At 70.8% G+C, this 56233-nt stretch carries 52 protein-coding genes and 1 riboswitch (2 of these 53 only partly in view); of the genes, 31 read left to right on the top strand and 21 right to left on the bottom strand.

The window, feature by feature from the left end:
- The 9 genes from ACSEEN_RS10040 to ACSEEN_RS10000 form a co-directional block, all read left to right on the top strand.
- A protein-coding gene (locus ACSEEN_RS10040) for an alcohol dehydrogenase catalytic domain-containing protein (RefSeq protein WP_440713094.1) crosses the window boundary here: on the top strand, window positions 1-843 show its 3' portion. Its footprint begins 198 nt before the window's first position; 843 of the gene's 1041 nt are visible here — the last part of the coding sequence; its start codon lies off the left edge, out of view; it ends in the stop codon at window positions 841-843.
- 140 nt (window positions 844-983) lie between these two features.
- The gene (locus tag ACSEEN_RS10035) at window positions 984-2615 is read left to right on the top strand and encodes a flavin-containing monooxygenase (RefSeq protein ID WP_440713093.1); all 1632 of its coding nucleotides are present in this window, start codon (window positions 984-986) and stop codon (window positions 2613-2615) included.
- A 68-nt stretch (window positions 2616-2683) separates the two neighbouring features.
- Complete coding sequence (gene lipP1, locus ACSEEN_RS10030) at window positions 2684-3628, top strand: LipP1 family hormone-sensitive lipase (RefSeq protein WP_440713092.1); 945 nt, start codon at window positions 2684-2686, stop codon at window positions 3626-3628.
- 58 nt (window positions 3629-3686) lie between these two features.
- Window positions 3687-6419, top strand: coding sequence for a winged helix-turn-helix domain-containing protein (locus ACSEEN_RS10025; protein ID WP_440713091.1), 2733 nt, complete (start codon window positions 3687-3689; stop codon window positions 6417-6419).
- Window positions 6420-6456: 37 nt separating this feature from the next.
- Window positions 6457-8088: an AMP-binding protein gene (locus ACSEEN_RS10020; RefSeq protein WP_440713090.1), complete on the top strand. Its 1632-nt coding sequence runs from the start codon at window positions 6457-6459 to the stop codon at window positions 8086-8088.
- Between the two features lie 154 nt (window positions 8089-8242).
- The gene (locus ACSEEN_RS10015) at window positions 8243-8515 is read left to right on the top strand and encodes a helix-turn-helix transcriptional regulator (RefSeq protein ID WP_440713089.1); all 273 of its coding nucleotides are present in this window, start codon (window positions 8243-8245) and stop codon (window positions 8513-8515) included.
- A complete protein-coding gene (locus tag ACSEEN_RS10010; protein ID WP_440713088.1) occupies window positions 8508-9071 on the top strand; it encodes a hypothetical protein in 564 nt (187 codons plus the stop codon). The genes ACSEEN_RS10015 and ACSEEN_RS10010 overlap by 8 nt, the downstream gene beginning before the upstream one ends.
- 7 nt (window positions 9072-9078) lie before the next feature.
- Window positions 9079-9969, top strand: coding sequence for an ABC transporter ATP-binding protein (locus ACSEEN_RS10005; RefSeq protein ID WP_440713087.1), 891 nt, complete (start codon window positions 9079-9081; stop codon window positions 9967-9969).
- A gap of 1 nt (window position 9970) precedes the next feature.
- Window positions 9971-11158, top strand: a complete 1188-nt coding sequence (locus ACSEEN_RS10000) for an ABC transporter permease (protein ID WP_440713086.1) — start codon at window positions 9971-9973, stop codon at window positions 11156-11158.
- Between the two features lie 62 nt (window positions 11159-11220).
- Here ACSEEN_RS10000 and ACSEEN_RS09995 read toward each other — a convergent pair whose 3' ends face one another.
- Together ACSEEN_RS09995 and ACSEEN_RS09990 are read right to left on the bottom strand one after the other, a co-directional pair.
- Window positions 11221-11580: an FKBP-type peptidyl-prolyl cis-trans isomerase gene (locus ACSEEN_RS09995; RefSeq protein WP_247866424.1), complete on the bottom strand. Its 360-nt coding sequence runs from the start codon at window positions 11578-11580 to the stop codon at window positions 11221-11223.
- Window positions 11581-11582: 2 nt separating this feature from the next.
- A complete protein-coding gene (locus ACSEEN_RS09990) occupies window positions 11583-12896 on the bottom strand; it encodes a citrate synthase (protein WP_440713085.1) in 1314 nt (437 codons plus the stop codon).
- A gap of 150 nt (window positions 12897-13046) precedes the next feature.
- Here ACSEEN_RS09990 and ACSEEN_RS09985 point away from each other — a divergent pair, with 150 nt between their 5' ends.
- Genes ACSEEN_RS09985 through ACSEEN_RS09975 form a run of 3 tightly spaced genes read left to right on the top strand, consistent with a single transcriptional unit; the run spans window position 13047 to window position 15545 of the window.
- Window positions 13047-13712, top strand: a complete 666-nt coding sequence (locus ACSEEN_RS09985; RefSeq protein WP_247866422.1) for a 5-oxoprolinase subunit B family protein — start codon at window positions 13047-13049, stop codon at window positions 13710-13712.
- Window positions 13700-14560: a 5-oxoprolinase subunit C family protein gene (locus tag ACSEEN_RS09980; protein WP_440713084.1), complete on the top strand. Its 861-nt coding sequence runs from the start codon at window positions 13700-13702 to the stop codon at window positions 14558-14560. The genes ACSEEN_RS09985 and ACSEEN_RS09980 overlap by 13 nt, the downstream gene beginning before the upstream one ends.
- A 22-nt stretch (window positions 14561-14582) precedes the next feature.
- Window positions 14583-15545 carry an oxygenase MpaB family protein gene (locus ACSEEN_RS09975; protein WP_440713083.1) on the top strand — a complete coding sequence of 321 codons (963 nt, stop codon included), beginning with the start codon at window positions 14583-14585 and terminating at the stop codon, window positions 15543-15545.
- Window positions 15546-15627: 82 nt separating this feature from the next.
- Here ACSEEN_RS09975 and ACSEEN_RS09970 read toward each other — a convergent pair whose 3' ends face one another.
- A complete protein-coding gene (locus ACSEEN_RS09970) occupies window positions 15628-16518 on the bottom strand; it encodes a PDDEXK-like endonuclease domain-containing protein (protein ID WP_440713110.1) in 891 nt (296 codons plus the stop codon).
- Here ACSEEN_RS09970 and ACSEEN_RS09965 point away from each other — a divergent pair.
- Window positions 16450-16725, top strand: coding sequence for a hypothetical protein (locus ACSEEN_RS09965; RefSeq protein ID WP_440713111.1), 276 nt, complete (start codon window positions 16450-16452; stop codon window positions 16723-16725). The two genes, ACSEEN_RS09970 and ACSEEN_RS09965, sit on opposite strands and share 69 nt — an antisense overlap.
- Window positions 16726-16730: 5 nt before the next feature.
- Here ACSEEN_RS09965 and ACSEEN_RS09960 read toward each other — a convergent pair whose 3' ends face one another.
- Genes ACSEEN_RS09960 through ACSEEN_RS09945 form a run of 4 tightly spaced genes read right to left on the bottom strand, consistent with a single transcriptional unit; the run spans window position 16731 to window position 21255 of the window.
- On the bottom strand, window positions 16731-18020 hold the full coding sequence (locus ACSEEN_RS09960; RefSeq protein ID WP_371307498.1) for an MFS transporter: 1290 nt from the start codon (window positions 18018-18020) through the stop codon (window positions 16731-16733).
- 29 nt (window positions 18021-18049) lie between these two features.
- The gene (pdxH, locus tag ACSEEN_RS09955) at window positions 18050-18709 is read right to left on the bottom strand and encodes a pyridoxamine 5'-phosphate oxidase (protein WP_440713109.1); all 660 of its coding nucleotides are present in this window, start codon (window positions 18707-18709) and stop codon (window positions 18050-18052) included.
- 57 nt (window positions 18710-18766) lie between these two features.
- On the bottom strand, window positions 18767-20359 hold the full coding sequence (locus ACSEEN_RS09950; RefSeq protein WP_440713082.1) for an efflux permease Rv1217c-related protein: 1593 nt from the start codon (window positions 20357-20359) through the stop codon (window positions 18767-18769).
- Window positions 20356-21255: an ABC transporter ATP-binding protein gene (locus tag ACSEEN_RS09945; RefSeq protein WP_440713081.1), complete on the bottom strand. Its 900-nt coding sequence runs from the start codon at window positions 21253-21255 to the stop codon at window positions 20356-20358. Before ACSEEN_RS09945 ends, ACSEEN_RS09950 begins: the two co-directional genes overlap by 4 nt.
- A 103-nt stretch (window positions 21256-21358) precedes the next feature.
- On the opposite strand from ACSEEN_RS09945, the gene ACSEEN_RS09940 reads away from it, so the two are divergent.
- From ACSEEN_RS09940 to sepH, 5 genes are all read left to right on the top strand, one after another.
- Window positions 21359-22105, top strand: a complete 747-nt coding sequence (locus ACSEEN_RS09940) for a hypothetical protein (protein WP_371307500.1) — start codon at window positions 21359-21361, stop codon at window positions 22103-22105.
- Between the two features lie 51 nt (window positions 22106-22156).
- Window positions 22157-22360, top strand: a complete 204-nt coding sequence (locus ACSEEN_RS09935) for a hypothetical protein (protein ID WP_440713080.1) — start codon at window positions 22157-22159, stop codon at window positions 22358-22360.
- A 75-nt stretch (window positions 22361-22435) separates the two neighbouring features.
- The gene (locus ACSEEN_RS09930; RefSeq protein WP_440713079.1) at window positions 22436-23023 is read left to right on the top strand and encodes a hypothetical protein; all 588 of its coding nucleotides are present in this window, start codon (window positions 22436-22438) and stop codon (window positions 23021-23023) included.
- 77 nt (window positions 23024-23100) lie between these two features.
- Window positions 23101-24234: a phosphoserine transaminase gene (gene serC, locus ACSEEN_RS09925; protein ID WP_440713078.1), complete on the top strand. Its 1134-nt coding sequence runs from the start codon at window positions 23101-23103 to the stop codon at window positions 24232-24234.
- A 108-nt stretch (window positions 24235-24342) separates the two neighbouring features.
- The gene (gene sepH, locus ACSEEN_RS09920; protein ID WP_440713077.1) at window positions 24343-25383 is read left to right on the top strand and encodes a septation protein SepH; all 1041 of its coding nucleotides are present in this window, start codon (window positions 24343-24345) and stop codon (window positions 25381-25383) included.
- 20 nt (window positions 25384-25403) lie between these two features.
- Here the strand turns inward: sepH and ACSEEN_RS09915 are convergent, their stop codons facing one another.
- Window positions 25404-26249: a TrmH family RNA methyltransferase gene (locus ACSEEN_RS09915; protein ID WP_440713076.1), complete on the bottom strand. Its 846-nt coding sequence runs from the start codon at window positions 26247-26249 to the stop codon at window positions 25404-25406.
- Between the two features lie 26 nt (window positions 26250-26275).
- Between ACSEEN_RS09915 and ACSEEN_RS09910 the strand changes: the two genes are divergently transcribed.
- Entirely contained in the window at window positions 26276-27526 is a 1251-nt protein-coding gene (locus ACSEEN_RS09910; RefSeq protein ID WP_440713075.1) for a GNAT family N-acetyltransferase, read from the top strand.
- Window positions 27527-27735: 209 nt separating this feature from the next.
- Entirely contained in the window at window positions 27736-27930 is a 195-nt protein-coding gene (locus ACSEEN_RS09905) for a hypothetical protein (protein WP_371307504.1), read from the top strand.
- On the opposite strand, the gene ACSEEN_RS09900 is transcribed toward ACSEEN_RS09905, so the two are convergent.
- A complete protein-coding gene (locus tag ACSEEN_RS09900) occupies window positions 27891-29384 on the bottom strand; it encodes an NCS2 family permease (protein ID WP_247866410.1) in 1494 nt (497 codons plus the stop codon). The genes ACSEEN_RS09905 and ACSEEN_RS09900 overlap by 40 nt on opposite strands.
- A gap of 24 nt (window positions 29385-29408) precedes the next feature.
- Here ACSEEN_RS09900 and ACSEEN_RS09895 point away from each other — a divergent pair, with 24 nt between their 5' ends.
- Window positions 29409-29657 carry a DUF2530 domain-containing protein gene (locus tag ACSEEN_RS09895; protein ID WP_247866409.1) on the top strand — a complete coding sequence of 83 codons (249 nt, stop codon included), beginning with the start codon at window positions 29409-29411 and terminating at the stop codon, window positions 29655-29657.
- Here ACSEEN_RS09895 and ACSEEN_RS09890 read toward each other — a convergent pair.
- Genes ACSEEN_RS09890 through ACSEEN_RS09880 form a run of 3 tightly spaced genes read right to left on the bottom strand, consistent with a single transcriptional unit; the run spans window position 29654 to window position 33742 of the window.
- Window positions 29654-30232, bottom strand: a complete 579-nt coding sequence (locus ACSEEN_RS09890) for a phosphatase PAP2 family protein (RefSeq protein ID WP_298446286.1) — start codon at window positions 30230-30232, stop codon at window positions 29654-29656. The two genes, ACSEEN_RS09895 and ACSEEN_RS09890, sit on opposite strands and share 4 nt — an antisense overlap.
- Window positions 30229-32952, bottom strand: coding sequence for a sacsin N-terminal ATP-binding-like domain-containing protein (locus ACSEEN_RS09885; RefSeq protein ID WP_440713074.1), 2724 nt, complete (start codon window positions 32950-32952; stop codon window positions 30229-30231). Before ACSEEN_RS09885 ends, ACSEEN_RS09890 begins: the two co-directional genes overlap by 4 nt.
- A gap of 28 nt (window positions 32953-32980) precedes the next feature.
- Window positions 32981-33742 carry a DUF3027 domain-containing protein gene (locus tag ACSEEN_RS09880; RefSeq protein ID WP_371307508.1) on the bottom strand — a complete coding sequence of 254 codons (762 nt, stop codon included), beginning with the start codon at window positions 33740-33742 and terminating at the stop codon, window positions 32981-32983.
- Window positions 33743-33841: 99 nt separating this feature from the next.
- Between ACSEEN_RS09880 and ACSEEN_RS09875 the strand changes: the two genes are divergently transcribed.
- Together ACSEEN_RS09875 and ACSEEN_RS09870 are read left to right on the top strand one after the other, a co-directional pair.
- Window positions 33842-35698: an MFS transporter gene (locus ACSEEN_RS09875; protein ID WP_298446292.1), complete on the top strand. Its 1857-nt coding sequence runs from the start codon at window positions 33842-33844 to the stop codon at window positions 35696-35698.
- A gap of 9 nt (window positions 35699-35707) precedes the next feature.
- The gene (locus tag ACSEEN_RS09870; protein WP_247866404.1) at window positions 35708-36376 is read left to right on the top strand and encodes a DUF2771 family protein; all 669 of its coding nucleotides are present in this window, start codon (window positions 35708-35710) and stop codon (window positions 36374-36376) included.
- Window positions 36377-36507: 131 nt separating this feature from the next.
- Here ACSEEN_RS09870 and ACSEEN_RS09865 read toward each other — a convergent pair whose 3' ends face one another.
- Both ACSEEN_RS09865 and ACSEEN_RS09860 read right to left on the bottom strand, forming a co-directional pair.
- A complete protein-coding gene (locus ACSEEN_RS09865; RefSeq protein WP_440713073.1) occupies window positions 36508-38532 on the bottom strand; it encodes a DUF222 domain-containing protein in 2025 nt (674 codons plus the stop codon).
- Between the two features lie 392 nt (window positions 38533-38924).
- The gene (locus ACSEEN_RS09860) at window positions 38925-39338 is read right to left on the bottom strand and encodes a cold-shock protein (protein WP_283255299.1); all 414 of its coding nucleotides are present in this window, start codon (window positions 39336-39338) and stop codon (window positions 38925-38927) included.
- Window positions 39339-39464: 126 nt separating this feature from the next.
- On the opposite strand from ACSEEN_RS09860, the gene ACSEEN_RS09855 reads away from it, so the two are divergent.
- The 3 genes from ACSEEN_RS09855 to ACSEEN_RS09845 all read left to right on the top strand — a co-directional run bounded on the left by ACSEEN_RS09855 (window position 39465) and on the right by ACSEEN_RS09845 (window position 41282).
- Entirely contained in the window at window positions 39465-39674 is a 210-nt protein-coding gene (locus tag ACSEEN_RS09855) for a hypothetical protein (protein WP_247866402.1), read from the top strand.
- On the top strand, window positions 39671-40228 hold the full coding sequence (locus tag ACSEEN_RS09850) for a flavin reductase family protein (RefSeq protein WP_371307510.1): 558 nt from the start codon (window positions 39671-39673) through the stop codon (window positions 40226-40228). The genes ACSEEN_RS09855 and ACSEEN_RS09850 overlap by 4 nt, the downstream gene beginning before the upstream one ends.
- A 264-nt stretch (window positions 40229-40492) precedes the next feature.
- Window positions 40493-40675, top strand: a riboswitch (cyclic di-AMP (ydaO/yuaA leader).
- 10 nt (window positions 40676-40685) lie between these two features.
- Complete coding sequence (locus ACSEEN_RS09845; protein ID WP_298446299.1) at window positions 40686-41282, top strand: transglycosylase family protein; 597 nt, start codon at window positions 40686-40688, stop codon at window positions 41280-41282.
- Window positions 41283-41422: 140 nt separating this feature from the next.
- On the opposite strand, the gene ACSEEN_RS09840 is transcribed toward ACSEEN_RS09845, so the two are convergent.
- Window positions 41423-41614, bottom strand: a complete 192-nt coding sequence (locus tag ACSEEN_RS09840) for a hypothetical protein (protein WP_247866399.1) — start codon at window positions 41612-41614, stop codon at window positions 41423-41425.
- Window positions 41615-41701: 87 nt separating this feature from the next.
- Between ACSEEN_RS09840 and ACSEEN_RS09835 the strand changes: the two genes are divergently transcribed.
- The 5 genes from ACSEEN_RS09835 (at window position 41702) to ACSEEN_RS09815 (ending at window position 48181) form a co-directional block, all read left to right on the top strand.
- Window positions 41702-44032 (top strand): helicase-associated domain-containing protein, encoded by a 2331-nt coding sequence (locus ACSEEN_RS09835; protein ID WP_440713072.1) that lies wholly within the window; start codon window positions 41702-41704, stop codon window positions 44030-44032.
- Window positions 44033-44045: 13 nt separating this feature from the next.
- A complete protein-coding gene (locus tag ACSEEN_RS09830) occupies window positions 44046-45692 on the top strand; it encodes a DNA repair helicase XPB (RefSeq protein WP_247866397.1) in 1647 nt (548 codons plus the stop codon).
- A 5-nt stretch (window positions 45693-45697) separates the two neighbouring features.
- Complete coding sequence (locus ACSEEN_RS09825) at window positions 45698-46882, top strand: pyridoxal phosphate-dependent aminotransferase (RefSeq protein ID WP_440713071.1); 1185 nt, start codon at window positions 45698-45700, stop codon at window positions 46880-46882.
- Between the two features lie 152 nt (window positions 46883-47034).
- Complete coding sequence (locus ACSEEN_RS09820) at window positions 47035-47343, top strand: GIY-YIG nuclease family protein (RefSeq protein WP_371307643.1); 309 nt, start codon at window positions 47035-47037, stop codon at window positions 47341-47343.
- Window positions 47344-47542: 199 nt separating this feature from the next.
- The gene (locus ACSEEN_RS09815; protein ID WP_440713070.1) at window positions 47543-48181 is read left to right on the top strand and encodes an alpha-ketoglutarate-dependent dioxygenase AlkB; all 639 of its coding nucleotides are present in this window, start codon (window positions 47543-47545) and stop codon (window positions 48179-48181) included.
- 16 nt (window positions 48182-48197) lie between these two features.
- Here the strand turns inward: ACSEEN_RS09815 and ACSEEN_RS09810 are convergent, their stop codons facing one another.
- From ACSEEN_RS09810 to ACSEEN_RS09785, 6 genes are all read right to left on the bottom strand, one after another.
- Window positions 48198-49076 (bottom strand): oxidoreductase, encoded by an 879-nt coding sequence (locus ACSEEN_RS09810; RefSeq protein WP_440713069.1) that lies wholly within the window; start codon window positions 49074-49076, stop codon window positions 48198-48200.
- The gene (locus tag ACSEEN_RS09805; RefSeq protein ID WP_440713068.1) at window positions 49073-50809 is read right to left on the bottom strand and encodes an adenylate/guanylate cyclase domain-containing protein; all 1737 of its coding nucleotides are present in this window, start codon (window positions 50807-50809) and stop codon (window positions 49073-49075) included. The genes ACSEEN_RS09810 and ACSEEN_RS09805 overlap by 4 nt, the downstream gene beginning before the upstream one ends.
- A gap of 87 nt (window positions 50810-50896) precedes the next feature.
- The gene (locus tag ACSEEN_RS09800) at window positions 50897-51451 is read right to left on the bottom strand and encodes a YceI family protein (RefSeq protein ID WP_247866393.1); all 555 of its coding nucleotides are present in this window, start codon (window positions 51449-51451) and stop codon (window positions 50897-50899) included.
- Between the two features lie 130 nt (window positions 51452-51581).
- Window positions 51582-52745 (bottom strand): zinc-binding dehydrogenase, encoded by a 1164-nt coding sequence (locus ACSEEN_RS09795; RefSeq protein ID WP_440713067.1) that lies wholly within the window; start codon window positions 52743-52745, stop codon window positions 51582-51584.
- Between the two features lie 8 nt (window positions 52746-52753).
- Window positions 52754-53905 (bottom strand): LGFP repeat-containing protein, encoded by a 1152-nt coding sequence (locus tag ACSEEN_RS09790; RefSeq protein ID WP_440713066.1) that lies wholly within the window; start codon window positions 53903-53905, stop codon window positions 52754-52756.
- A 23-nt stretch (window positions 53906-53928) separates the two neighbouring features.
- Window positions 53929-56233, bottom strand: the 3' portion of a protein-coding gene (locus ACSEEN_RS09785; RefSeq protein ID WP_247866390.1) for a ring-infected erythrocyte surface antigen domain-containing protein. Its footprint extends 611 nt past the window's final position; 2305 of the gene's 2916 nt are visible here — the last part of the coding sequence; its start codon lies off the right edge, out of view — the gene reads right to left on this strand; the stop codon is at window positions 53929-53931.

Genomic DNA, 56233 nt, shown 5'->3' with positions numbered 1-56233 from the left:
GCCACCGGTGCCCACGTGACCGGGTTGACCGTCGGCGACGCGGTTCTCGTCCGCGCGGTGTGGGCCTGCGGCGGCTGCCGGCCCTGCCTTCTCGGACGGGAGAACGCCTGCGCGGTCAACGGCTCCCGCTCCGCGTTCCCGCTCACCCCCGGTATCGGCGCGGACGGCGGGATGGCGGATTTCATCCGCGTCGCGGCCCGGCATGCGGACCCGCTCGGAGACATCGATCCGCGCACCGCGGCACCGCTCGCCGACGCGGGACTGACTCCGATGCACGCCGTCAACAGCACCCGGCATCTGCTCGACGAGGGGGCCACCGTGGTCGTCATCGGATTCGGCGGCCTCGGCCACGTCGCCGTGCAGATCCTTCGGGCCGACACCGCTGCCGCGGTGATCGTCATCGAGCCGGACGCGGCCAAACGCGCGGCCGCACTCGCCGCCGGGGCCGAGCTGGCCCTGAATCCGGACACCGGGACCGTGGCCACGCTCCTCGAGCGGACGTCCGGCTACGGCGTCGACGTGGTCTACGACTTCGTCGGCACCCAAGCCACCCTCGACATCGCCGCCGCGGCGGTCGCGCCGGAGGGCGCCATCCGGGTCATCGGACTCGCCGACGGCGCCGTGACGGTGCGCGCCTCGCTGGAGGGCGAACGCCTGCCGTGGGGCGTCGACGTCCAGCGCGCCTACGGCGGCACCTCCGCCGACCAGAGCACGGTGCTTCGACTGGCGGCCGACCACGCGATCGCCGTCGACACGATCGAGTATCCGCTCGCCGAGGCCCAGCGCGCCTTCGCCGACCTGGAAGCAGGCCGGATCGCCGGTCGGGCCGTCCTCATCCCCTGAGCGCCGCCCCCACCCACCCTGCCGAAACGACTACCCGTCGGGGTGGGTGACGGGTCCCGAACCAACCTAACGTCCGTGACACACATCTCATTCGATGGCGGATCGGCCTCTCCGACCGCCCGCACCACAGGAGGATACAAATGACCAGTCTGCAAGAGACCAGACCCGCCGCCGGCACCGTCGACGTCGACGCGGTGGTGGTGGGCGCGGGCTTCTCGGGGCTTTTCGAACTGCACCGTCTGCGCGAGCTCGGCATGTCGGTGCTGTGTTTCGAAGCCGGATCCGAGGTCGGCGGCACCTGGTACTGGAACCGCTACCCCGGTGCGCGCTCCGACTCCGACAGCACCGTCTACAGCTTCTCGGACATGTTCGACGCCGGACTGCTGCCCCAGTGGCGCTGGAGCGAGCGGTACCCGTCGCAGGCGGAGATCCTGAGCTACCTCCAGTGGGTCGCCGACCAGAAGGACCTCCGGCGCGACATCCACTTCGATACCCGCGTCGTCAGCGCGGAATTCGACGGCGAACAGCGACTCTGGCGGATCACCACCGACGACGGCGCGACCACCCGCGCCCGCTACTTCATCCCCTCGGTCGGCGTCCTCACCAAGCCCAACCTCCCCGACTTCCCCGGTCTGGAGTCGTTCGGCGGGCAGTGGTTCCACACCTCGCGTATGCCCGCCGCACCGCTCGACGTCGCCGGAAAGCGGGTCGCGGTGATCGGCAACGGCGCCACCGCGGTCCAGATCATCCCCGTGGTCGCCCGCACCGCCGAACAAGTCTACGAATTCTCCCGCAACCCCTACCACTGCCTGCCCGGCCGCAATCACGAACTCGACGAGGAGGACTGGAAGACCATCGAGTCCAGCCACCTCGAGATCTTCGAGCACGCCCGGGACAACTTCGGCGGATTCCCCTACGCTGAGGGCGTCGAAGGGGCCTCCCTCTCGGAGGAGGAGCGCCGGCAGGCGATGGAGGCCGCGTGGCGCAAGGGCGGCCTGGCGATCGCCTTCTCGACGTTCGCCGACGTCGCCGTCGACAAGGAGGTGAACGATTCTGCGCTGGCCTTCATCCGCGAGAAGATCGCGGCCGTCGTCCGCGATCCCCAGCGCGCCGACCGACTCACCCCGACCTCGCCCTTCGTCGGCAAGCGCCCACCGATCGAGCACGGCTACTACGCCGCGTTCAACCGCGACAACGTGGCGCTCGTGGACATGAAGGACAACCCGATCGCGGCGATCTCCCCGACCGGCATCGTCATGGCCGACGGCACCGAACACCCGGTCGACGTGATCCTGTTCGCGACCGGCTTCGACGCCTTCACCGGTGCGCTGTACGAGATGAACATCCGCGGCGCCGATGGCCGGGATCTGCGCGAGTCCTGGGCGGATGGTCCGCACACCTACCTCGGCATGGCGGTCCCCGGTTTCCCGAACATGCTGATGCACTACTGCGGACCGCACAACCCCGCCATCCTCACCAACGGCCCCACCCTCATCGAACAGCAGGGTGCCTGGATCGGCGACTTCCTGGCCCACCTGACCGCGAACGGCCACACCTACTTCGACGCCACCCCCGAGGCCGAGACCGGGTTCATGGACCTGCACGACCAGATCTCCGACATGACCCTGATCCCCGGCACGGCGTCCTGGTGGACCGGGACCAACGTCGACGGCAAACCCACCGGGCTGCTGTCGTGGGCCGGCGGATTCCCCGAGTACCGCCGCGTCTGCGACGAGGCCGCGACCGACTACGCCGGTTTCACGGTCGCCTGAACATTCCGCCGCACCGCGAGACGACTCCCCTCTTCCCTATCACCTCTGCACCGAATCGAGGACCAGAAATGCCTTTGGATCAGCAAGCAGCCACCTGGCTCGCCGGACTCGCCGGCGTCCCGGCGCTCAACGAGATGTCCGTCGACGACGCCCGTGCCACCTACCGCGCCGTCGTCGAGCAGTGCGGTCTGCCGCCCGAAGAGGTGGCCGAGATCGCCGAGCACCGCGTCGCCGGCCCGCACGGCGACGTGCCGGTGCGCGTCTACACCCCGAAGGGGAGCGGTTTGTTCCCCGTGCTCGTGTACCTCCACGGCGGCGGCTGGGTCATCGGCGACCCGGACGTGGTGCACGGCCCGTGCACCGTGTTCGCCAACCGCGCCCACGCAGTGGTGGTGTCGGTCGACTACCGGATGGGGCCGGAGGATCCGTTCCCGGCGGCCGTCGACGATTCGATCGCCGTACTCGACTGGGTCCGCGAACGCGCGGCGGAACTCAACATCGACCAGGACCGGATCGCGGTGGCCGGCGACAGCGCGGGCGGCAATCTGGCCGCGGTCGTGGCACTCGACGCCCGTGACCGCGGGATCCCGCTGGTCGGCCAGGTGCTGATCTATCCGGCTGTCGACTTCGATCTGGAGACCGACTCGATGCGCGAGAACGGCGACGGCTACTTCCTCACCCTCGACCTGCTGAAGTGGTTCGTCGAACGCTATGCACCCGATCCGACCGACTGGCGCGCCGCGCCGATGGCCGCAGCCGACGTCTCCGGCGTCGCACCGGCGTACGTGGTCACCGCGGAGTTCGATCCGCTGCGCGACGGCGGCGAAGCCTATGTGACACGCCTGTCCGAGGCCGGCGTGCCGGTGATCCACCGGCGCTACGACGGCCAGATCCACGGGTTCGCCGCGAACCTCGCCGGTGTCATGGACGAGGGGCGGGCCGCGGTGGAGAGCATCGCCGAGCATCTGCGTACGGTCTTCCGGCTCGGCTGGACCCCGCGACTCTGGGAATGACCGGTCCGCGGCCACGGCGGGGCGAGATGCGGTAGAGAGACAGTGAGGAGAGGCGACGATGCTCAGCCATGACGGCACTCGGCCGGACGGGCGGCCACGACCGCCACGGCTTCTCCTGGAGACCCGCTTCACGCCTTCCGCCCCGGCCCGCGAGACCGTCCGCCGCGGCCGCCTGCTCGACACGCTCCAGGCGGCCGCGGACATCCCGCTCACCCTGATCCACGCACCGGCGGGCTTCGGGAAGAGCACCCTGGCCGTGCAGTGGTACCGGTATCTGCGTGAGTCCGGCGCCGGCGTCGCGTGGCTGAGCGTCGTCGGAGACGAGGGTCTCGAGTCCTTTCTGGCTCACCTCGTCGCCGCCGTCGGACTGGCCGACCAGGAGCTCGTCGGCGACCTGGCCGAGCTGCTCGACCAGCACGGACCCGGCACCGACCGCATCGTCACGACGTCACTGATCAACGCCGTCACCGAACGGGCACGACCGTTCACCCTGATCATCGACGACTGGCATCTGATCACTCGCAGCGAGACCATCGACGCGGTCGAGTACCTGATCGAGCACGGCGGCCCGTGGCTGCGTGTCGTGGTGACCAGCCGGGTGCGGTCGGGTCTTCCGCTGAGCCGCCTCCGGCTGCACGGCCGGCTCTGCGAGATCGACACCGCCGCGCTGCGTTTCGACGCCGACGAGTCGAAGGCGCTGCTGGTGGACATCGGGGGGCTGGCGCTCCCGGACAGCTCGGTCGTCTCCCTCGCGAAGTCCACCGACGGCTGGGCCGCCGCCCTGCATCTGGCGGCGCTCTCGCTCCGCGACACCCCGTCATCGTCATCGTTGATCGGCGACATCGCGAACGCCCATCGCGCGGTCGGAGAGTTCCTCGCCGACAACGTCGTGACCGCCCTCGACGACGAGTTGCTCGACTTCCTGATGGTCACGAGCCTGCCCGAACGGATCTGCGGATCCCTCGCCGCGGCGTTGAGCGGCCGAGCCGACGGACCCGAGGTCCTCGACGAGATCGAGCGGCGAGACCTGTTCCTCGAGCACCTCGACGACCAGCGCCACTGGTTCCGCTATCACCACCTGTTCGCCGACTTCCTCCGGCGACGGCTGACCCTCGCCGACCCCGAGCGGGTCGCCCGGCTGCACGCGGTCGCCACCGAATGGTTCGCCGCGCGGGGGATGCTCACCGACGCCCTGGATCACGCGCTCGCCGGCGGCCGGGTGGAGGTGGCCGCCGATCTCGTCGAGGGCGAGGCGATGACGTTGATCGAACACAGTCGCATGACGGCGGTACTGGAATTGACCGGACGCCTTCCGGTCGCGGTGGTCGCCGAACGTCCGCGCCTCCTGCTGGCCGTCGCCTGGGCCGACTGCCTCCTGCAACGTCTCGCGCCGGCCCAGCAGGCCCTCGACCAGCTCCGCTACTCGTTCTCGGTACTCGGATCGGCCGAACCGACACCGGAGCTCGCGTGCGAGGCCGACGTCACGCAGGCCTGCATCGACGTGTTCGCCGACCGCATCGATCGCGCCGACCGGCTCGTGGACCGGGCGATCGCCGAGCCCGGCCTGACCCGGCCGTTCGTCGTGGCCGTCGCCGCGAACATCCGCACGGTGGTCCTGGTGCGCAACGGTCGCTTCGACGATGCGCGCCGCCTGCAGACGTGGGCGCGGGTCTTTCAGGACCGGATCGCCGGACAGTTCCCCGGCGTGTACGGCCGGTGCCTGGCGGGCATCGCCGCGATGAGTCAGCTGGACGTCGAGTCCGGCGAGGCGCATCTGCGCGAAGCGGTGCACCTGGCCCAGCAGTCGGCCGGCGTCCGCTCGCACGCCGCGCAGTTGGCCGGTGCGCTGCTGGCGCAGGCCGAATACGAGCGCGGCCGGATCGACGCCGCCGAGGCCCTCGCCCAAGAGGGTCGGCGCTACGGCGTCGAGGGCGGTCTCGTCGAGTTCATGATCGCGAGCTATACGACCCTCGCCCGCATCGTCGCCCTGCGCGGAGATCCGGGCGCCGGACTGGACCTGATCGAGGAGGGCATCGTCCTCGCCGATCGGCTGGCACTGCCCCGGCTGTCGGCGTGGATGCTGCACGAGCAGGTCCGGGCGCTGGTGGCCGCCGGGGAGACCATCCGCGCGAGCCGAGCAGCACGGTCCATCCCCGACGGGGACGGGCTCTCGCCGAGCATCGCGCGGGAGATCGGCAGGCTACGGGTCCAGGCGTGCGCGCTGGCCGCCTCGGCGACCGGCGGGCACGACGGCGCGATCAGGGAGCTCGACCAACTGCTGACCGCGGCGGAGGCGGACGCTCGGCCGCGCGACGCCCTCGCCGTCCGCATCCAGCTCGCCGGCGCGTTCGAGTCGGCCGGACGCCGCAATCAGGCCGCGCGCACCCTCGCACCCGCCCTCGTCGACGGAGCGCGGGCCGGACTCCAGCGATCGTTCCTCGACGCCGGCAAGGCCGTCTGGCCGATCCTCGCCCATCTCGCCACCGTCGCCGACCAGAACGCCTGGCCCGACGACGATCTACCGGTCGACTACGTGAAGAGACTGCTGGCCGGATCCGGACGTGCCTCCCGCCACGCCACACTGAGCCCGCAGTTGCGGTCGCTGTCGGCCCGGGAACTGGAGATCCTCCGCCTCGTCGGGGACGGCCGGTCCAACCGGCTCGTCGCCGAGCAACTCCACGTCACCGTCAACACGGTGAAGTGGCATCTGAAGAACATCAACAGCAAGCTCGGCGTCTCCAACCGAATGGAATCGGTCAGCGTGGTCCGGCGCGCAGGACTCCTCGACTGAACCGGCGACCCGGGCACCGCGAAAGGGAATGAACACCATGAACAAGACCACGCAGGCTTCGGCCGGACTCGATACCGCGCTTACGCCGTTGCGTTTCCTTGAACGGGCGGCGGCGGTGCATCCGGGCAAGCTGGCGGTGATCGATGGTGGGCGCCGTCTCACCTACGGGGAACTCGCCGTGGACGTGGTGACTCTGGCGAGTGCGTTGCGCGCCTCCGGGGTCGAGCCGGGTGATCGGGTCGCATTCCTGGGCACCAATTCTGCGGAGTTGCTGGCCGCGCACTTCGCGGTGCCGTTGGCCGGGGGTGTGCTGGTCGCGGTCAACACGCGGCTGGCGGCCGAGGAGGTGCGGTACATCTGTGATCATTCCGGGGCGGTGCTGCTGATCGGGGACGGCCTGCTGCTGGCGCCTGTGGCAGGTGTCGGGTTCGCGACGGTGCGTGAGGTGATCGAGGTGCCGTCCCAGGACGGCGAATACGAGGGTCCGGCGCTGCGTTACGACGAGTTGATGGCGCGCGGTGACGCCGCGGCGCGTTTCGAGTGGACCGTCGACGACGAGAACGCGGTGATCTCGATCAACTACACCTCGGGGACCACGGGCAAGCCCAAGGGTGTCATGTACACCCACCGCGGGGCCTACCTGGCGTCGCTGGGCAACGCCCTGACGCAGGGGTTCACCATCGACACCCGTTATCTGTGGACGTTGCCGATGTTCCATTGCAACGGCTGGTGCGGGCCGTGGGGTGTGACCGCGATGGCCGCGACGCACGTGTGTCTGCGCGCGGTGCGTGGTGAGGACATGTGGCGGCTGATCGATACCGAGAACATCAACCGGATGTCGGGTGCGCCGACGGTGCTGACCACGCTGGCGACCGCGCCCGAGGCGCATCCGATGACCACCCCGATGGCGATCGCGACCGCGGGCGCCCCGCCGAGTCCGACGATCATCAAGGCGATCCGGCATCTGGGTATCGAGATCATTCACGTCTACGGTCTCACCGAGACCTACGGCCCGTACTCGGTGTGTGAGCCCGATCCGAGTTGGGCCGACCTGCCCGGTGAGGAGCTGTCGGTGCTGATGGCCCGGCAGGGGGTCGGCATGGTGACCGCGGAACGCTTGCGTGTGGTGCGCCCGGAGCTGGTCGACGGTGAACTGGTCGACGTCGCCGCCGACGGCGTCGAGATGGGCGAGATCGTGATGTGCGGCAATGTGGTGATGAAGGGCTACTTCGAGGCGCCGGAGCAGACCGCGGAGGCGTTCGCCGGTGGCTGGTTCCATTCCGGTGACCTCGGTGTGATGCACCCGGACGGCTACGTGCAGTTGCTCGACCGGGCCAAGGACGTGGTGATCTCCGGGGGCGAGAACATCTCGACGATCGAGGTCGAACAGGCCGTCGTCAGTCACCCCGCCGTGCTCGATGTCGCCGTGATCGGTGTCCCGGACGAGAAATGGGGTGAACGCCCGAAGGCCTACGTGCAGATCGCCGAGACCGCGACCATCACCCCGGACGAGATCATCGCGCACGTCAAGACCCGGATCGCCTCCTACAAAGCACCCCGCGAGGTCGAGTTCGTCGACGCGCTCCCCAAGACCTCGACCGGCAAGATCCGCAAGAACGAACTACGCGACGCCGCCTGGGGCGACACCCGGACCCGCATCCAGGGCTGAACCGGCACGACGCCGATCAGCGTGGCCCCCGGTCACCACGCGGGCCTCGCCACGGGAACGATTCACCCACCACGTGCACGACGGCATCGCCCGATCCCTATCGCCGGCAACGGAACACTTGACAATATGTTGTGTTTTCACAACACTTCGTTTTGTGAGTCCAGTACGGCAGGGCGAGAAACTGCCCATCTACAACCGGCTCGCCGTGCTGCGAGCCGAGCGCGGGCTGTCCCGTGCGCAGCTCGCGAAGCTGGTCGAGATCAACGTCCAATCGGTCGGCGCCCTGGAACGCGGCGACTACTACCCCAGCCTCGACCTGGCCTTCCGGCTCTGCGCGGTCTTCGAGCTGCCGGTCGAGGCCGTCTTCGCGCGCACCCCGTTCACCGCGATGTCGACCGAGCTCTACGGAAGGAGCACCGATGCCTGACCCGAATCTGACCATTCCGGCCGAGGCCACCCCCGACTGGCTGCTGCGCTACGCCGACTGGCGGGCGGTGCGGTACGAGCGCCGGATGGAGAAGACCCGCAAGGTCCTGCCCTCGCTGCGCACCCGGCGGGCCCGCCGGATCCTGGTGCTGATCCTGATCGCGGGCCTGTTGCTCGGCGTCGCCGCGTCGATCGCCGCCTTCTGGAGCCTGGCCGCCGCCGGGATCCCGTTCGTCGTCGGCGTCGTGGGCGCGCTGATCGCCCTGACGCTGGTCCGGATCAGCACCGGCGGCGTGGCCGACGCCCCGTCGGAGGCCCTGGACGAACTGCAACTGGCCCAGCGCAACGCCGCCCGGTCGTTCGCGTACATCCTGCTACTGCCGGTGATCATCGGCATCTACTTCGGCGCGATCGCCCTCAGCACGCGCGACTACGTGGCCGGCGACACCGTCGCCGCCCTCGCCTGGCTGCTGATCAGCGCGACCTTCGCCATCAGCTGCCTGCCGGAGATCCTGCTGACCTGGTGGCTGCCCGAGCCGTCCGATGACGAGGAGTGACCGACCGATGCCCGCCGCCCTGCACGTGGCCCACCTGACCAAGAACTACGGAGCGCTGCGCGCGCTCGACGACGTCGGCTTCACCGTCGCCCCCGGCGAGATCTTCGGTTTCGTCGGCAGCAACGGCGCAGGCAAGTCGACCACCATGCGGATCATCCTCGGCGTGCTCGCCGCGGACTCCGGCGAAGTGCGGCTCGGTGACGCGCCGATCGACTTCGCACGACGCCGCCGCATCGGCTACATGCCCGAGGAACGCGGCCTCTACCCGAAGATGAAGGTCGGCGCGCAGCTCGCCTACCTGGCCCGGCTGCACGGCCTGGACAAGCCGGCGGCGCAGGCCGCGGCGCGGGCGTGGACGCAGCGCCTCGGCGTCGAGGCCCGGTACGACGACAACGTCGCCGATCTGTCGCTCGGCAATCAGCAGCGGGTACAGCTGGCCGCGGCCCTGGTGCACGATCCCGACGTACTGGTGCTCGACGAGCCGTTCTCCGGTCTCGACCCGGTCGCCGTCGACGTGATGAGCGAGGTGCTGCGCGACAAGGCCGCCCAGGGCGTGCCGATCCTGTTCTCGTCGCACCAGCTGGAACTGGTGGAACGGCTGTGCGACCGCGTCGGCATCATCTCCGGCGGCCGGATCAAGGCGCTGGGCACCGTGGACGAGCTGCGCGCGACCGACGGCACCGTCCTCGAAGTGCGCGGCCCCGACCCGGCCACCCGCTGGGCCGACGGCCTGCCCGGCGTCGCCGCGGCCGACTACGCCCCGGAGCTCACCCGGCTGACCCTGACTGCCGGGGCCGACGACCAGCAGGTGCTGGCCGCCGCCCTCGCGCACGGACCGGTCCATCGCTTCGCCGCGACCGCCCCGTCCCTGACCGATCTGTTCCGAGAGCTGGTGTGAGATGACCCCCGACCGCAACAATCTCTGGATCATCGCCGTGCGCGAGATCACCGTCCGCGCCCGGGAACGGTCGTTCCTGATCAGCACCGCGCTGATGATCGCGGTGATCGTGATCGGCGCGATCATCTGGTCGGCGCTCGCCGGCCGCGACGGTGCCGACAAGATCGGCATGGTCGACGGCGCTCCCCCGCTCGCCGGGGCGATCACCCAGACCGGGGTCTCCACCGGGCACCGCGTCGTCTTCGTCGTCGTGAACGACGCGGCCACCGCGCAACGGCAGGTGGACGACGGCACACTCAAGGCCGCCGTACTGGCCGGGCCCGGCCGGCACTACACGATCCTGTCGAAGTCCGGGATCGACAGCGCCTTGGACGGCGTGCTCCGCGGCGGCATCTCGGCCTATCAGCTCGAGGCGTCGCTGTCTCAGCACGGTGTCACACTGACGGACCTGCCCCGCGCGACCATCGTCGACCGGCAGCTCGAACCCGCGAAACCCGACGTCGGGCAGCGCGTGGGGGTCGCGATGATCGGCGCGATCCTGCTCATGATGGCGGTGATGACCGGCGGGGTGATGGTGGCCGTCGGCGTCGTGGAGGAGAAGTCGTCGCGGATCGTGGAGATCCTGCTGTCGTCGGTGCGGCCGCTGCAACTGCTCTGGGGCAAGATCCTCGGCATCGGCGCGATCTCACTCGGTCAGGTGGTGCTGCTGGGCGCCACCGCGCTGATCGCCGGCAGCGCCACCGGCCTGCTCACGATCCCCGGCACCGCGGCCACCGTGTTCGCGGCGGTGATCGTCTGGTTCGTACTCGGCTTCCTGTTCTTCGCCGCGCTGTACGCGGCGATCGGCGCGATGGTCAGCAGGCAGGAGGAGCTCAACGGCGCGTCGACCCCGCTCACCTTCCTCGCACTCGGCGTGCTGTACTCCGGGATCTTCGGGATCCAGGCGCTCGATGCCACCTGGCTGCAGGTGCTCAGCTGGGTTCCGCCGTTCAGCGCCGTCCTGATGCCGATCCGGATCGCCACCGGCGACGTCGGCACGCTCGGCGTGATCGGCGGCCTCGCGGTGATGATCGCGGGCTGCGCCGCGGTGGTCTGGGCCGGGGCGCGGATCTACACGCACTCGGTGCTGCGCACCGGCAGCCGGACCAGTTGGTCGGAGGTCGGACGGATGCTGGCCCGGCGGTCGTAGCGGGCCGGGTACGACGACGGGCGGCGCACTCCCAGGGAGTGCGCCGCCCGTCGTATGTCTGCCTATGCGCCGAGGAGGTCGATCACGAAGATCAGCGTCTTGCCGGACAGGCGGTGGCCGCCACCGGCCGGACCGTAGGCCAGTTCCGGCGGGACCACGAGGCGGCGGCGTCCGCCGACCTTCATGCCGGGGATGCCTTCCTGCCAGCCCTGGATGAGCGCGCCGAGCGGGAAGTTGGCGCTCTGGCCGCGATCCCACGACGAGTCGAACTCCTCGCCGGTGTCGTACTCGACGCCGACGTAGTGGACGTCGACCATGCCGCCGGGGACGGCCTCGGCGCCGTCACCGATGATCAGATCGGTGATCTGCAGCTCGGCCGGGGCCGGGCCCTCCGGGAATTCGACTTCGGGTTTGGTGCTCATGATCAGCGGTTCTCCATCGGGGTGTAGTCGCGCTCGGTGTATCCGGTGTACAGCTGACGCGGGCGGCCGATCTTGGTGGCCGGGTCGGCGTGCATCTCGCGCCAGTGCGCGATCCAGCCGGGCAGGCGGCCGAGCGCGAACAGCACGGTGAACATGCGGGTCGGGAAGCCCATGGCCCGGTAGATGACGCCGGTGTAGAAGTCGACGTTCGGGTACAGCTTGCGCTCGATGAAGTAGTCGTCGTGCAGCGCGACCTCTTCCAGGCCCTTCGCGATGTCCAGGAGCTCGTCCTGCACGCCGAGGGAGGCGAGGATCTGATCGGCGGTCTTCTTCACGATCGCCGCGCGCGGATCGTAGTTCTTGTAGACGCGGTGCCCGAAGCCCATGAGCTTCACGCCGTCTTCCTTGTTCTTCACCTTGTTCATGAAGGCCGCGGTGTCGCCGCCGGAGGCCTGGATGTCTTCGAGCATCTCCAGGACCGCCTGGTTGGCGCCGCCGTGCAGCGGGCCCCACAGGGCGTTGATGCCGGCCGAGACCGAGGTGAAGAGGTTGGCCTGCGAGGAGCCGACCAGGCGCACGGTCGACGTCGAGCAGTTCTGCTCGTGGTCGGCGTGCAGGATGAACAGCATGTCGAGCGCCTTGGCGACGTCCGGGTTGACCTCGTAGGGCTCGGCCGGGAAGCCGAAGGTCATGCGCAGGAAGTTCTCGACCAGACCGTAGGAGTTGTCCGGGTAGAGGAACGGCTGGCCGACCGACTTCTTGTAGGCGTAGGCCGCGATGGTCGGCAGCTTGGCCAGCAGCCGGATGGTGGACAGCTCCACCTGCTCGGGATCCTTGGGATCGAGCGAATCCGGGTAGTAGGCCGAGAGCGCGTTGGCCGCCGACGAGACGACGGGCATCGGGTGCGCGTTGCGCGGGAAGCCGTCGAAGAAGCGCTTGAGATCCTCGTGCAGCAGCGTGTGCCGACGGATCTTGTCGGTGAACTCCTCCAGCTGATCGGTGGTCGGCAGCTCGCCGTAGATCAGCAGGTAGCTGACCTCGATGAACGTCGACCGCTCGGCGAGCTGGTCGATCGGGATGCCGCGGTAGCGCAGGATCCCCTCGTCGCCGTCGATGTAGGTGATGGCCGACTTGGTGGCCGCCGTATTGACGAAACCACCGTCGAACGTGGTCATCCCGGTCTTCGACAGGAACGGGCCGAGTGCGACCGAGTCGCTGCCCTCGGTCGCCTTCAGGATCGACAGGTCGATGGACCCGCCGGGGTACGTGAAGGTACCGGTCGCCTGTTCATCGGTCGTTGCTTTATCCGCGGACACACAAACCCCTTATAAACTCGCGGTCTGACCAGCTGTTGGTTACAAGCTAGTCGGCTGCCACTAGCGCCGCCCAATTGAGGGTCCCTCAGCAAGAATTCCGGGCGGCTGTCGTCGTCCGCTCAGCTTACCCACAGGGACTACGGTGGTGTCATGCGAGAGCTACCCGCGGGCGACGACGCGGTCCTGCTCGACTTCTCCGCCGAGCCCGATCCGGCGGCCGCCGCGGCGCACTCGGCGCGGGTCCTGCGCGCCGCCTCCGACGCCGGCATCCTGGACGTCTCCGACGCGATTCCGGCCGCCGCCACGGTGCTCGTATCGGCCCGGCGCGGGCACCGTATCGACGCGCTCGCGGTGCGTCGTGTCCTGCGCTCGGCGGGCACCTCGGCGACCGGTCCGGCCGGTGCCGGCGACCCCGAGATCGTGGTGCCGGTGACGTACGACGGCGCCGATCTCGGCGAGGTCGCCGCGCTCGCCGGAGTGACCCCGGAGACGGTGATCTCCGCTCACTGCGCGACGGTGTGGCGGGTGCAGTTCATGGGCTTCGCGCCCGGCTTCGGGTACCTGGTCCCCGACGTCTCCTCGCCGGCCGATGCGCGGGCCGTGTTCGACGGTCTGACGCGCCGCGCGCAGTCCCGTCCGGCGGTGCCCACGGGCTCGGTCGCGGTAGCCGCCGGTTACAGCGCGGTGTACCCCCGGACCAGCCCCGGAGGATGGTTTCTGTTGGGGCACACCGACATTCCGCTGTGGGATGTCTCCGCCGAACCTCCGGCGCTGCTGACCGCCGGCGCCACGGTGAGGTTCTCGTGCGCGGGCTGACCGTCGTCTCCCCCGGACCACTCGCCACCTTCCAGGACTTCGGCCGGCCGGGCTACGCGCATCTGGGCGTGCCGGTGTCCGGGGCCGCCGATCTGGGGTCGCTGCGGCAGGCGAACCGGCTCGTCGGCAATCCCGAATCCGCGGTGGCGATCGAGACCACTCTGGGCGGGTGGTCCGCGCGGGCCCGCGGGCACGTGGTGCTGGCCGTCACCGGACCGGCGACGGCGGTACGGATCGACGGACGCGTGGTCGGCAGTCACGCGGCGGTCGGGCTGCCCGACGGATCACTGATCGAGGTGCCCGCCCCGGCGCACGGCTGCCGCAACTACGTGGCGGCGCGCGGGGGGTTCGTCGTGCCGCCGATCCTGGGTTCGGCGTCTACCGACACGCTGTCGGGACTGGGCCCGGATCCGTTACGCGAGAGTGAGGAATTGCACATCGGCGAGACCGCTCTGGAGTGGCCGCCGGAGACCGTCGCGCCGGGGCCGCCGGCGCCGGGCCGCTACCACGAACTGACCATCCGACGCGGGCCCCGGTACGACGATCTGGCCGACCCGGCGGCCCTGTCCCGGATCACCTGGACGGTGAACCCGGCGAGCAACCGGATCGGTGTGCGGCTGGATGCTCTCGATGACGCCCTGCACCATCGCGCTGGCCTGCCCGCGCAGCCGTCGGAGGGGGTGCCGCTGGGCGCCGTGCAGGTGCCGCCGAGCGGCCAGCCGGTGCTCTTCCTGGCCGACCACCCGGTGACCGGCGGCTATCCGGTGGCCGCGGTACTCACCGCCGAATCGGTCGACCGCGCCGCCCAGCTGGTCGCCGGAGACACGGTGCGGCTCCACCTCGCTTGACACAGATGTATGATTTTGTGTCATGACCTCGGAGATGCTCGGCCCCGACTCCGTCACCTGGCGCTTCTTCGGCGGCTGGCGCGGCATGCTGATGGGTCTCTGGTCCGGGTCCATGCAGAACATGCACCCGAAGCTGGCGGCGGGAGTGTGGGACCACTCCGACTTCTTCGGCGAGCGGTGGGAGCGGCTGATGCGCTCGCTCTATCCGATCAGCGGCGTCGTCTTCGATCTCGATCCGGCCACCGGCCGGCAGGTCCGCGACTATCACCTGACCATCAAGGGCACCATGGCCGACGGCGGGCGCTACCACGCCCTCGACCCCGACGTCTTCTACTGGGCGCACGCGACCTTCTGGTACGGCAACATCCGCTGCGCGGAGGCCTTCGGCCCGCCGATCACCGAGGCGGACAAGCGCGCCCTGTTCGAGGAGTCCCGCACCTGGTATTCGATGTACGGCGTCAGCATGCGGCCGTGCCCGGACACCTACGAGGAGTTCCTGGAGTACTGGGACCACATGTGCCGCCACGTACTGCGCGATCACGACGCGGTGCGCACCGTCCTGGACATCACTCAGCTGCCACCGCCACCGTGGATGAAGCCGTGGATGCCGCAGTGGCTGTGGCGCCGCCAGGTCGCCGTCGTGCAGCGCGTGTTCCGGTGGATCACCACCGGCCTGTACGACGAACCCGTCCGCGAGATGATGGGCCTGACGTGGACTGCGTCCGATGAGCGGCGCTTCCGGCTGTTCGGCCGCCTCGTCGACCTGAGCCAGCGACTCACGCCGGACCGCTACCGGCGACATCCCCGGGCGCGCGACGCGTTCGACCGGGTGAGCGGCCGCGTCGCCGCCGATGCTCCCCTGCTGGAGACCCCGGCGCGCAACCTCCCGAGCGGCGCCGAGCGGGAGAACCCGATCCACTACTGCCCGGTGCACACCGCGCGTCGTGCACGGTTGCCGTGGCAGAGCAATGTCGTGAACGACTGACTGCGCGCGTCCGCGGATCCGCGCGGTCTTGCATCGTGCTTCCGCACATGCGCGCGCTGGGCGCGCCGATCCGCGGAAAGTCTCATGCCCCTCGCCGGGCCGCGAGATCGAGGTGCCAGCGGATCATGGCGACGGTCTGGGCGGGCCGCTCGACGATGTCGGCCCACGTGAAGTGGATGACCGTCCACCCCGCCGCCGAGAGTGCATTCCCGCGCGTGCGATCGTGCTGGAAAGCCTCGGCATCCGAGTGATACGACATGCCGTCGATCTCCACCGCGAGCCGCTGTTCCACGAAGGCGACGTCGACGGCGTAGCCGCCCACCGCCGAGTAGTTCAATTCGAACGGCGGCAGATCCGAGGACGACAGCAGATTCGTGAGCGCACGACGCTCCGCAACCGACCGCGCACCCGCTGCGGCCTCGTTGAGCATGGCGGCGACCGCACTCGCGCCGCGTCGGCCCGGATAGCGAGCATCCGCGGTGATGAGATCGGCGAGATCCACCGCCGAACTCTGCAGCGCGCGGTCCACGATCGCCATCCCGAGCGACGACGCCGAGTCGAGCACGGCGAGCGGAGCCGATACGGTCGCGAGATTCCTGACGACCGTGCGGTCGACCGCGTCCAGCTCGCGATACCAGAGGTTCACCCGGCCGAGGCCTGGTGAGAACGGCTTTCGTGAACTCCGGCTCCGCGGAACGGTCACGTGGACCGTCGCCGGCGGTCTCGGCCACAGGCCACGCCAGTACGCGGCCGAAGGCCCGCACAAGACAGCGCGGGGACCAGCACTCCACACGACCGCGCGAATCCTCGCACGCACCGTCATCAGGTGGTCCGCGGCGCGATATACCGAGGGACCGACCCGTTCCCACTCCCCGGACCTGCACTTCCGGGAGACGACGGACCGATGCAGACCGCACGCGCGTGTCTGTTTGAGGGTGATGACGCCATCCTGCCGTGCCAGGAGACGCCGCATCTTGGCCAGGTCGACAGTGGTCGGCGGCGCGTATTCAGCGGTGTCGGCAACGGTCATGGTTCTTGGACGCGCCAGACCCCCGACCGGTTCCACGACGCGCCGACGATCACCGCCACCCGGACCCCACGGACTCAGCAGGTTCGCGCGGTCGACCCGGATCGTCAGCGGATGCGCGCGCTGGGCGCGCCGATCCGCGGAACGACCTGACACCGTCAGGGCGTGTCGACCGGTTGCTCGTTCCGGGTGACGCGGTAGCGCCAGAACATCGGGAAGGTCAGGGCCGCGACGACGGTGAGGATCACCGTCAAGACACCGCCGCCGGCGAAGGTCACCGCGGTGCCGACCATCGCGGCGGAGGCGCCGTGGGCGACGTCGGCGATGCGCGGCCCACCGGCCACGACCACGATGAACACGCCCTGGAGACGGCCGCGCACGTCGTCGTTCGCGGCGGCCTGCAGCATGGTCTGCCGGAACGCGGCGGACGCCATGTCGGCGGCACCGCCGATCATCAGCGCGACCATCACGATCGGCAGCACCGGCAGCGCGGTGCCGTGCGCGAAGAACAGCGCACTGCCCGCGACGACGATCGACAGCCCCCAGATACTGATCGCGATCACCACCGCCCGGCCCTGGCGCTGCACGCGGGAGACCCAGCCGGAGAACACGCCGCCGAGTACCGCGCCCAGCGGGATGGCGATGAACAGCAGCGCGAACGCGTAGCCGCCGTCGGACGGCCCGCCGAAGCTCTCGTGCGCGATCTGCGGGAACAGCGCACGCGGCATACCGAAGATCATCGCGATCAGGTCGACCACGAACGACGCCAGCAGCACCGGATGGTGCCGCAGATACACCAGGCCGTCGATCACCGATCGCAGGCCGGGAGTGGACGGCGCCTCCCCGTCGCGCTCGGGGCGCAGCGACGGCAGCGCGACCACCGCCCACAGCGTCGCCAGCATGCAGATCGCGTCGGTCAGGTAGAGCAGCGAGAAGCCGAGGACCGGGATCAGCGAGGCCCCGACGAGCGGGCCGGCGATCGCACCGGCCTGCATCACGGTCATGTTGAGCGAATTCGCGGCGGGCAGCAGGTCGTCGTCGAGGAGGCGCGGAAGCACCGCCGTGCGCGTGGGCTGGTTGACCGCGAAGAACGCCTGTTGCACCGCGAAGAGGGCGAGCAGCGCCCAGACGTTGTTCCAGTCGAAGAAGGCCTGCACCCAGAACAGGACGGACGTGGCGATCAGGCCGAGGGTGGTGATGACAAGAATGATGCGGCGGTCGAAGACGTCGGCCAGCGACCCGCCCCAGAGCCCGAAGATCACCAGCGGCACCAGCCCGAAGACACCGGTGAGACCGACGTACGCCGAGCTGCCGGTGATCGCGTAGATCTGCGCGGGCACCGCGACGACGGTCAGTTGCGCGCCGATGACGGTGATGATGTTGGCCCACCACAGGCGCGCGAAGTACCGGTTGGCGAGTGGCCGGGTGTCGGCGAATATCTTCGCCACTCAGACCCCTTCCGGCGCCGGGCCGCCGGTCACGGCTGAAGACGGCGAGTGACCCACTCGCCGCCCTCGAATTCCGCGACGGCGCGGTTGTGCAGGCGGTCGGCACGACCCTGCCAGAACTCGACGCGCCAGGGCAGCAGCCGATAGCCGCCCCACTGCGAGGGAACCGGGACGGGCTCGGCGTCGCCGAATTCGGCCGCCACCCGCGCGGCCTGCGCTTCGAGCGCGGCCCGCGACTCGATCGGCTCCGACTGCGCCGACGCCCGCGCCGACAGCTGCGATCCGCGCGGGCGCGCGTTCCAGTAGGCCGCGGTCTCGGCCGGGTCGACCTTCTCGACGGCGCCGCAGAAGTGGACCTGTCGTTCCAGGGCGATCCACGGGAAGGTGACCGACGCGACGGGGTTCGCCTCCAGGGCACGGCCCTTGGCCGAGTCGTAGCCGGTGAAGAACACGATCCCGCGCGGGTCGGCGCCCTTGCAGAGGACGGTCCGGGTCATCGGGATGCCGTGGGCATCGGCGGTGCCGAGCACCATCGCGTTCGGCTCCGGGATCCGTGCGGCGACGGCCTCGCCGAGCCAGCGCTGGAACAGCCCGAGCCACGGCGGATCCCCCGTCAGCCACGACGGATCCAGATGGTCGACGACGCCGTCGGCGCCCGCCGTGGAGGCCGCCCCGTAGCCGACGCGCATGTTGGGAAGATCCAGTTCGCTCACCTCTCGGATGCTACTGACCGGCGTCCCCGCGGTTCAGCCGAGGTCGCGCCGCGAGTAGGCGGCCGCACCGACGGCGCCGACCGCGACGGCGAGCACGCTCATCACGGTCAGCGGCAGCCACGCCCCGGACGGCACCGGGACGGCGGGCGTGTGCGTGAAGGGCGAGACCTCGCGCAGCCAGTGCGGGAGACCGAACATCTCGGCCAGCGGGCCGAGCGCGAAGGCGATCAGCAGGATCGGCCAGCCGGCGAGGGCCAGCGCCTCGTGCGCGGCGTACGCGGCCAGCACCACCGCCACGGTCAGCGCGACCGCCGGGACGGCCACCGCCGCACCGGTGAACGCGATGCGCGCGGTGTGCGCCCATCCACCGCCGGCCAGCCCGGCGCCGACGGTGATGCCGGTCGCGGACGCGACCAGCACCGCGAGCGCGGCGGTCAGCGCCGCTCCGGCGTAGACGACGTAGTAGCGCAGCCGCGAGACCGGCGCCGACAGCAGCAGCTCGGCGCGGCCCGACCGCTCCGCCGAACGCATGGCGATCACCACCCCGACGCCGCCACCCGCCGCCGCGACCGCCAGGAAGACGCCCATCGTCGACAGGAACATGTCGGTCAGCGTGCCGCCGCCGGCCGACGCGATCACCCGCTGCACCACCTCGTTACCTGTCGCCAGCGACGCCACCTGCGTCGACAGCACACCGACGACCAGTGCGTACAGCCCGGTGCCACCCGCCCACGACACGGCCACCACCCGGGTCAGCCGCTCCACGATGCCCGGCAGCGACCAGTGCCGCGGGCCGCGGCTCGGTCCCGGACGCCGCACGAACAGACCCGCGCCGAGGTCACGGCGCCGTCGCACCCCGGCGGCCACCGCGCAGCCGGCGGCGAACACCGCGAGACACGGCAGCACGAGCCAGAGCCGGTCGGCGCCGAACGGGTCCATCCGCTCGGCCCAGCCGACCGGGGTGAGCCAGCGGAGCCAGCTCACCGCGGGCACCGTGTCGGCGACACCGCGCAACAGGTAGCCGCCGACCACCACAGCACTGCCCGCCAGCGTGGCGGCGTGCGCACTCGCCGCCACCTCGGCGGCGATCAGCGCGGTGCCCGCGGCCGCCAGTCCCACGCCCCAGTATTGGGCGAAGACGGTCGCGACCGGCAGCGCGCCGCCGCCGTACGCGGCGATCACCCCGGCCATCGCCGCGCTGGTCGCCGTCACCAGCACGGTCACCGCGATCATCGCCGACAGCAGCGGTGCCAGCGGTCCCACCGCACCGGCGAGCACCATCTCGGTGCGCCCGGCCTCCTCTTCCCGCCGGGTCTGCCGCACCACGGCCATCACCGCGCAGACACCGAGCGTCGCGATCATGAACAGGCCGGCGCGCCAGGTGGTGAGGGCGGCGACCGCGTCGTCGTCCGGAATCGGCCCGAGCAGGAAGACGAACATGGCGCTCGCGCTCAGGCCCGACCGCAGCTGGGCGATCTGCTCCGGGTGGGCGTACATGGTCTTGATCGACGCCGCCGTCGAGACGTTCATCAGCGCGAACACGACCACCGTGACCGGGGTGATGATCCGTTCGGCGCGCAGTCCGGTGCGCAGCAGCAGCGGCCAGCCCGCCACCGGAGCGTTCACGGCGCGCCCACCCCGTAGGTCTGCAGGAACAGGTCCTCCAGGCTCGGCGGCGTGATCGACACCGACGACGGGTCGAGCGCGGCGAGCCGCGACAGCACGTCGCCCAGCGCGGCGGCGTCGACCGTGAAGACCAGCGACTCGCCGTCCCGCGACAGGTCGTGCACGCCGTCGACCCCGGCCAGGGTCTCCGGACCCGCGGCGGCGGCGGAGACCCGGACGCTGGACCGGCGCAGATGCCGCAGCTGGTCGAGCGGTCCGGCGAGCACCGTGGCGCCGTCGCGGATGATGGTGACGGTGCTGCACAGCTCTTCCACCTCGGACAGCAGATGCGAACTCATCAGCACCGCGGCGCCGCGACTCGCCCGCTCCCGCACGGCGAGGGTGAACTCGCGGGTCATCAGCGGGTCGAGGCCGGAGGTGGGCTCGTCGAGCACCAGCAGGTCGGTGTCGGTACAGAGCGCCGCGATCAGTGCGACCTTCTGCCGGTTCCCCTTGGAGTAGGTCTGCGCGCGTTTGCTCGGATCCAGGTCGAAACGCTCGATCAGTTCGGCGCGGGACGCGGCCGCGGCGGCCTGCCGCCCGCGCAGGGCGAGCAGCAGATCGATGCATTCGCCGCCGGTCAGGTGCGGCCAGAGGGTGACATCGCCGGGCACGTACGCGAGACGACGGTGCACGGCGACCGCATCGCGGTGCGGGTCGTGCCCGAAGAGGCGCACCTCGCCGGCATCCCGGCGCAGCAGGCCGAGCAGGATGCGGATCGTCGTCGACTTGCCCGCACCGTTCGGTCCGAGGAATCCCGCGACCTCACCGGGCGCCACGGACAGGTCCAGTCCATCGAGGGCCACGAACCGGCCGAAATGCTTGACCAGACCTCGAACGTCGACCACTGCGTTCATCGGGAATACTCCTTGGCAGACACGGAGCGGGCACGGAGACCGTCGTGTCTCTCATTGAACACCCGGCCGGGCACCCCCGCCCGAACGAGCTGAAGGAATCGCCATGACGCAGCCGACCGACCCCACCGAGCGGCCCGGCGACCAGTCCGCGGCACCGCACGCGCCGGCTCCCGCCGCGCCGGAGCCGTACACGCACGAGCCGTTCACGCAGGAGCCGTTCAGCGAATCGTCGTTCGCCCGGGCCGTACCGGAGACCGGACCGAGCAGCCCGTACGCGCCGACGACGTCCGGGACGCCGCTGCCCGGGACCGGGTACCCCGGTCCCGCCTATCCGGGCGCGGCGTACCCGCCGCAGTCGTACCCGGGACAGCCGTACGCGGTGGCCGGCGCTCCGGCCACCGCATACCCGGGCATTCCGGCCGCCGTCGCACCGGCGCCGACCCGCCGGCCGGTACCGGTGATCGTCGCGGCCATCATTCTGATCGTGGGCGGCGTCTTCCTGGCGATCCTCACCGGCGCCCTCATGGCCGCCGGGATCAACATCGGGGACTACACCGACACCAGCAAACTCGACCCGGACGCCGAGCGGCTCGGTCAGAGCGTGATGAACGTGTTCCTCATCGTCCAGATCGTCCTCTGCCTGGCCGCCGCGGGAATCGGTGTCTGGCTGCTGGTCAGCCGGTCGAACGCCGCCCGGATCTGCGCGACCATCGCCGCGGTGCTGCTGGCGATCACCTGCTACGGGATCGTCGCCTCCATCGCGGTGCCGATCCTGCTGTTCGCGCCGGAGTCGTCGAAGAGGTGGTTCCGCGCCGAGCCCGAGGCCCCGCTCCCGCCGGCCCCGTACTGACGGGCCGTTCCGGATCGCCCGTGCGCTTGGATGACGGCGGACGATTCCGGCATGGGAGAAACAGGGACTCAGCCCTTCCACGCTCCGCGCGAGACCCGGCCGGGCGCCGCAACCGTCGTCGCCGTGCTCTTGCTTCTCACCTGCAGCGGGATCACGGCCGCCATCGCGGTGCCGACCCTGCCGTTCGCGCCGGAGTCGTCGAAGAAGTGCTTCCGCGCGAAGCCGGAAGTCCCGTTTCCACCCGCCGCGCACTGAGGAAAGACTCGCGTCACCGCATTCACATGCTTGGATGACGTTCAGACAGATCCGACACAAAGGAGAAGCAACTCGATGACACAGCCGCCTCACGACCCTAATCAGCAGCCGTCCGGCGAGCCCTTTCAGCCGCCCCAGTACCCCGGCGGCGTCCCGCAGGGCAATCCCTACCAGGGCGGCCAGTACCCCGGCGCCGGAATCCCGGGCACCCCGTACCCGGCCGGACAGCCCGGCCCGCCGCCGCCCGGTTTCGGCGGGCCCGCACCGCTCACCACGCGGCCCGGTTCGGTCCTCGCCGCGGGCATCATCCTGTGCGCGATCGGCGCCGTCCTCGCGGTCATCCAGGTGATCAGTCTCATCGTCGGGTCCTCGAGCGGCGTCTACTCGGGCGTCTCTCACGGCCTGGTGGTCGTCGCCGGCCTGATCGGCCTGCTCCTGTCGCTGTTCGCCGTCGCCGCCGGCGCCTGGCTGTTCACGAGCCGGTCGAACGCGACCCGCATCACCGCCACCGTCGCCGCGGCGCTGCTGATCCTCACCTGCTGGGGCATCGTCGCCACCATCGCGGTGCCGATCCTGCTGTACGCCACCGAGACCGCCAAGCGCTGGTTCGCCACCGCGCCGGAAGCGGGCGCGGGCTACCCGCCGGCACCCGGCCAGTACTGAGTCCGGCGCTCGCACCCGGTCAGGCGTTGCGTACGCCCTGACCGGGTGCGACGCGTGTCACACCCTAAACTGTCTCCATGACCGATTCGCAGATCACGCTGCCCGCCGAACTCCTGCCCACCGACGGCCGCTTCGGCTGCGGACCGTCGAAGGTCCGTCCCGAACAGCTGCAATTCCTGGTGGACACCGGCGCGTCGGTCTTCGGCACCAGCCATCGCCAGGCCCCGGTGAAAAACGTGGTCGGCGACATCCGCGCCGGACTGACCGAGCTCTTCTCGCTGCCGGACGGCTACCAGGTGGTCCTCTCCAACGGCGGCACCACCGCGTTCTGGGATGCGGCCGCGTTCGGCCTGGTCCGCAAGCAGGCACTGAACCTGACCTACGGCGAGTTCTCTTCGAAGTTCGCCACCGTCACCAAGAAGGCGCCGTGGCTCAACGACCCGAAGGTGATCTCCACCGACCCGGGCACCGCCCCCGATCCCGCCGCGATCACCGCCGACGACACGGCCGGCGTGGACCTGATCGGCTGGGCGCACAACGAGACCTCGACCGGTGTCGCCGTGCCGGTGCTGCGCCCGGCCGCCGCCGGTGACGCGCTCGTCGCGATCGACGCCACCTCGGGCGCGGGCGGCCTGCCCGTCGACATCAGCGCCACCGACGTCTACTACTTCGCACCGCAGAAGTGCTTCGCCTCCGACGGCGGCCTCTGGGTCGCGATCATGAGCCCGGCCGCGCTGGAGCGCGTCGCCGAGATCGCCGCGACCGACCGGTACATCCCGGAGTTCCTGTCACTGCAGACCGCGGTGGAGAACAGCCCGAAGGACCAGACCTACAACACCCCGGCCGTCGGCTCGCTGCTGCTCTTCAAGAACCAGATCGACTGGATGAACGCGAACGGTGGACTCGACTGGTGCGTCGCACGCACCAAGGATTCCAGCTCGCGCCTGTACGACTGGGCCGAGAAGTCGTCGTTCGCCACCCCGTTCGCCGACGATGCGCATCGCAGCCAGGTGGTCGGCACCATCGACTTCACCGACGACGTCGACGCCGCGGCCGTGGCGAAGACGCTGCGCGCCAACGGGATCGTCGACACCGAGCCGTACCGCAAGCTGGGCCGCAACCAGCTGCGCATCGGCATGTTCCCGGCGATCGAGCCGGCCGACGTCACCACGCTGACCCAGGCCATCGACTACATCGTCGAGCGGCTCTGATCGCTCTCCGCACAACACCTGTGAACAGCACGTTTGCCGCGTGTCCGACCGACGGACACGCGGCATTCGGCTAGGCTGGGCGCAACCGGCGAGTCGAGGGAGGACCGTATGCGTGAGCTCGAAGTGCTGCGCGTCGAGTCCGACGGGCAGTACGTGGTCTGCATCGATCGCGAGACCGACGAGCACTTCCGGATCCGGGCCGACGACGATCTGCGCGCCGCCGCCCGCGCCGACACCACCGAACTCGGTCAGATCCCGGTGGCCGGCGACGCCGCGCTGCGGCCCCGCGAGATCCAGTCCCGGATCCGGGCCGGCGCCTCCGTCGAGGAACTGGCCGAGATCGCCGGCGTCTCCGTGTCGAAGATCGAGCGCTACGCGCATCCGGTGCTGCTCGAACGGGCCCGCGCCGCAGAACTCGCGCGCGCCTCGCATCCGATGAGCATTGACGGCCCGCGCCTGGCGACGCTCGGCGAGCTCGTCACCGAATGCCTGGTGCTGCGCAGCGCGGTGCCCGCCGACGCCCGCTGGGATTCGTGGAAGGCCGACGACGGCCAGTGGGTGGTCCAGGTGTCGTTCTACGAGGGCTCCACCGAGAACTTCGCGCACTGGCGCTTCTACCCGGGCACGCACGGCGGCACCACCGACGCGATCGACGAGCTGGCGGTCGAACTGACCGACCCGGAGATCGCGCGCGCGGCACGTCGGACCCGGCTGGCCGCGGTGCCCTCGCGGCCCGCACCTCGCCCCGAGCCCCACCGCGAGGTGCTGCCCGACGGACACGAAGAGGTGACCGTCGACGCGAACACGCTGATCGAGACGCAGCAGGCGGCACCGATCCGCCGGAAGGCACCGACCCACGTGCCGCTGGCCGACGTCCTGGACCTGCAGTACTCGACACCCCCGGCACGGCCCGACGAGGAGCCCGCGTCGGCCGATGCGGAGCCGGAGCCCGCGACGGAGACGGCCTCGGCGGAGACCGCGCCGCCGTCGATCCCGACGCCGCGGGAACTCGCCGAGCGCAAGCGGCCTTCGACGTCGTCCGACGACGATCGGCCCGCCCAGAATCGGCACCGCGCCAAGCGTGGCAAGCCCGCGGTACCCGCGTGGGAGGACGTGCTGCTCGGCGTCCGCGCCCACCCCGAGGACTAGGGCGCGTCCGACGTTCCGCGTCAGCGGGCCCGTTCGTAGAAGGCGACCGCCGCGGCCGTGGCCACGTTGAGCGAGTCGGTGCCGCGGCTCATCGGAATGCGGGCACGGACATCGCACTGCCGCATGGTGTGCTCGACGAGCCCCGGCCCCTCCGCGCCGACCAGGAAGGCCACCTTGTCCCCGGTCACCGCCTCGGCCAGCGGCACCGACCCCTCTCCCGGGGTGAGCGCCACCAGCGTGAATCCGGCCCCGGAGAGCAGACCGAGCTGGTCGGGCCACCGGCCGTCGTAGGTGGCGAACGGCACCAGCAGCACGTGCCCCATCGAGACGCGGATGCTCCGGCGGTACAGCGGATCCGCGCACCCGGCGCCGAAGATCACCGCGTCCACGCCCAGACCGGCGGCGTTGCGGAAGATGCTGCCGATGTTCTCGTGGTCGTTCACGCCCTCCAGTACCGCGACCGTTCGCGCGCCGGCGATCACCTCGGGGATCGACAGCGGTTCGGGTCGTCGTGCCGCGCCGAGCACGCCGCGGTTGAGATGGAATCCGACGATCGCGGCCATCACGTCGGCGGCGGCGCGGTAGAACGGCACGCCGTCGGCGCCCGGTGTCACCGAGCCGGCGGCGGCCAGCTCGCCGAGCCGCTTGTCCACGCCGAGGAAGGCGTGCGGGGCGAACCGGGAGGCGATCATCCGCTGCGCGACGGTCACGCCCTCGGCGATCACCAGGCCCTTGCCCTTGCGGCCACCCGGGAGCGCGGGCAGGTCGGGACGGCGGTCCACCGAGTTGAGATCGCGGAAGTCGTCGACGCGGGGGTCACCGGGATCGGTGATGTCCACGACGTCGACGGTCAGGGGATGCGGCATGGGTCCACCCTGGCAGACTCATCACGGTGACCAGCAACGTGCCCCGCCCCCTCGCCGCCCCGCTGTCCCTGCGCCGCGCCGTCGACGACGACTGGCCCGAGATCATGGCGCTCGACGCCCGCAGCTTCGCCCTGCCCGCGCCGCTGCCGGACGCGGAGATCGAGGAGTTCCGCGGCAAGGTGCGGGAAACGATCGTGGTGCGCGATGAGGGCTCCGAGGGTGCTCCGCTGGTCGCCGTCTCGCTGTGGCATCTGCTGCCGCTGACCGTCCCGGGCGGGACGGCGGTGCGGACGGCCGGGCTGTCGTGGGTGTCGGTGGCGGCCACGCACCGTCGCCGCGGGCTGCTGCGCGCGATGATGACCGAGCAGTTCGCCTCCTGGCGGCGGGCCAAGGTCCCGCTCGCGATCCTGACCGCGTCGGAGGGCGGTATCTACGAGCGCTTCGGCTTCGGCCCGGCGTGCTTCGCCGAGTCGGTCACCGTCGACCCGGCCGCGGTCTCGTGGCGGACTCCGCCGGAGAGCGACTCCCATGTCCGCTACGGCACGCCCGAGCAGATCGCGGCGCGCATCCCCAAGCTGCACGACCGGTGGGCCCTCACCCGGCCCGGCGCCGTCGGCCGCCCGAAGACCTGGTGGCCGTCGATCCTGGCCGACCGCGGCTTCCGCCGGAACTCCCAGACCACCGGGCTGCACTATCTGCTGCACGAGGACGGCTACGCCGCCTACCGGCTCGACGCCCGCACCAACACCGCCACCGTCGAGGACTTCTGCGCGGTGACCGAGCAGGCGCACACCGATCTCTGGCGGGTGCTCACCGGGCTCGACCTGGTCGGCTCCGTCGTCGCGAAGATCCCCGTCGACGACCCGCTGCCGTGGAAGCTCCGCAACCACCGCGCCGTCCGCTCGACGGGCCGCACCGACGAACTGTGGGTGTCGATCCTCGACGTGGCCGACGCCCTCGAACTGCGCTCGTACGACGTGAACGGGGCCGTCGTGCTCGACGTCGCCGACGGCTGGGGGAAGCGCGGCGGCCGGTACCTCCTGCGGGTCGCCGACGGGCGCGCCGAGGTGCGGCGGGAGCCGTCGTCGTCCGAGATGGCCACCGTGCCCCAGGTGAAGCTCGACATCTCGGTGCTGTCGTCGCTGTACTGCGGCGGGATGTCCGCGCGCGAGTTCGCCGCCGCGGGCCGCCTGTCCACCTATTCGGAGGCCACCGTCGCCCTGCTCGACGCTCTGTTCTCCAGCCGCCGGGCGCCCTTCGCCGGAACCTACTTCTAGGGATTTCGCCGCTGCCGCGGTTGCGGTACTTCCTCGACGACCTGACCGCCGCCGACGCCGCGGGACCCCCCAACCGCCCGTTGAGCCGATCGAGCCGCCAGGCGAGATCGAGTCGAAACGCACCCCCGACCGCAGAAAGTCGTTTCGACACGGCCGGGCCCCGGGGGCCCGACCGGCTCAACGAGCTATTCGAAGCGGCGTTCGGTGACATGCTGCCGCGACTGCGGTACTTCCTCGACGACCTGACCACCGCCGACGCGGCCGGGTTGCGGGCCCGGGACCTGACGACCACGGTCAAACTCACGTTCTCCGCTTTACGGCGTGGCCCGGACTTCACGCGGTGGCTCCTCGACTGGGCCCGGACTCAGCCGATCAGGTGGGAGATGGGACCGCGGGCGAAGTAGAGCAGGAACAGCGCGGCGACCACCCACAGCAGCGGGTGGACCGTGCGCCACTTGCCGCGGGCGGACGCCATCACCACCCAGGTGATGAAGCCGACGCCGATGCCGTTGGCGATCGAGTAGGTGAACGGCATGATCACGATGGTCAGGAAGGCCGGCAGCGCGTATTCGAAGCGGCTGAAGTCGATGTCGCGGACCTGCGCCATCATCAGCGCACCGACGACCACCAGGGCCGGGGTCACCGCCTCCATCGGCACGATCTCGTAGAGCGGCGTGAAGAACATCGCGATCACGAACAGCCCGCCGGTCACCACGTTCGCGAAGCCGGTCCGCGCGCCCTCGGCCACACCGGCCGCGGATTCGACGAAGACGGTGTTCGACGACGCCGAGGCGGCGCCGCCGACGATCGCGCCGGCACCCTCGACCACCAGGCCGCGCCCGATGCCGGGCAGGTTGCCGTCGGCGTCGGTGAGGCCGCCCTCCTTGCCGACGCCGGTCATCGTGCCCATGGCGTCGAAGAAGTTCGAGAGCACCAGGGTGAACACGAAGACGCAGGCCATCAGCACGCCGACGTCGGCGAACGAGCCGTTGAACGCGCCGAACAGGTCGACTTTGCCGAGGAGGCTCAGGTCGGGCAGGCTGCCGAAGCTGTGCGGGGTGCCCGGGACGTTCATCGCCCAGCCGCCGGCGTGGGTCTGAGCGCTCCCCAGGTGCAGGATGCTTTCGACGATCAGCGCGACGATCGTCATCACGACGATGCCGATCAGCAGCGCACCCGGCACCTTGCGGACGGTCAGCACGCCCATCAGCAGGACGCCGATCGCGAACAGGAGCACCGGCACGGTCGCCACCGAGCCGTCGACACCCAGCTGCACCGGCGGTCCGCCGGGCGTGCGGCTGACGAAGCCCGAGTCGACGAGACCGATGAACGCGATGAACGCGCCGATACCGGCGGCGATCGCCGACTTGAGTTCGGCGGGCACCGCGTTGAAGACGGCCGTCCGGAAGCCGGTGACACCGAGAATCACGATGATGATGCCGTCGATCACCACCAGGCCCATGGCCGCGGGCCAGCTCATGGTCGGCGCGATGGTGACCGCCAGCAGACTGTTGATGCCCAGACCGGCCGCGATCGCGAACGGGAAGTTGGCGACCAGGCCCATCAGCAGCGTCATCACGCCGGCGACCAGCGCCGTGACCGCGGCGACCTGCGGCATCGGCAGCACGTGGCCGTTGACGTCGAGGTTGTGGTCGACGCCGTCCACACCGCCGATGATGATCGGGTTCAACACCACGATGTAGGCCATGGTGAAGAAGGTGACCAGGCCGCCGCGGATCTCCCGCCCGTACGACGACCCGCGCTCACCGATCTTGAAGAAGCGGTCGACGGCGCCGGCCCGGCCGCCGCCCGGGGGCGTCACCACCGGGGTGCCGGCCGGCTCGTTGGTATCGCTCATTCGAGAAAAGCTACCGTAGGTAGCATGACCGCGCCGACCCCTGTCCCCGACCTGCCCGCACGACTGCGCGCACCGGGTCCGGTGATCGTCGTCGGCATGCTCGCCTGGCTAGTCGCCACCATCGTCGTCGCCGCCACCGGAATCGGCGGCGACCGGACGCTCCTGGTGTGCCTGGTCGGTCTGGCGGTGGGTCTGCTCGGCACCACCATCGTCCTGGTTCAGCAGGCGGCGGTGCGCCGCGGCAGCAAGGGCGCCCAGCAGGGCCTCGACTAGGCCGCGGACGGCTCGGTCCGGGCCCGGACCCAGGGGGAGATCTGGGCGTGCGCGATCAAACAGACCGCGATCCACACCGCGCCGAGCGTCCAGCCGACCAGGACGTCCGACAGCCAGTGCGCCCCCAGGTAGACGCGGGACAGCCCGACCACCACGGCCAGCAGCGGCGCGACCGCCAGCACCAGCGGATGCTCGCGGACCCACGCGTACAGCCGATAGCAGATCACCGCGGCCAGGCCGTAGACCACCGTCGACATCATCGCGTGCCCGGACGGGAACGACAGGCCGCCGACGTCGATCAGCCGGTCGGCGATCGGCGGGCGCTGGCGGCCGAAGGTGTGTTTGAGTATCGACATCAGCGCGTAGCCGGACAGCGTGCCGGCCGCGATCAGGGCCGCGAGATCGATCCGGTTGCCCATCCACGCGAGCACGAACACCGCGATCACCACGAGCGTGAGAGTGAGTGTGTCGCCCAGCACGGTCACCATCTGCCAGAGCGAGTTCCACGGCTCGCCGCGGATACCGAGCACCCAGTGGGTCACGCTCTGGTCGAAGGCGAACGGCGAGAGACTCATCGAGTCCACCGTACAGACCCCAGGTGCAGGGTGTCCGCGGCATCGCGCCAGCGTGGAACGGTCACCCGGCGCTCCTCGCCGTCGGCCAGCACGGCCACGTCGAGGCGGTCGTGCAGCAGCAGCAGACCGCTCAGGTCCCAGCCGGTCGCCGCGGCGATCTCGACGGCCTCGGGCGCGTCGGCGTCGAGCGGCCGGCCCGGCGACACCACCTGTGCCACCACCGTCTCCGAGGCGAGCGGCGCGTCGGCCAGTTCCGCGAACGCGGCCGCCGACGACGGCTCCGGGTGCGGCCCGGCCAGGACCGCGATCTGGCGCGGTACCACCGGCAGCAGCCACGGCTGGTCGACGACGACGGGCTCGCGGGTGACCGTCCCGGTCATCGTGCGCAGCGCCTCCGGCGGCTCGATGTCGTCGAGCCGGATCCGTCCGGCGGCCCGCGCCGCGACCAGGGCGGCATGGGCGCGCGCCGCGACCCCCGGCGCGACGGCCCGGCCGGGATCGGCGAGCGCCGCCAGCCAGGCGGCCGCGTCGTCGGCGTCGTCCGGTCCGGCACCGGCCGTCAGGGGCGCGAGAACGTCCGCGGCGGGATGGTCGAGCGGGTCGAACAGGCCCGCCCAGCGCGGGTCGCCGGGAGCGCGGAACTCCCGCAGCGGGCGACCGTCGATCTCGGCATGGCGCCGCAGCCACCACACGAGGTAGCCGTCGCGGTCGGCGAACTGCGCGGCGATCTCCGGATCGGCCGCGAGGAGCGCCAAGGCCGGGCGCCACCGGTCGGGGTCCACCAGGTCGAGGTCCCGCACGGCGATCAGCCGCTCGGGCGGCACGCCCACGAAGTCCCACCAGTCCTCCTCGCCGTCGAGGTCGTGGTCGGGCGCGGTCGGCAGGTCGTCGTAGACCGGCGCGAAGCCCCAGCCCGCGCCCAGCCGCCGCAGCGGGCCGGCGCCGTACGCCTCGACGACGGCCGGGTCGACGAGGCCGAGCCCGGCGTCGTCGTACAGCACGTCGTGCAGCGGGCTCCCGGGCAGCAGCAGCTCGTCCACCGGCCGGTCGCTGCCGTCGGCGGCCCGCACCGGCAGCGCACCGAGCCACCCCGGAAGCGCCGAGCCGGCCGATTCGTCCGCGGCGACCAGCCGCAGCACCGTATCGGCCAGTTCCTCGAGTTCGTCGTCGTCGGCGGCGTCCATCCGCTGCTGCAACGCCGGGTGCGCGAGCACGTCGCCGATCGAGAGTCGTTCCAGGCCGAGCCGGTCCAGCAGCGGGTGGTACGCCGCGGGATCGATCACCGGGATCCAGTCCACCGGAATGTCGGCGCCGCGGGGCAGGTCGACGACGGCCAGCCCGCGCACCCCGCGGCGGGTTCGTCCATCGGCGCGCGGCACCGGGAGCGCGCCCAGTTCCTCGGCGGCTTCCCGGGTCGAGGTCAGCGGGTCGAGCGCCGCGTAGAGGCGTGCCCACCACCGCGCCGGCCGCACCACACCGGCGAGCAGGTCGGCGACCTCGGCCAGGCTCGTCTCCCGGGCGCCGAGGCGCAGCAGGGTGCGGGCGGCAGCACCGTCGCTCGACTCCGGAGCGGCGAGCGGTGCGATCACCTCGCCCAGCAGCTCCGCGAGATCGGCGGTGAGGCCGCGCAGCACCCAGGTGCGTTCCGGCGCCAGCGGTTCGTCGCCGGACGACGACGGCACCCAGCGGGTCGCCGCGAGTTCGGCGAGCACCGCCTCACGCAGCACCCCGTCGGGCCCCGACGCCGCGAACGCGGGCGCCGGCACCAGCAGGTGCCGCTGCTCGGCGGCGACCAGAAGCAGGAGACCGGTGTATCCGGCGGCGGCCGCCGCGGCATCGGCATCGGGGTGCAGCCCGCGCCGGTCGGGGGTGAGCGGCAGGTCGGTGATCAGCCGCGCGGGCAGCGAGAGCGGGATCTGCGTGGGCGTCGGGGCGCGGAGGACGTCACCGGTCAGCGGGTGGATACCGGCGTCGTCGACCGGCACCAGCCAGCGATGGCCGCCCGCGGTGCTCTCCAGCCAGGTCGCCACCACCCGGCCGTCGTCGATGATCTCGACCCGGCCGGCCCGCTCGCGGCGGGTCAGCACCCGCCCGGCCACGTCGATCTCGCCCAGCGCGGTCAGTTCGAGCAGCAGGTCGGGGGCCTCGGCACGAGCCTGGTCGAGCAGTTCGGTCACCCGGGCGGCATCGCGGACGTGCAGCACCACCTCCGAATCGAGGCCGGTCGACGGCGCCTCGTCGAGCGGCCAGGCCAGGCGCTGACCGGGGACGCGATGGCCGCGCAGCGCCGGATCGAGTGCGTCGGCGGTGCGCGCGCGATCGAAGGTGATGGAGCCGGACGACGACAGCAGATCCACCCGGTCCGCGAACGAGGTGGCCCGGAAGCCGACGCCGAACCGCCCGACCTCGCGGTGCCCGCCCTTGGGCGAGACACGCAGCGCGGTCAGCGCGCGCACGCCGTCGACGGTGAGCGGTGCACCCGTGTTCCCGACCCGCACCAGGCCCGCCGCGGCGTCGGCGCGCACGACCAGCCGCCCCGGAACCCCGGCGGCCAGCGCCGCATCCGCCGCGTTCGCGGCGAGTTCGGTGAACCACCGGTCGCGATAGCCGATCTGCCGGAGGTCGTCCTCGGCGGCGGCGTCCTCGGCGAGCCGGGTCGGCGAGTCCCGCCAGGCCGCCAGCGTCGCGGCCCGCAACGCGGCCGTGCCGAACGGGTCCACGCCGGGCTCACGCCCCGCCGGCAAGCCGCTAGGCGTCGCGGACCACGGTCACGACCTCGACCGCGCCGTCGTCGTAGGCGTCGTACGCCGGGCTGCCCTGACCGCCGGGCGGCATCGGGGTGTCCGCGTGGGCGCCGCAGCCGTAGTCGGCGGCGACGACGTGCCCGTCGGCCGCGTATTCATTGGCGCAGACGCCGAATGCGCCGTGCAGCGCCCCGGCGAGCGGCAGGTAGTAGCCGCAGGCCGCGCAGTTGAACCGGGCGGCGCGGGCCATCGCCGAATCGGGGCCGTATTCGCCGTCGTGCCAGCGCTGGGCGGCCTCGGCGCGGCCCTCGTAGGAGAGCAGGCGGTCGCGTCCGAGACCGATCTCGCCGGCCACCTGGCCGACCTGGTCGCGGTCGATCGGATCGACGTCGAGGGTGTCGATGTAGCCGGGAACGAGCCGAGGATCGTCGGGCGGCGAGGCGAGGAGATCGCCCGGACCGAGGTCACCGCTCGCGATACGGTCGGACCACGGCACCCACTCGGGCGCGAGCAGCGCACCGTCACCGGGCAGCAGGACCACCTCGGAGACGGTGATCTCCGACGACCCCGGCGCCCCGGCCAGCACGACGCACCACTGCCAGCCCCGGTACCCCGGCACCTGCGCGGTGAAGTAGTGGGCCACCGCCGAGTCGCTCTCGGCCCGCGCGCCGAGGTGCTCACCGGGGATCTCGCCCTCGCTGACCAGCACGCTCCGCGCGAACTGCTCCGCCTGCTCCAGCAGGTCCGTCTGTGCTACGACACTCACCCCTCTAGTGTGCAACAGCGCGTCGCCCGAATGCACCTTCGCCGCCGCGCCGCCCGCCCGTCCGCCGCGGCGCCCACCGGATAGGGAACAATCGACGTCGTGGCATCCCGATCCCCCCGCGACGACGGTCACCGGTCCCCCGGTGCACCGCCGCCGCGCCGCCGCGCGCCGCATCCGGGGCACGGGAACTACCCGGCGGACCCGCCGGGCGGCCGGGGCCGCCGGTACGACGCGGCCAGCGGCGCGTACCTTCCGCCGCGCACGCACAATCCGCATCTCCCGCCGCTCGGCGACGCGCCGACGCATGAGTTCGGTGACGACGCGGCCACCGCCTCGCACACCCGGGCCGCCCCGTCCGGACGTGCCGGAGCCGCGTACGTCCCGCCGGAGAAGGTGACCGTGCTGCGCGTCATGGCACGCCGGACCCGGTATTTCGGCGCCCGCGGCGTCGACATGGTGTACCGCGCCGCCACCGCCGACGGCGCCGACCGGTCCGGACTCACCGCGCTGACCATGCCGGTGATCGTCAACTACGCGGTCGACGCGGCGATGGCCGTCGCGCTGGCCAACACCCTCTTCTTCGCCGCCGCGACCGGTGAGTCCAAAGTGAACGTCGGGCTCTACCTGGCGCTGACCATCGCACCGTTCGCGGTGATCGCCCCGCTGATCGGGCCGATCCTGGACAAGCTCCAGCACGGCCGCCGGATCGCGATGGCCACGACGTTCGCGCTGCGCACCGTGCTGGCGCTGCTGATCATCGTGAACTCGTCGTGGGATCCGGTCTCCGGCCAGCTGCAATACAAGCCGTGGATCCTGTATCCGTGCGCCCTCGGGCTGATGGTGCTGTCGAAATCGTTCGGCGTCCTCAAGTCCGCGGTGGCGCCGCGCGTGCTTCCACCGTCGATCGACCTGGTGCGGGTCAACTCCCGCCTCACCATGTTCGGCCTGGTCTTCGGGACCATCGTGGCCGGCGGTATCGCCGCGGCGCTGGAATTCCTGCTGGGCAAGCTGATGCCGTTCCACATCCCGGGCGCGATGGTGTTCCTGGCGGTGCTCGGCGTCGCCGGCGCGTACTTCTGCATGAAGATCCCGTCGTGGGTGGAGGTGACCGAGGGCGAGGTGCCGACCACCCTCACCTATCACGGCGAACCGCAGGCCGACCCCGCCGCGCGGGCGACCGGTGCCCGCGGCCTGCCGTCGCGCCTGGCCGCGAGCATGCGCCAGCCGCTCGGCCGGACCGTGGTGACCGGCCTCTGGGGCAACGGCACCATCCGCATCCTGACCGGCTTCCTCACCCTGTACGTGGCCTTCTACGCCAAGGCCCAGAATCACAGTGGCGGCGGCTGGGCTCAGCTGGCGATGCTCGGCGCGGTCGGCGCCGCCGCCGGCGTCGGCAACGGGCTCGGCAACGGGCTCGGCACCCGGCTCAAGCTGTCCAATCCGCCGCGGATCATCGTGCTGTCCACCGCGGCCGCCACCGTCGCCACCGTGCTGGCCGCGGTCTTCGGCACCCTGGCGATGGTCATCGTCGCCGGCTTCGTCGGTTCCGCGGTCAGCGCGATCGCCAAGGTCTGTCTGGACTCCACCATCCAGGACGACCTGCCCGAGGCCTCCCGCGCATCCGCCTTCGGCCGCTCCGAGACGGTTCTTCAGCTCTGCTGGGTGATCGGTGCCGCCCTGGGCGTCGTGCTGCCGACGACGCTCTGGATCGGCTTCACCGTGGTGTCGGTGCTGATGGGCGCCGGCCTGGTGCAGACCGTCGTGACCAGCCGCGGCGGCACCCTGATCCCCGGTTTCGGCGGCCGTCGCCCGGACGAGCCCGCCCCCACCGCACCCCTGCGCACGCCCGAGCGCCGCACGCACGACAGCCCGTCGCAGCGGCCGACCGCGGCCCAGCGCTCCGTTCCGCCGACGCGTCCGCAGCCCCGGCCGCGTTCCCCCCGAGCATCCGAGTGAGGTCAGTCCGTGTCCCTGCAGCCGAGTGACAAGAAGGCACTGACGATTCTGGCCGCGGCCGTCGCCGCCGCCGTCGTCGTGATCGCGGTGGCGACCACGCTGCTGGTCGTGAACACCGCCGAGCCCGAGCCGAAGGTCTCGCTGGCGGCGGGCAAGTCGTACACGCGGCTCGCGCCGACGTTCTGGTGCGATGTGAAGCTCACCGAGTGCACGCCGCGGCTGATGAGCGACGAGGAGATCGCCGCCCTCCCGGTCGACCGTTTACCGGTGGCCATCGGTGACGCGCTGACCGTGTCGGTGCCGTCGGAGGTGTCCGACGGCCCCTGGATCCTGATCGCGAGCTACGCGACACCGCGCGGCGTGACCCAGCAGGACTGGCTCCACCTGCCGGACACCACCTACACGCAGACGCTGCCGTCCACCCGCGACCGCGTCCTCCTGGGCATCGAGATCCAGCCGCTGTCGGCGCGGGTCACCGGCACCGGGAACGACGACATCGAGGCGGCGATCAACGCCGGGCGCGGCGACATCGCGGCGCGCGGCCACTTCGCCGTCTCGACCGTGCCGGATGGCTTCACGGTTCCGGCGTCAGACGAGACGCCGGCACCGGCACCTGCCACGCCGCCGACGAGCGAGACGCCGCAGGCCCCGCCCGCGGAGACCGCGCCGGTCGCGTAGTATTCCAGCCTTACATCGGAACCGAAATCACTTCGCTCTGACCTTGTGGTGACAGCTGTGTTTTGCCAGCAAGGCTGCGCCGTGGCGCAGATCCCGCGTCCTCCGCGTGGTGTCTGGACTCCGCCTGGTTCTTAGAACGGTGGTGGGCCGTCGGCGGCTTCGGCACGCTCCCGGGCGCGACGCAGGCGCGCGCGTTCAGATCGTCGCCAGGCGTGCTTGTAAGCGGTCGCGGCCCGCAAACCGCCCCCTGCCGCGCTCCCGCCCGCGCCGTCGGACGGTGTTGGACCGGTTGGTGGTGATTCGGGAGGCGGGTGGGCCTGGTGGACACAACTCACCCCAGCCAGTTGGGGGAACAGCCACTGATTCTCCGCCCGGGTCTCGACGGTGGTGCCGTACGCGGTGATCGCCGTCCACACCACACCGCGATCGTCGATCCACTGCTCATCGACCCACCCATCCTCGGGATTCGCGGCACCCAGGAACGTCTTCAGCAGGTGATGACGCTTACATTTGGGTCCGACATTGCACAAGCAGGTCGGGCCGCCGGAAGCGGGACAGAACTGGTCGAACTCCTCACAGTGATCGAGTTCGCAGTTCCACGCCGGCTGCTCGCAACCCGGGACGGTACAGGTCCCGAACAGGGCCCGCACCAGGACGCCGAGAGCTTCGGAGGGCCGATACGGGTCACTCGGCAGAGCCTGCCCGGCCAGAAACGCCGCCGGAACCTCACCACGGGATTCGGCCTGTCCGGTCCGGTGCTGCTCGGGCTGTCCGGGCTCGCGATGGTCGGGCTCGGTGTGTTCGCTCGCGCGTGGTCCGGGACCAATTCCGATGCCGGTGTCATGCTCGTGCACCTCGGCGCCGCGGCCGGTGCCGCCGGGGTTAGGCGCCTCAGTTGCGGGGTCGTTTCTCTCGACCTGTCCGCGGTCGTCGGCGGGCCGGAGCCCAGCCGGCCGCCCGACATCCGGATCATCAGACCGGGCGGGGTCGGCGGCTGCACCGGGCCGGTGCCCGGCGCCATGTCCGCCGTCCGTGGCATCGGTGTCGGTGGCGTCCTCGCCCGGTTCCGCGGGAGCACCGGCTGGCGTGTCGTCAGTCTCGGGGATCACCGTGGCGGATCGGGGACGCAGCAGGGCACCCAGGTCGAGGTCCCGCACCAGCGCGTCGGGGCGCTGGGCAAGGTCGCGGACATGCCCGGCACTGATCGGACCGTGCCCATCAAGAAACGCCGGCTCATCATCCTCGCCGGCCAGCGTCGACTTCTGACAGATCGCGTGCACGGTGATCCGGGCCTGCCGCTCCGAAATCTCCTCCTCACCCAACGTCGCGGTACACGCTTCTTTGTCGGTGCACGCACAGGTGAACGGCAGCCTGCGCAGGCGTGCGATAGCGGCCGCCGACCGGAGCATGCCCTTGGTACGGGGGTCGTTCGGGCAGACCCCGGCGATCATCGCCTCCACCGCCTCATACGCCAGACGCGCCTCCTCAGCGTCCGCGGTGATCGTGACCCCACCCAAACCATCAGTGAAATCACGACTGGTCACATTCTTCCGCCGCCGCGCCTTCTCCCGCTGCTTCCGCTCCGCATCGGCGTCGCGCTTGTGCACCACCCGATCGGCGATCCGCTCGGCCGCCGTCTCCGAGATGTGCCCGGCCGCGGCGAGCGCACCGGCCAGATCGGCGTCGACCTGCGCCATGATCGCGCTGTCGTCGACGATGTCCGTGCGACAGGCGACCTTGTCGAACATCTCCGGCGAAATGACGGTCCGGCGCAACAGGTCCGCGGTCTGCGGGAGCCGCTGGGCGGCCGCGATCGCCGTCCCGACCAGCGCGCGGGTGGCCCGCCGATTCCCGGCGAAGTAGTAGCCGAAGAATTCCACCGCCGCCGTGTACGGATCGAACAAGTCGTGCTGGTCCTCACCCGCACAGACCCGGTCATCCAGGGTCGCCAGCGCGATGTCGAGGAACTGACCGACCGCATACAACTGCTGCCAGTACAAGAACGTCTGCCCCCGCCACGCCGTCTCGGCATAGACGGCCCACGACCGGCACTGCGTCTTGTCGTCATCGGCCCGGTCGGCCGGCACCATCCCGGCCGCAGTGAAATCGACCGCGGCCCAGCGGGCCGCCAACGCGTCGCCGATCGCGTCGGCCATGGCGGTCACCTCCCCCGAAGTGAGTGTTCGATCTACCTATGGTCAACAGTACTGGCACATCACGGTGTGCGCCACCTGATTCTGTACCGTTAAAATGACTATAAGACCAGGGTATGACAAGAAATGACGATGCGGTCGACGGTCGCCAAATCCAATGGGCCGGCGTCGAACCAGCCGTAGCCGTCACGCAGTCGGGGCTGGATGTTCGAATGGGATCGAGGCGAGAGACGTGCTCCGCCGGAGGCGACGTTCACGGTGTACACCGGACCCGTGTAGGAGCGCACGCGATCCTTCCGGTCCTGCGAACAGCGCCGGGCCAAGACGCAACCTCCGCCTCAGAATTCCGGTAGGCACAACAGGCCGAGTCCGATATCAGCCTGCGACACTCGGACTCAGCGGTCGAGTTCGCGGGTCACCGCGCGCACGACCTCCGAGATGCGCCGGGCCGTCTTGCGGTCCGGGTAGCGGCCGTTGCGCAGATCCGGCTGCACCTTGCCCTCGAGCAGGGTGATCAGATCGGCGATCAGGCCGTGCAGCTCATCCGGGGTGTGCCGCTTGGTCGCGGCCTGCTGGGTCTCCCGCACGTTCCGGGCGACACTCGGCGCGGCCTCCAGCACGGTGACGCGCAGCGCCTGCGGGCCCCGTCGCCCGGCCGCCATGTCGAACTCGACGCGCTGACCGGCTTTCAGGCCCTCGGCCCCGTCGGACAGCGCGGAGGCACGCACGTAGACGTCCTCCCCGTCTTCCTGCGACAGGAATCCGAACCCCTTCTCGGAGTCGTACCACTTCACCCGGCCGGTCGGCACTGCGCTCACCCTCAAACTGCTCGTGACTGCTCATACGAAAGCGCCCTGCCCGGCCCGTCGGACATCCGCGGAAAGGGCAAGAGGCGCACTTCGCCTGATCGTACGCCCAGGACTACGGTGGGGGCCATGGAGACCCAGAAGTCGTCCCCGCTGCTCCCGGCGGCCGTGATCATGGTGGTGATCGGCGCGATCGCCAGCCTGCTGCTGCTGGTGCCGGCCGTCCGCGACTCCAACGAGGCGGTCGTGGTGGTCACCTACCTGCTCGCGTTGCTCGCTCCACTCGGATTGCTGCTGGCCGTCGTCTTCGCGCTGCTGCAGGGACGTCGCCGCCGATGACCGACACCGCGATCGTGCTGGACAGCGCCGACGACTCGAGCGCCCTCAAACGGGCCTACAGCTGCTTCCCGTCCGGCGTGGTCGCGGTCTGCCGCCGGGGCGGCCCCGCCGACGTCGATCCCGCCGACGCCCCGGCCGGTGACGGCCCGATCGGCATGGCGGCCAGCGCGTTCACCACGGTGTCCCTCGATCCGCCGCTGGTGTCGGTGTGCGTGCGCCGCGAATCGGCCACCTGGCCGTTGCTGCGCACCGCACCGGAACTCGGAGTGAGCGTGTTCGCCGCCGATCAGGGCGACCTCTGCCGTCAGCTCGCCGGTCCGCCGGCGCACCGGTTCGACGGCATCGAGCCGCTCACCGCCGGCGGCGGCGCCCTGTTCCTGCCCGGGGCCGTCGCCCACCTGCTGTGCACGCTCGCCGGCGAGTACGAGGCGGGCGACCATACCGTCGTGCTGCTCCGGATCACCTCGCTGTGCAGCGACCCGGGAGCCGAGCCGCTCGTCTTCCACGCGAGCACCTTCCGCGCGCTGGAGGCGCGCCGCGAGTCCGGCGGATAGCCGCGCGTGTTCCAGGTCTCAATCTGGCTGTGACCTTAGTCACATAACGGGGCGATAACGAACGAGACACGGGACGGCCGTCAGTGCGATTACCTGCGCGGATGCCCGAACGGGCCGAAAGACCCGGGAACACCCCGGAAATCCGGGGTTTCCGGACGGGGTGACTTCCCCCATTCCGATTACGTAGTCTTCATTCCGGTCGCCCTCACCGGCACCGACAACCCAATATCCCGACGGTCGCGCCCAACCTCGTTCCGCCGCCGGGAGTACCGAACGACACAGTTCAGGAACGAGGGCGGGGGACCCACCATCCCACCGGATAACGGCAGGCCATCGCAGGATGGCTCGCCTTGGGGTTAAGTCCCCGGACCGGCTCGCCGGACCGGGACCGAGCACCTCTCGCTCGAACCCGACAGCTGACTTCGCAGGCGCGTGGAGAGAGGAATACCAGAGACCTATGGCACGTCACGCGAAGCCGTCGTCCAGCACCACCAAGACCATCGCCAAGGTGGCCCTGACCTCCGCCGTCCTCGGCGGCGGCGCGGCCCTGTTCGGCGGCGGCCACGCCGCCGCTGCGACCGACTCCGAGTGGGACGCCGTCGCTCAGTGCGAGTCGGGCGGCAACTGGCACATCAACACCGGCAACGGGTACCAGGGCGGCCTGCAGTTCGCCCCGAGCACCTGGGCCGCCCACGGTGGCACCCAGTACGCTCCGTCGGCCGACCAGGCCAGCCGCGAGCAGCAGATCGCCGTCGGTGAGCGCGTGCTCGCCAGCCAGGGCAAGGGCGCCTGGCCGGTCTGCGGCACCGGGCTCTCCGGCGCCACCCCGCGCACCGCTCCGGCCACCCCGAAGCTGCCGAAGGTCGGCCCGTCCGGCAACGGCTCGTCGAACGGCTCTTCCGCCGACGCGGCGAACACCGACGAGGCCATCGCGCAGGCCAAGAAGAACCCGGAGCTCGCCGGCGCCGCTCAGGCCCTGCAGAACTCGGGCTACAAGCTCGACAAGGGCCAGCTGGACCTGTTCAACCAGAACAAGAAGGCGCTCGGTCTCTGACCGACACCCCCGGACGACGAGGAAGCCCGCACCGATTCGGTGCGGGCTTCCTCGCATCCGCCGACCGGCGGACGGTCACGCGTAGGAGAACAGACGAAAAACCCCGTACCGAGCGGGTACGGGGTTTCGGACGCTGCGCGTCAGCGGTTGACGACGGTCTTCGGCTGAATGAACGAGAGCTCGCTCGCGGGCACCGGGAACGGAGTCTCGTTGCCGAACGGCGACAGTGCGCCGGCGAGGTGAGCGGTGAACTCGGTCACGGCGTGATCCTCTTCCGAGATCTCAGGCCAGCCGTTGTCGACGTAGGAATTCTTCTTAGCCACGACGCTCATTCTGCCATGGCGGTGCCGGGCGCGTGGCACCCACCGGCAAAGCCGGGACCCAAGTCTCCTCCGCACGCGGTCGGTAGCATGGATCCGATGACCACGGACCGACCCCAGCGCGGCCTGGCCGAGACGCTGGCCGGACGCTCCGACGACGAGTTGAGCGCGCTGCTGCTCCGCCGTCCGGATCTGGCCTCACCGCCGCCGCGCGGCACGGCGGTGCTCGCCCAGCGCGCCCTGTCCGCCGCGTCGATCGCGCTGGCCGGCGATGGCCTGGATCTGGCCGGGGTCGCCGTCCTGGAGGCGTTTCTCGACGCCGCCGGCCCCGGCGTCCAGCACGACCTGCTCGGCCCGGTCGGCCGCGACGAGATCGTCGCCCGCCTGGGCCGTCGCCTCAAGCGCGCCGAGGTCGACGCCCGGCTCGCGGACCTGGCCGCCCGCGGCCTGATCTGGGACTCGGGGACCGGCATCGCGCGCAAACCCGCGTGGGTCGCCGGCATCCACCTGAGTTCGGCGCTCCCGTGGCGCGGGCACCACCTGATCGGCCCGCTCGCCACCGCGACCACCGACGAGATCCGCGCCCTGCTCGACGGTCTCGACGACCGTCCCCGTGAACTGCTCACCACGCTGGCCGCCGGGCCGCCGCTCGGCCGCAGCCGGGACGCGGCCCCCGACGCCGATCCGAGCGCGCCCGTGCCCCGGCTGATCGCGTGCGGCCTGCTGGCCCGGATCGACGAGCAGACCGTCGAGCTGGTACCGATGGCCGGGCAACTACTGAAGGGCGAGCCGCCGCTGCGCACGGCCGTCCTCGAAGCGCCGGCCCTGACCAGCGGCACCGGCCGGTTCACCGCCGACCAGATCGATGCCGCCGGCGCCGGTGAGGCCCTCGAACTGCTCCGGCACGCGGGCGACCTGCTCGATGTCCTCGGCCATGCGCCGGCCGCCGAACTGCGCTCGGGCGGCGTCGGCATCCGCGAACTGCGCCGCCTGGCCAAGGCCAGCGGGCTGCCGGTGGCCCGCGTCGGACTCCTGGTGGAGCTGCTGGCCGGTGCCCGGCTACTCGACTCCGGCTTCCCCGAACCCGAGCCCGCCGACTGGAACGGCGAGGAGGCGTTCGCGCCCACCACCGCCGTCGACGCCTGGGAACACACCGGTCCCGAGCGGCGCTGGTACACGCTGGCGACCGCCTGGCTGGAGCTGCCGCGGCGGCCGTGGCAGATCGGGGACACCGATCGCGACGGCAACACGCTCGCCGCGCTGAGTTCCGGCTTGTTCGACGCCGCCGCCCCGCTCACCCGGCACCAGGTCCTCGAACCGCTGGTGTCCGCCGAAGCGGCCGCCCCGCTCGAACTCGACGACCTCATCGCCGCACTCGTCTGGCGGCATCCGCGGCAAGTGCGCCGCTGGACACGGCGCTTCGTCGGCGAGACGCTGCGCGAGGCCACCGAGCTCGGCCTGGTGGCCCACGGCTGCCTCACCGCACCCGGACGGGCACTGCTGACCGGGGCCGGCCCGGACGACGAGGACACCGCCGCGGCGACGCTGGCCGCGATGGACCGCGCGCTGCCGTCGCCCGTCGACCACTTCCTGGTGCAGGCCGACCTCACCCTGATGGTGCCCGGCCCGATGACACCGGAACTGGCCGAGCACGTGCAGGCGATCGCCGATCTGGAGTCCGGCGGCGCCGCGTCGGTGTACCGGATCAGCGAAGACAGCCTGCGCCGCGCCCTCGACTCCGGCCGTTCCGGATCGGAGATCAACGCGCTGCTGGCGAGTCGTTCCCGGACGCCGGTCCCGCAGTCGCTGACCTACCTCGTCGACGACGTCGCCCAGCGGCACGGGAGTCTGCGGGTGGGCGTGGCGTCGTCGTTCGTGCGCTGCGAGGATACCGCGCTGCTGGCCGGCGTCCTGCGCAGCGAGGCCGCCGCCGAGGTCTCGTTGCGCGCGCTGGCGGCGACCGTGGCCGTCTCCCCCGCACCGGTCCGCGACGTGATCGACGCCCTCCGGCGCGGCGGATTCGCTCCGGCCGGCGAGGACTCGTCCGGCGCCCTGATCGATCTGCGCGCCCGCGGCAGCCGTGTCCCGGCACGCACCCGGGGCGCCCGGGCGCCGCAGCGTCGTGCCCGGATATCCCCCGGCCAGGCGGCGAGCGTGGTCGACCGGCTGCGAGCCGCCGACCGAGCCGACGAGCCCGCGGCCGGCTCGGTGCGGGTGACCGGCGGCGGCGAGAGCGCCTCCGCGCTGGTCCAGCTGGCCCTGCGCACCGGCAAACAGGTGCGCGTCGGCTACGTCGACGCGCACGGCGCGGCCAGCAAACACGTCGTCCGGCCGCGGTCACTGGCCGCCGGGCAGCTGATCGGCAGCACCGACACCGACGACGACGCCCGGTACTCCCTCCACCGGATCACCACCCTCGAGCTGCTGTAGGACAATAGAACGCGTGACTGACGGACCCCTGATCGTCCAATCGGACAAGACCGTGCTGCTGGAGATCGATCACCCGCAGGCCGGTGCCGCGCGTGCGGCGATCGCCCCCTTCGCCGAACTCGAACGCGCCCCCGAGCACGTCCACACCTACCGGGTGACACCGCTGGCGTTGTGGAACGCGCGGGCCGCCGGGCACGACGCCGAGCAGGTGGTCGACGCCCTGGTCACCTTCTCGCGCTATCCGGTGCCGCAACCGCTGCTGGTCGACATCGTCGACACCATGGGCCGCTTCGGCCGGCTGCAACTGACCAAGAATCCGGCGCACGGCCTGAGCCTGGTCTCGCTCGACCGCGCCGTCCTCGAAGAAGTGCTGCGCAACAAGAAGATCGCGCCGATGCTCGGCGCACGGATCGACGAGGACACCGTCGTCGTGCATCCGTCCGAGCGGGGACGGCTGAAGCAGGCGCTGCTGAAGATCGGCTGGCCGGCCGAGGACCTCGCGGGCTATGTGGACGGCGAGGCGCACCCCATCGAACTGGAACAGGACGACTGGGAGCTGCGCGACTACCAGCAGTTCGCGGCGGATTCGTTCTGGGCGGGCGGCTCCGGCGTCGTCGTGCTGCCGTGCGGTGCGGGCAAGACGATGGTCGGCGCGGCGGCGATGGCCAAGGCCGGGGCGACCACGCTGATCCTGGTGACCAACACCGTCGCCGGCCGGCAGTGGAAGCGCGAGCTGATCGCCCGCACCTCGCTCACCGAAGAGGAGATCGGCGAGTACTCCGGCGAGCGCAAGGAGATCCGGCCGGTCACCATCGCGACCTATCAGGTGATGACCCGGAAGTCGAAGGGCGAGTACCGCAATCTCGACCTGTTCGACTCGCGCGACTGGGGCCTCATCATCTACGACGAGGTGCACCTGCTGCCCGCGCCGGTCTTCCGGATGACCGCCGACCTGCAGTCGCGCCGCCGCCTCGGCCTGACCGCGACACTGGTCCGCGAGGACGGTCGCGAGGGCGACGTGTTCAGTCTGATCGGCCCCAAGCGGTACGACGCGCCCTGGAAGGACATCGAGGCGCAGGGCTGGATCGCACCCGCCGAGTGCATCGAGGTGCGCGTCACCATGTCCGACGACGAGCGGCTCCAGTACGCCGTCGCCGAGGCCGACACGAAGTACAAGCTGTGCTCGACGGCCCATTCCAAGCTGCGGGTGGTGCGGTCGATCCTCGCCCAGCACCGCGGCGCGCAGACCCTGGTGATCGGCGCCTACATCGACCAGCTCGAAGAACTGGGCCGGGAACTGGACGCGCCGGTGATCCAGGGCTCCACCCGCAACGCCGAGCGGGAGAAGCTGTTCGACGCGTTCCGGCGCGGCGAGATCACCACGCTCGTGGTCTCCAAGGTCGCGAATTTCTCCATCGACCTGCCGGAGGCCTCCGTCGCCGTGCAGGTGTCGGGCACCTTCGGCTCCCGGCAGGAGGAGGCGCAGCGCCTCGGCCGCCTGCTGCGCCCGAAGGCCGGCGGCGGGCAGGCGCACTTCTATTCCGTCGTCTCCCGGGACAGCCTGGACGCCGACTACGCCGCGCACCGGCAGCGGTTCCTGGCCGAGCAGGGCTACGCGTACCGGATCATCGACGCCGCCGACCTGCCGATGGTGGAGTGAGCGCCATGCCTGTTGAGCCCCGTCGAAACCTGGTGCGGCGGCTGCGGCCGTTCGCCGAGACCATCTTCGCCGAGATGTCGGCGCTGGCGGTCGCGCACGACGCGATCAACCTCGGGCAGGGTTTCCCGGACACCGACGGGCCCGCGGCCATGCTCGACGCCGCGCGAGCCGCGATCGCCGACGGGCACAACCAGTACCCGCCGGGGATCGGCGTGCCCGAGCTGCGGCAGGCGATCAGCGAGCAGCAGAGTCGTGACTACGGCCTGTCGTACGACCCGGACACCGAGGTGCTGGTGACCGTCGGCGCCACCGAGGCCATCGCCGGAAGCGTGCTCGGCCTGGTGGAACCGGGCCGCGAGGTGATCATGATCGAGCCGTACTACGACTCGTACGCGGCCACCGTCGCCCTCGCCGGGGCGGTGCGGCGCACCGTGCCACTGGTCTCCGACACCCGCCCCGACGGCGGCGCCGGCTTCCGGCTCGATCTCGACGCGCTGCGCGCCGCGTTCGGCCCGGACACCGCCGCGATCCTGGTCAACACCCCGCACAATCCGACGGGCACCGCGCTGACCGACGACGAACTCGCCGAGATCGCGCGGCTCTGCGTGGAGCACGACGTGGTGGCCATCGCCGACGAGGTGTACGAGCACCTGCTGTTCGGCGGGCTGACTCATCGCCCGCTGGCGACGTTCGACGGCATGCGCGAGCGCACCCTGCGGATCTCCAGCGCCGCGAAGACGTTCAACGTGACCGGCTGGAAGGTCGGCTGGGTCTGCGGCCCGCCGGAGCTGGTGGCCGCCGCACGCGGGGCCAAACAGTATCTGAGCTACGTCGGCAGCGGGCCGTTCCAGCCCGCCGTCGCCCTCGCCCTCCGGACGGAGGCGGCGTGGGTGCGGTCGATGGCCGGCGACCTGGAGCAAGCCCAGGTCGCACTGTCGGCGGCCCTGGCCGACGCCGGTTTCGGCGTCCACCACACCGACGGCACGTACTTCGTGCTGGCCGATCCCCGGCCGCTCGGCTACCACGACGGCGCGGCGATGTGTCGCGGGTTGCCGGCCCAGATCGGCGTCGCCGCGGTCCCGGTGAGCGCCTTCACCGATCACCCCCACTGGGACCACCTCGTCCGCTTCGCCTTCTCCAAACGCCCCGAAGTGATCGCCGAAGCCGCCCGCCGCCTCCGCTCCCTGTAGACCCCCACCCCATGCCGGTCGAGGTCTCGACTCCGCTCGACCAACATCTCCGTCGAGACCACCCACGCGGGCTGTGGACAACTCGAGTTCACTCAAACGACCTGTGGACGACGCACTGGTGCCCGCCCATGCTCAGGCGCATCATCCTCGGCATGGGCGCATATCTCTACATCCTCAAATGTTCCGACGGCACCTACTACGTCGGGAGCACCCGCAGCCTGGATGCCCGCATCCGGCAGCACTCGATCGGCCTGGGCGCCGAGTACACCCGCCGTCGACTCCCGGTGGAACTGGTGTTCAGCGCGGAGTTCGACCACATCGGCGAGGCGTTCGAGATGGAGAAGCGCGTGCAGAAGTGGTCGAGAGCCAAGCGAGAGGCACTCATCCGCGGTGACTTCGAGGCACTCCACCAGCACGCGCGCTGTCGTAACGACACCGCCTCGGACAAGCGAGCCGTCTGAGACCGAGGAGACGTCGCCGCCCGAGCGGGTGGTCTCGACTTCGCTCGACCAGCATGGAAGCGAGTTCACCACGAAGGTCGAGCGGAGTCGAGACCGATCCCCCGGTCGGGCCGTGGTCTCGACTCCGCTCGACCATCATGATCACCCCGCCCGACCAACATGAATCGCACATACGTTCTATTCGGCGTACGCTGGCGACATGACCGGCGCCGGGATTCAGGATTCGCTGTTCGACGCGCCCGCGAATACAGCCGGGCCGGTGGTCCGTGCCCTCGCGACCGGTATCCGCCGCCGCGAGCTCAGCGACGGCGCCTGGGTGGACCTGCGGCCGGGGTGGCTGACCGGGGCGGCGCCGCTGTTCGACAGGCTCGTCCAGACGGTCCCGTGGCGGGCGGAGCGGCGCCGCATGTACGACGCGACGCTCGACGTCCCGCGTCTCACCGCCCACTATCCGGCCGGACGGACACTCCCCGATCCACTGCTGAACACGCTGCGCGCCGACCTGAGCGCCCACTACGCACGCGACCTGCCGGAGGGCTTCGCGAGCGCCGGGCTCTGCCTCTACCGCGACGGGCGGGACAGCGTCGCCTGGCACGGCGACCGCATCGGCCGCGGCGCCCACCACGACACGCTCGTGGCGATCGTCTCGCTCGGCGCACCGCGCGCCCTGCTGCTGCGGCCTCGCGGCGGCGGGACGTCGTTGCGCTTCACCCTCGGCAGCGGCGATCTGCTGGTGATGGGCGGCAGCTGTCAGCGCACCTGGGACCACGCGGTCCCGAAGGCGACCGGCGCCGGGCCGCGGATGAGTATCCAGTTCCGTCCGCCAGGCGTGCTGTAACCGACGGGACGGCCGATCAGACGTCGAAGGTGATGCCGGTCAGCTCCTCGGCCTTGGCCCAGAGCTTCCGGCGCACGGCGCGGTCTCCGGCGACACGCCGGTAGCCGGACACCGCCGGGCCGCCGCGCATGCCGCCGAGCCCCTTCGGCCCGTAATACTCGCCGTTCACCGCGTGCGGCGAGGTGGCCGCGAACAGGGCCGGGAGCGCGCCGTCGGACGCCGACTGCGCGAGCGGCGTCAGGTTGCCCAGCCGCATCACCCAGTCCAGCGGCGATTCGGTGTGCATCTGCAGGTCGGTCGCCGCGTATCCGGGGTGCGCGGCCGTCGAGAGCTTCGGCGAGCCCGCCTCCGACAGCCGCTCGGCCAGTTCCAGGGCGAGCATCAGGTCGGCGAGCTTCGAGTCGCCGTATGCCGTCCAGCGGTTGTACTTGCGGTGTTCCCAGTTGAGGTCGTCGATGTCGAGCCGCGACTGCTTGTGCATCAACGACGACATCGTGACCACCCGGTCGGAGATCCGCCCGAGCAGCAGCCCGGTGAGCGCGAAGTGCCCGAGGAAGTTGGTGCCGATCTGCATCTCGAAGCCGCCGGCGGTGCGGCGCAACGGGATCGCCATCACCCCGGCGTTGTTGATCAGGACATCGGCGCCGTCGAACGAGTCGGCGAAGTCGCGTACCGAGGCGAGGTCGGCCAGGTCGAGCGAGGCGACGGTCGCGTTCGGGCCGATCTGCTCGGCCACCAGGCGCGACTTCTCGACGTTGCGGGCCGCGAGGACCACCTCGGCGCCCGCGGCGCCGACGGCGAGCGCCATCTGCTCGCCGAGCCCGCTGTTGGCGCCGGTGATGACGAAGCGCCGCCCCCGCTGATCGGGGATGTCCGTGATCGACCAACCATTCATCGGGTCCTCTTCTCTCGTTCCTCGCGCGCCCGCGCGCCAGGCATTCTCAGCAACTCGGAAAGAACGCTACCCAAGGTCGGCGGTTCAGTCCGCGCGGCCAGTGCGGTCGGGACGTAGACGTCCGTCGCCTCGCTGCGGCCCCGCAGGGTCACCCTGGCGCTGCGCGACCACCGCGCGGCCTCGGCCGGATCGGCGGCCGCGATCGCGGCGCCGCTCGCGCAGACCGGGGTGCCGCTCTCCTTGGCGCGGTCCGACAGCCGCGCCGCCTCGTTCACCGGGTCGCCGATGACGGTGTACTCGTAGCGGCTGGCCGCACCGATGTTGCCGGCGAACACGCTGCCGTAGCCGACGCCCATCCCCCATTCGAGGGGCAGTCTCTCGCTCAGCGCGTCGCCGAGTTCCCGGGCGGCCCGCAGGGCGGCGCCCGCCGGGTCGTCGAGCTCGGCCGGCGCCCCGAAGATGATCAGGGCGGCGTCACCCTCGAACTTGTTGATCAGTCCGTCGTGCCGCTCCACCACCTCGGCGACCACGGAGAAGAAGACGTTGAGCACCACCGCGGTCTCCCGCGGATCCCGCTGCGATGCGAAGGCCGTCGACCCGCTGAGGTCGACGAAGACGACGGCCACGTCGGCGTTGGTCCCAGCCATCCCCCCTTCGCGGGAGATGGCGAGTTCGGCGACACGATCGCCGACGTGGCGGGAGAAGAGGGTCCGGATGCGCTCGCGTTCGGCCAGGCCGTCGAGCATGTCGTTCAGGCCGCTCTGCAACACTCCGAGCTCGGATGAGTCGTAGACGGCCACCCGTCGGTCGAGGTCGCCGACCGCTGCGGCCTCGACCACCGATCGCATCTCGGTCAGCGGGTCGGCGATCGCGCGGCCGACCAGCATGACGACGTTCAGTCCGGAGGCCAGCGCCAGAATCGCCAGGAAGACCGTCGCCCAGTCGAGGCGGCCCGCGGGCGGCAGCAGGCCCGTCCACCGACCGACGTTGAGGGCGATGAGGCCGACCATCGGCACCGCCAACGAGACCAGCCAGACGACCAGCATGCGCTCCCGCACACCGTGGACCACGCGGGCATCGGAGGTGCCGCTGAGCGCCAGGACCGCGAGCGGCCGGGCCGACGATTCGGCGAACAGGTAGGTGAGACAGCAGGAGGTGACCGCGGCCAGTGCGAACGCGCCGCCCACGGTGACCAGGAACAGCGCCGTGACGTCGGCGATCAGCGCGTAGAGGAGATAGCTGGCGACCCAGCCGAGGATGTCGGCGCCGACCTGCTGAATAGGGATGCGGGCGACGGCGCGGCGCCGGGCGCTGTCGGCCGGCTCACCGGAGGCGAACCACCGGAAATGCCGCCGGAGCAGCAGGAACGAGATGACGATGCTCACCGCGCTGCCGATCACCGTGGCGATCAGCATGTCGTAGAAGTTCGGGTGGTCCAGCTCGGTGTTCAGCGTGAAGCGGCCACCGGTGAACGCCAGCAGCACCAGCACGAAGGTCTCCAGGCCGATCGCCGACCGGGACCCGATGCCGACCGAGATGCCGACGAACGCCGCGCGCCGCAGTACGCGCTGGCGCACCGACGGGGCGAGTGCCCGCCATTCGGTGGCGAGCAACTCGCCGTCCATCGGGCCGCGGCCGCGGCGGAGCGGACGGAGCACCCAGGAGCGGGGTGCCCACGCCTCGATCCGGGTGGAGACGTCGTGCATCGCCTCGCGCGAACGCTGCAATTCCACCCGTCACCTCCCGCGACCGCGCCCGACAATGGGTCGAGCGTACCGAACACGCACCGCAGCGCGGCGCGGTCGCGGGCGGGGCTGGAATCAGGCGGAAGCCTGGCCCGCCTCGATCTCGAGGGTGAGGTTGATCTTGTCACCGACCACGGTGCCACCGGTCTCCAGCGGCATCTCGATGTCGATACCGAAGTCCTTGCGGTTGATCACCGCGGTGGCCTCGAAACCGGCGACCGGGCCGTGACCCATGCCCGGGTTGACGCCGTTGAACTCGAGCTTCAGGTCGACCGGCTTGGTGACGCCCTTCAGGGTGAAGTCGCCGTGCACCACGTAGTCGTCACCGTCGGACTCGACCGAGGTGGAGACGTAGGTGGCGGTCGGGTACTTCTCGGCGTCGAAGAAGTCCGCCGACCGGATGTGCGCATCGCGCTGGTCGTTACGGGTGTTGATCGAGGTCACGTCGATCTCGGCGCGCACCGACGGGGTGCCGTCCTCGGCGACCTCGATGGCGCCGGAGAACGTGGTGAACTCGCCGCGGACCTTCGACACCATCAGGTGGCGGACCGAGAAGCTCACGGCCGAGTGCACCGGGTCGATGGTCCAGGTGCCGGCGGACAGCAGGGGAAGGGCATTGATCGAAGACATGGGGACTCCTGGGAGGAACGGGGCGGCGCTCACCGCGCCGGCGGATCATTCGATCCACATCCAAACTTAACCGGACTACGGTCCGCATTGTTTCGGGCGAGGCATGATTGTGACGCAGATCATACCGCGATTAGGGTGTGACGGCCTCCGACGCCGGATCGATGAGGATCTTCGCGTGCGTCTCCGGATCGCCCAGCGCCGCGAAGGCCGCGTCGACGCCGTCGAGCCCGACGGTCCCGGTCAGCAGCGGCCGCGCGTCGATCCGGCCGTCCGCCATCAGGTGGAGGGTGTCGCGGAACTCGTCGGGGTCGTAGGCGAAGACGAAGCGGAGATCGATCTCCTTGTTCGACAGCAGGGCCGGACGCACCGTGTCGGGTTCCATGCAGACACCCACGACGACGATCCGCGAACGATAGGGCATCTCGGCACTCAGCCGGTCGAGCATGCCGGGCAGGCCGACGCATTCGAAGACGACCGGCCCCTTCGGCACCTGACCGAGCCGCTCCCCCAGTCCCATCAGCCGCCACCACGGCAGACCCGGGACCGTCCGCAGCTTGTGCATCGCGTCGAGCGCGAAGTCCAGCAGCTCCGGTCCCCGGCGAAAGTGCATGGCGCGCTCCGGAATCCGGTCGGCGAGCTCGGATCGGGCCGGGTCGACGACGACATCCGCCCCGCACGACCCGGCCAGAGCCCGGCGGGCCGGCGACAGGTCGCTGGCCACCACCGTCTTGACCCCCTGGGCCTTGAGCATCAGGATCACGGCCAGGCCGATCGGACCGCAACCGACGACGACGGCGACGTCACCGCGCCCGATACCACTGCGGGCGACGGCATGACGGCCGACGGAGAGCGGCTCGGTCAGGGCGGCCAGATCGGTGTCCAGGCGGTCCGGCACCGGCATGGTGACGTCCTCCTCGACCAGGACGTACTCGGCGAACGCCCCGGCGGCACGCGCGGACAGCCCGGTCATCTGGACCTCGTCACCGTCGCGCCGGATGGGCAGCGACACGACGCGGGTACCGGCCTTCCAGCGGCGCCGGCAGCCGCGGCCGTACGAGACCACCTCGCCGACGAATTCATGCCCCATCACCACGCGCTCGTCCGAGCGCATGAAGTGGTCGTAGCCGACCTCGCCGGTGAGCGCGGCGACCTCGTCGCAGTGGATCCGCGCGTGCAGATCGGAGCCGCAGATCCCCGCCCGCAGGACCTTCAGCAAGACCTGTCTGCGGCCCGGCTCGGGCATCGGGAGATCGACGACCTCGAATTCGCCGCGTCGGCAGACCGTCGCCTTCATGTGCCGAGTTACCCCTCGCCGCCGGTCTCCGCGGCACCCGCGCCGTGCAGCCAGGCGCGTGTGGCGTCCTCGCCGCCGGCGTGATCGGCACCGAGTGCGTTGTTCTCGTATGCGATCCGCGGCCCGTGATCGACGTCCTCGGCGTAGGTCACCACCAGTGACGACGCCAGCGCGGTCTCCTCGCTGAGCACCGGCTCCGGCGGCTCCTCGGGCTCCGGCTCCGGTTCGGGTTCCGGCTCCGCGACCGGTTCGTCCGCCGCTGCGGCACCGGCGGCGGGTACGACGGCCTCGCTACCCGGCGAGGCGACGGCGGCGGGGGTCCCGGCCGCCGTCGGAGCCGGCGCGGCGTCGTCGTCCGGCTTCCGGGATCCACGGCCGCGCCGGAACAGCACGACGAGCGCGATCAGCAGAACCAGCACGCACGCCGCGGCGACCGCCCACGGCCACCATTTCCGCCACCCGGACCGGGCGGCCGGGGCCGGCGGCGCGGGCTTGGCCGCCGAGATGGTCTCGGTCGAGTCCGCGGCGACCGCCATCGTCGGCATCGACGCCAGCAACTCGGCCGGCGTGGTCTCCAGGCCGGTCGTCGACGACCACGCGATGTGCGTGCCCGCCGGTCCGGCGAAGTCGGCCTCGTCGGCGCGGCCGGTGTTCACGGTGTCCGAGGTGGGGAACCCGAACGGACCGGTCACCCCGCCGGAGGCCCGCCACGCCCGCAGCACGCCGCCGGTCAGCAGCGAGGCGCGCGTCGTGGGACTCCAGTAGATGGCGGCCCCCTCCGGGCCGTTGAACTCGGAGAACCGGCCGTCGCCGACGGCCTGTTCGCCGCCGGTCGGATAGCCGATCGCGGCGGGTCCGCCGACCGCGCGGTATCGCGCGGCGATCGCGCCGTACACGGCCTGCGCGCCGGTGTCCGGCGAGTAGTAGACGGTGCCGCGTTCGAAGGTCTGCGATGCACCTCCGCCACCGCGGACCATCCGCAGCGTGCCGGTCGGACCGCCGAGCAGAGCGGCATTGCCGGAGTCGGCGGCGAAGGCGCCGATCGCCGCAGTGGCGTCGCCCCGCACGTCCGCCCGCGCGAGGCCCCCGCCCAGCACGACCGTGAACAGCACGGCGAGCACCGACACCACACCGAGCGCCGATGCGCTCGCGACACGCATACCCGGTCGGGTCCGACCGGACATCAGGACTGACGGTCCCGGAACTCGTCGTCGGTGTCGTCGTCCCCAGGCACCGCATACTGCGCGACGCCCTTCACATCGAGTTCCGGCGACGACGCGCCGGCGACCCCGTCCTCGGGGTGCGCGCCGGTGCGGGCGTCGAGCCAGTTGGTGTCGGTCTGCTCGCGTTCCACGAAGTGCGCCTGCACGTCCTCGCCGCCGCGCGGCGCGTGCGTGACGGTGCGGGTGGCGCGCTCGTCCTCCACGACGTGCTCCACCTCGCGCTCGACCACCTTGCGCACGAAGACCGGCTTCTCGACCACGACCTCGACGATCTTCTCGACCGGCTTCTCGATCACCTTCTCGACCTCGACGTAGACCGGTCGCTCGATCACCTTCTCGACATCCACGAAGACCGGCTTCTCGACGACGCGCTCGACGACCTGCTTGATGTCCTTCTCGACCAGCTTCTCGACGAGAACGGGGTTCTCGACCAGCTTCTCGAACTCGCGCGTGACCGGCTTCTCGACCAGCTTCTCCACGATCTCCGGGCGCTCGACCACCTTCTCCACGACATGCTGGACCGGCTTGTCGATCACCTTCTCGACCACGTTCGGCTTCTCGACCACCCGCTCGACCACCCGATCGACCGGCTTCTCGATCACCTTCTCGACCACGTTCGGCTTCTCGACCACCCGCTCGACCACCCGATCGACCGGGGTCTCCACGACGTTCTCCACGACGTTGGGCACCTCGACGATCCGTTCCACCTCGCGGTCGACCGGCGATTCGACGATCTTCTCGATGATGTTCGGCTGCTCGATCATCCGCTCCACGACGCGGTCGACCGGGGTCTCGATCACCTTCTCCACGATGTTGAGCTTCTCGACGACCTTCTCGACCTCGCGGTCGACCTCCTTGTCGACGACCTTCTCCACGATGTTCGGGACCTCGACGATCCGCTCGACCACGCGGTCGACCGGCTTCTCGATCACCTTCTCCACCACGTTCGGCTGTTCGACGACACGCTCGACGACGTGATCGACCGGCTTGTCGATCACCTTCTCGACGATGTTGGGGACCTCGACGGTCTTGGCGACCTCGCGGTCGACCGGCTTCTCCACCACCTTCTCGATGATGTTGGGCGCCTCGACCGAGCGCTCGACCACGCGGTCGACCGGCTTCTCCACCACCTTCTCCACGATGTTCGGGGCCTCGACCGTCCGCTCGACGACCTTGTCGACGGGCTTCTCGACGATCTCCTCGACCACGTTGGGGGCCTCGACGACGCGCTCGACCGTCCGGTCGACGGGCTTCTCGACGATCTCCTCGACCACGTTCGGCACCTCGACGATGCGCTCGACCACGCGATCGACCGGCTTCTCCACCACCTTCTCGATGATGTTCGGCTGCTCCACCACCCGCTCGACTACGCGGTCGACGGGGGTCTCGACGATCTTCTCGACCAGGTTCGGCTTCTCGACGACCCGTTCGATCTCCTTGTCGACCACCTTCTCGACCGGGACCTGAACGACCTTCTCGACGATCAGCTCGCGCGGTACCTCGACGTGCTTGACGACCGGCTTCTCGACGACGAGTTCGACGACCTTCTCGACCTCTTTCTCAACCATCTTGTAGACGATCTTCTCGACGGGGACCTCGACGATCTTCTCGACGATCTTCTCGACGGGCTTCTCGACGGTCACCTCGACGATCTTCTCGACCGGGACCTCGACGACCTTCTCCACGATCTGCTCGATCGGGACCTCGACCTCACGCTCGACGACGGTCACCACCGGCTTCTCGACGATCCGGTCGACGGTGACCTCCTTCTCGACGATCTGGTCACGGATGTCGACGATCAGCTTCTCCACGAGGCGATCGACCTCGACGGGCGCGTCGACCACCTCATCGACGACGGTCACGACCAGCCGCTCTACCAGGCGCGGCACGTCGACGGCGCGTTCGGTGATCTCGTCGACGAACGAGACCACGAGCTTCTCCACCAGCCGCGGCACGTCGACCGGGCGGTCCACCACCTCGTCGACGAAGGTGACGATCGGCCGCTCCACCTCGCGCGGCAGCTCGACCGGCACCTCGACCACCTGGTCGACGAAGGTGACGATCGGCTTCTCCACCGCACGGGGGACGTCGACCGGCGTGTCGACGATCTCGTCGACGAAGGTGACGACGGGCTGCTCCACCTGGCGCGTCAGCTCGAGCGGCTTCTCGGTGATCTCGTCGACGATCGAGACGATCGGCTTCTCGACCTTGCGCTGGATGTTGACCGGCTTGTCGGCGATGTCGTCGACGATCGTGACGATCGGC

Origin of the sequence: Gordonia marina (assembly GCF_052036135.1) — a bacterium.
GTDB lineage: Bacteria > Actinomycetota > Actinomycetes > Mycobacteriales > Mycobacteriaceae > Gordonia.
Note: the sequence above shows the minus strand (reverse complement) of the source record. Positions and strands in the feature narration are given on the sequence as shown.

Excerpts from the sequence above, each read along its gene's own strand:
- ACSEEN_RS09940 (WP_371307500.1), top strand. The coding sequence starts at position 21,359 with ATGACGCAGCCGACCGACCCCACCGAGCGGCCCGGCGACCAGTCCGCG.
- ACSEEN_RS09825 (WP_440713071.1), top strand. The coding sequence starts at position 45,698 with ATGCCTGTTGAGCCCCGTCGAAACCTGGTGCGGCGGCTGCGGCCGTTC.
- ACSEEN_RS09795 (WP_440713067.1), bottom strand. The coding sequence starts at position 52,745 with ATGAAGGCGACGGTCTGCCGACGCGGCGAATTCGAGGTCGTCGATCTC.
- ACSEEN_RS09930 (WP_440713079.1), top strand. The coding sequence starts at position 22,436 with ATGACACAGCCGCCTCACGACCCTAATCAGCAGCCGTCCGGCGAGCCC.
- sepH (WP_440713077.1), top strand. The coding sequence starts at position 24,343 with ATGCGTGAGCTCGAAGTGCTGCGCGTCGAGTCCGACGGGCAGTACGTG.
- ACSEEN_RS09840 (WP_247866399.1), bottom strand. The coding sequence starts at position 41,614 with ATGAGCGTCGTGGCTAAGAAGAATTCCTACGTCGACAACGGCTGGCCT.
- ACSEEN_RS10005 (WP_440713087.1), top strand. The coding sequence starts at position 9,079 with ATGCCCGCCGCCCTGCACGTGGCCCACCTGACCAAGAACTACGGAGCG.
- ACSEEN_RS10035 (WP_440713093.1), top strand. The coding sequence starts at position 984 with ATGACCAGTCTGCAAGAGACCAGACCCGCCGCCGGCACCGTCGACGTC.
- ACSEEN_RS09865 (WP_440713073.1), bottom strand. The coding sequence starts at position 38,532 with ATGGCCGACGCGATCGGCGACGCGTTGGCGGCCCGCTGGGCCGCGGTC.
- pdxH (WP_440713109.1), bottom strand. The coding sequence starts at position 18,709 with ATGCGCGTCGGCTACGGGGCGGCCTCCACGGCGGGCGCCGACGGCGTC.
- ACSEEN_RS09810 (WP_440713069.1), bottom strand. The coding sequence starts at position 49,076 with ATGAATGGTTGGTCGATCACGGACATCCCCGATCAGCGGGGGCGGCGC.
- ACSEEN_RS09900 (WP_247866410.1), bottom strand. The coding sequence starts at position 29,384 with ATGAGCGATACCAACGAGCCGGCCGGCACCCCGGTGGTGACGCCCCCG.
- ACSEEN_RS09855 (WP_247866402.1), top strand. The coding sequence starts at position 39,465 with ATGGAGACCCAGAAGTCGTCCCCGCTGCTCCCGGCGGCCGTGATCATG.
- ACSEEN_RS09970 (WP_440713110.1), bottom strand. The coding sequence starts at position 16,518 with ATGCGGCGTCTCCTGGCACGGCAGGATGGCGTCATCACCCTCAAACAG.
- ACSEEN_RS09945 (WP_440713081.1), bottom strand. The coding sequence starts at position 21,255 with ATGAACGCAGTGGTCGACGTTCGAGGTCTGGTCAAGCATTTCGGCCGG.
- ACSEEN_RS09820 (WP_371307643.1), top strand. The coding sequence starts at position 47,035 with ATGGGCGCATATCTCTACATCCTCAAATGTTCCGACGGCACCTACTAC.
- ACSEEN_RS09890 (WP_298446286.1), bottom strand. The coding sequence starts at position 30,232 with ATGAGTCTCTCGCCGTTCGCCTTCGACCAGAGCGTGACCCACTGGGTG.
- ACSEEN_RS09915 (WP_440713076.1), bottom strand. The coding sequence starts at position 26,249 with ATGCCGCATCCCCTGACCGTCGACGTCGTGGACATCACCGATCCCGGT.
- serC (WP_440713078.1), top strand. The coding sequence starts at position 23,101 with ATGACCGATTCGCAGATCACGCTGCCCGCCGAACTCCTGCCCACCGAC.
- ACSEEN_RS09850 (WP_371307510.1), top strand. The coding sequence starts at position 39,671 with ATGACCGACACCGCGATCGTGCTGGACAGCGCCGACGACTCGAGCGCC.
- ACSEEN_RS10025 (WP_440713091.1), top strand. The coding sequence starts at position 3,687 with ATGCTCAGCCATGACGGCACTCGGCCGGACGGGCGGCCACGACCGCCA.
- ACSEEN_RS09845 (WP_298446299.1), top strand. The coding sequence starts at position 40,686 with ATGGCACGTCACGCGAAGCCGTCGTCCAGCACCACCAAGACCATCGCC.
- ACSEEN_RS09835 (WP_440713072.1), top strand. The coding sequence starts at position 41,702 with ATGACCACGGACCGACCCCAGCGCGGCCTGGCCGAGACGCTGGCCGGA.
- lipP1 (WP_440713092.1), top strand. The coding sequence starts at position 2,684 with ATGCCTTTGGATCAGCAAGCAGCCACCTGGCTCGCCGGACTCGCCGGC.
- ACSEEN_RS09995 (WP_247866424.1), bottom strand. The coding sequence starts at position 11,580 with ATGAGCACCAAACCCGAAGTCGAATTCCCGGAGGGCCCGGCCCCGGCC.
- ACSEEN_RS09790 (WP_440713066.1), bottom strand. The coding sequence starts at position 53,905 with ATGCGTGTCGCGAGCGCATCGGCGCTCGGTGTGGTGTCGGTGCTCGCC.
- ACSEEN_RS10010 (WP_440713088.1), top strand. The coding sequence starts at position 8,508 with ATGCCTGACCCGAATCTGACCATTCCGGCCGAGGCCACCCCCGACTGG.
- ACSEEN_RS09800 (WP_247866393.1), bottom strand. The coding sequence starts at position 51,451 with ATGTCTTCGATCAATGCCCTTCCCCTGCTGTCCGCCGGCACCTGGACC.
- ACSEEN_RS09935 (WP_440713080.1), top strand. The coding sequence starts at position 22,157 with ATGGGAGAAACAGGGACTCAGCCCTTCCACGCTCCGCGCGAGACCCGG.
- ACSEEN_RS09815 (WP_440713070.1), top strand. The coding sequence starts at position 47,543 with ATGACCGGCGCCGGGATTCAGGATTCGCTGTTCGACGCGCCCGCGAAT.
- ACSEEN_RS09895 (WP_247866409.1), top strand. The coding sequence starts at position 29,409 with ATGACCGCGCCGACCCCTGTCCCCGACCTGCCCGCACGACTGCGCGCA.
- ACSEEN_RS10000 (WP_440713086.1), top strand. The coding sequence starts at position 9,971 with ATGACCCCCGACCGCAACAATCTCTGGATCATCGCCGTGCGCGAGATC.
- ACSEEN_RS09985 (WP_247866422.1), top strand. The coding sequence starts at position 13,047 with ATGCGAGAGCTACCCGCGGGCGACGACGCGGTCCTGCTCGACTTCTCC.
- ACSEEN_RS10020 (WP_440713090.1), top strand. The coding sequence starts at position 6,457 with ATGAACAAGACCACGCAGGCTTCGGCCGGACTCGATACCGCGCTTACG.
- ACSEEN_RS09965 (WP_440713111.1), top strand. The coding sequence starts at position 16,450 with ATGCAGACCGCACGCGCGTGTCTGTTTGAGGGTGATGACGCCATCCTG.
- ACSEEN_RS09975 (WP_440713083.1), top strand. The coding sequence starts at position 14,583 with ATGACCTCGGAGATGCTCGGCCCCGACTCCGTCACCTGGCGCTTCTTC.
- ACSEEN_RS09905 (WP_371307504.1), top strand. The coding sequence starts at position 27,736 with ATGCTGCCGCGACTGCGGTACTTCCTCGACGACCTGACCACCGCCGAC.